Source organism: Motiliproteus sp. SC1-56, from assembly GCF_017309075.1.
Lineage (GTDB): Bacteria > Pseudomonadota > Gammaproteobacteria > Pseudomonadales > Balneatricaceae > Motiliproteus.
Genome location: NZ_JAEMGS010000005.1, coordinates 171,147 through 224,229 on the forward strand (window position 1 = coordinate 171,147; position 53,083 = coordinate 224,229).

The following is a 53,083-nucleotide window of genomic DNA, read 5'->3' on the forward strand; positions in this document are numbered from 1 at the left end:
CCGGCGAGGACCTCCTCCACCTGCTGCTCGATTTCACTGGGCAGTATGTCGGTCAGAAAGCCCAGGTTGCCGCGGTTGATCCCCAGCACCGGCACCTGAAAAGGCGCGAGGGCGCGGGCCGCTCGCAGCATGCTCCCGTCGCCGCCGACAACGACCACCAGATCGCAGCCCTGTCCCATGTCCTCTACCGGACACTCGGGCAGAGCGAGGTCGGGAAGCAGGTCGGCGACCGCGGAATCCAGAACCACATCCAGTCCACGGGCCTGCAGAAACGGGATCAGCGTGCGCAGGGAGGCCACCACGGGCGCACTGCCATGCCGCCCCACAAGCCCTACTCTTTTAAAGTAATCCATTGAATTTCAAGCCCCCGACTCCCAACCAAGCCGGCCTCATTATAGAAAGATAAGGCGCTGGATTAACAGGGGGAACCAGCGCCAGGTGCTCACCGCGTATGACACGCCACAGGAGTAGCGCTTGGTGAAGAGAGCGACAAATGCGACTGCACAGGGCTATGCGGCTCGGTTTGCGCGGCACCGGCTCAATGAAAGTCTCGCCGAGGGCCTCCCCCTTTGCTCCGGTAACGCCTCAGACCGGTTCCTCGCGCTGTGAGAACCACATCCATCCACCCGGCACAATGGCGGCACCGGCAAGGAGCGTCGCAACGCCAAACCACAGCAAGTACCCGGCGTGCCGCTCGAAATCCCCCCTCCGCTGGTTGATAGTCACCACTCGACGCCTCCGGCGTTTTAGCAAATTCAGTGGACATCACCTACACCAAGGAGAAGCAAGGTGCGAACGCCAAGCGAGAAGCGGCTGGTGATAGACAACCGCCCGCTTTCGGCTTTGCACTGCGGATCTTCGACCGAGAGCCCTCAACGAGCAGCCCATCTGCTTTGAGATCGGGTCTTTGCTTCGACGCCGCGCGGCCCCTTATGGCTGCGCCAACACCTTGGGGACAACAATGGCATCAATTAAGCACTCCGCAGGCTTTGACATTCAACAGCCCATTCAAAGGGTGTTTCCTCTATTTAGCGCCGAGGGTGAAACCTTGTGGGTCCCGGGCTGGACCTACGAAAACATAATGGGTTCTAAAGAGCTCCGTGAGGATTATATATTTCTAACCGAAAGCCATGACCATGCATCCACACGCGCTATCTGGCTAGTCAAACGTTTCGAGCCTGAAAATCACTTCGTGCAATTCTATAAAGTAGAACCAGAAGAGAAAGTCGGCATCATCACAATCCAGTGCTCAGCAAAAGAGCAGTCACTCACTCATACCCAGGTCACATACGAATACATTGGCTTAAGCCGGAAAGGGAATGCGTTCATCGCAAGTTTCAGCAAGCAAAAATACAGAGAATTTATAGATGAATGGCATTCGCTGCTCACCAGTCACTTCAAGTCAGCGGACTAACCAAGCCCTACGGAGCCGCGGCACCTTTTACGAAATTCCATAAAGCCTGCCTTACGCCACCGACTGTTGTTTGATTGCGGCACAGGCCACGCCCCCTTAGAGAGCAAGGATCATGGCTATCGATATCAGCGATAAAATTCTAGCCGCACTTATTGCCGCAGCCGTATCTATAATCACGGCCTTGGTTTCTTACTTGTTAACTCTCAGAAAATTAAAGGACGCCCGAGAAAGCTTCGACAAGGAAATTGACCATCGGTATATAGACAAGCTCTATGAAAAGCGTATTGAGCTTTACCCCAAGGCTTTTGAGCTGGCGGGTAAAATACGCCAGAAAAAGGGAGTGGGTGGAATAAACCCAACGCATGAACAAACGAAAATCAAGGAGAGTATCGTAGAGTGGGCAGAGGGCGAGGCCGGGCTGTTTATGTCTACGGATTTGGTCGAAGCTTACTATGAGTTGATCCGCTGCTTGGCCAAGCAGCCCGGCCTGGGTGACGAATATTCACCGCACCAAGTAGACAACCTATGGAAGGCGAGAACCAAATTCAGGTCTTGCCTCAGGCGCGACGTGGGCATTCTGCACTCTTCCCTTTATAAAAATACCCATTGATAAACAAGCCGCTGGACCGATCTTCAAGCGGCCCACCGAGGCTCCCCTGCAGGGTAGAACGTTATCGCTGCACAGCCTCGCTCTCTTCAGCGGTGGTGAAGGTAGTGAACGCTAGACGTCGACCGCACTTATATGAGAAACGCCGCACCAATCCAATAAAATCACCGGGCAGCAAACAAGGCAAAAGCCGCTTCGAGCCCGTAGCAACGCCCGTGCAACCCGCGGAGTCAGCCAAAGCCCAAAAAGGCACAGAGAAAGAAAGAGAAAAAGTGGCGGAACGGACGGGATTCGAACCCGCGACCCCCGGCGTGACAGGCCGGTATTCTAACCAGCTGAACTACCGCTCCGCAGTGTGATCGTGGTGGGCGTGGACAGGCTCGAACTGCCGACATCCACCTTGTAAGGGTGGCGCTCTCCCAACTGAGCTACACGCCCACGATCAGGATCTCCCGGGGCAGGGAGAAGAAGTGGCGGAACGGACGGGATTCGAACCCGCGACCCCCGGCGTGACAGGCCGGTATTCTAACCAGCTGAACTACCGCTCCGCAGTGTCTGGATCTGGTGGGCGTGGACAGGCTCGAACTGCCGACATCCACCTTGTAAGGGTGGCGCTCTCCCAACTGAGCTACACGCCCAAATCCAAGTTTCGATCGCGAAAAGTGGCGGAACGGACGGGATTCGAACCCGCGACCCCCGGCGTGACAGGCCGGTATTCTAACCAGCTGAACTACCGCTCCGCAGTGTCTGGATCTGGTGGGCGTGGACAGGCTCGAACTGCCGACATCCACCTTGTAAGGGTGGCGCTCTCCCAACTGAGCTACACGCCCAGATCCAAACCTTCGTATCGAAATAAGTGGCGGAACGGACGGGATTCGAACCCGCGACCCCCGGCGTGACAGGCCGGTATTCTAACCAGCTGAACTACCGCTCCGCATCTCCTGAAAGCTCGAAAACTCCTAAGAGCCCCCGAATCAGGAGCTGCGAATTTTACGCCTTTTCCGTACCTTGTCAAACCCTGGAAGAAAAATATTCGAACCAAATGCATGTCCGGGTGGGACGGAGGAAAATCAGCCCCTGCTGCTTTAAAACCGTCGTGGAGGAATTCCCGCGCCGATGTCATCATTAGGTCCAGATTAGGCAACGGGAATTGTGATGAGTACCCCCCTGGAACACGCACTGGACAACTTCATCGAACGCTTCATCGAGGCCCAGCAGACGGCCACCGGAGCGCTGCCACAGATCGAATTCGATCCCGAGTGGCCCTCACCCTGTTACCAGGGGACGGCGGGCGCCGGCAACAAAGTGGCCTGGAAACCGGTTCGCCAGCAGACACCCCACCCGCTCTTTGACGGCCTGGCGACGGCCCTGGAAACAGAGATCCACCCGGACCTACGTGCCTATTACCAGCGCTACTGGTCCGACCCGATCCCGGCCCGTTGCGCGGAGGGCGACCTGAGCCTGCTGTTTTTGTGGAACGAGGAGGATTACGAGCGCCTGCGGGGCAACCTGGTCGGCCACGCCCTCGCCAAGAAGAAGCAACGCCAGCCCCTGACCCTCTTCTTCGCCTGCACCGAGCCCGAGGATTACGTACTGAGCCTGGACAACACCAGCGGTGTGGTACTGCTCGAGCAACCCGGGCGCAAACCGCTGCGGGAAGTGGCCGGGAGCCTTACCGACTTTATCCAGCGACTGGAGCCTCGAACCCTGACCGACTAAAGCTTATAGTTTGGGCAGGCCCTTGGACTGTTGGAGCTGGCCCGTGCGGGCGCTAAAGTACGCCCTGTCACCCGCAGTCACTTTTAGCCCGAGTTCACTTTTAGCCCAAAATTCGCTTTTAGCAAAAAATTCACTTCTAGCCCGAATTCACCTTTAGGGAGTACCGATGACAATTCGAACCCTGCCGCTATACGTGCTGATGACCCTTGCCCTGCTACTGTCCGGTTGCGCCAAGAGCCCACAACAGGTGATGCTGGACCCCTCCATAAATGCCAGCGCCCAGCTTAAAAAGCGCCCGGTAGTGCAGCTCAGCATCGTGGACAACCGGCCGAGTCCCATCCTGGGTACCCGCGGCGGAGTTTACGCCACCAACCACATCACCCTGGCTGAACCGCTGGAGCGAAGCCTGCGTCCGGAAATGGAGCGTGCCCTGCAGGCCATCGGCGCCGAACTGAACCAGGTGAGCCCGTTCCCGATACGCCTAACGCTTTATCTCGACCGCCTGAGCTACGAGGTGGAAGATACCGGGACGCTACCACTCATGGTCAATCTGCACAGCACCCTGCGGGCACAGGCAAAAAGCGGGCAACTAAAATACGAAGGACGCTGGGAGTCCAGCCGCCAGCACCAGTTCCTGAGCGTCCCCACGGAAGCTAAAAACCAGGACATCATCAACGACCTGCTCTCCGAAACCCTGAACCGCATGATCAACGACCCCAAGCTGCTGCAGTTTCTGCAGCAGTAACCCCTGCCCGCTACCAGCCGACGGTAAAGGCCAGCACCTGGCTGATATGGCCGAGGGGCCAACCGCTCTCCTCGCGCCACTGGTTGAAGGCCCCCTGCACCCGCACCAGGTCACGCTGGGCAGTGGGGGGCTTGTCGATCACCCCCTGGGCTTTCAGCGCCGCCACCACGTCCGGGGTCAGCCGGAACGTGTCCTTACCGACCATACGCAGAAACGCCGACGCGGACTGCCCGCCAAGCTGCGCGCCCCGCTTTTTCAACAGCAACCAGAGCTGCACGATCTCCTCTTCCGGCCAGTCGGCGATAACGACGCCGAAACCGCCTTTATCCTGTCCCAATTCACGCACCATGATGGCGTTATGACGCACCGCCTTTAGCTTGCCCCAGTGACGGATCAGGTTCTTGTTCTGCATCAACGCCTCGAGCTGCTCGTCGCTCATCAGGCTCACCTTGAGCGGGTCAAAGCCGAAGAAGGCCTGTTCAAAGGCGGGCCACTTGCCGTCCACCAGGGTGTGCTTGAGACCGGCGCGAAACACCCGCCGGCTAAGGGTCGAGAGGTAACGGTCGTCACTAAGCTGGCGCAACGTTTCCGCACGCTCCACTTGCGGCAGGCGCGCCTGAATAATGTCCTTGCCGGCGTGTGCCTCGGCGTGGGAGAGAATCCACTTGAACGACTTCACTGCGCGTCGTCCGCCGGCTCAAAGGCCAGGGCCGCCGAGTTGATGCAGTAGCGAAGGCCCGTCGGCGGTGGCCCGTCCGGAAACACATGGCCGAGGTGGGCGGCGCAGCGGGCGCAACGCACCTCGGTACGGGTCATGCCGTGGGAATGATCCCGACGCTCCTCGATCACATCCTCCCGCGCCGGCTGCCAGTAACTGGGCCAGCCGGAACCGGAGTCATACTTGTGCGCGGAGGCGAACAGCGGTTCCCCGCAGCAGGCACACAAGTAGCGCCCAGGCTCTTTATGTTGATAGTAACGGCCGCTGAAGGCGGGCTCGGTGCCGCCGCAACGGCAGACCTGGTACTGCTCGGCGTCCAGCTCTTCGCGCCACTGTGCATCGCTTTTTTCGATCTTGTCCATGCCTGCCTCCCACGCTTTTAAGGCCTGTGCCGCTTTATCGCCACCCCCGCGACCCATCGGCCGGGTGCGTCGATCACATCACCCGGGAGAATAGCCCAGCTTTTTACTGGGAATAAAGCCCGAAAGCCCGCCGCCCCTGCTTGCATGGCACCGGTAGCGGCGTATGATACGGGGTTTGCCGCGTGCGGCGTCACAAAATATTGAAGCAGGATACAGGGTTATGTCCGTCGTCCGAAAATCCCACAAGCTGATCAACGTCTGCTACGACATTCGCGGACCGGTCCTCGAGGAGGCCAAGCGCCTCGAGGAAGAGGGCCAGCGGATCATCAAGCTGAATATCGGCAACCCCGCCCCCTTCGGCTTTGACGCGCCGGAGGAGATCGTTCAGGACGTCATCCACAACCTGCCCAGCGCCCAGGGTTACTGCGACTCAAAGGGGCTGTTCGCCGCGCGTAAGGCGGTCATGCACGAAACCCAGCGCCGCGGCGTGCCGGGGGTCACCATTGACGATATCTACCTGGGCAACGGGGTCAGCGAGCTGATCATGATGTCCATGCAGGCCCTGATCAACGACCACGACGAGATGCTGATTCCAGCCCCCGACTACCCCCTGTGGACGGCCGCCACCAGCCTGGCCGGCGGCAACCCGGTGCACTACCACTGCGACGAGCAGGCGGACTGGTACCCGGATATCGACGATATTCGCAGCAAGATCACCGAGCGCACCCGGGGCATCGTGGTGATCAACCCCAACAACCCCACCGGCGCCGTCTACCCCCGCGAGCTGCTGGAGCAGATCGTGGAACTGGCCCGCCAGCACAACCTGATCATCTTCGCCGACGAGATCTACGACAAGATTCTCTACGACGAAGCCGAGCATGTCGCCCTCGCCTCCCTGGCCGACGATGTGCTGATGCTCTCCTTCAACGGCCTCTCCAAGACCTACCGCTCGGCGGGGTTCCGTGCCGGCTGGATGGTGGTCAGCGGCCCCAAGCATAGGGCCCGCGACTACATCGAAGGGCTCGACATGCTCTCCAACATGCGCCTGTGCGCCAATGTACCGGCCCAGAACGCCATCCAGACCGCCCTGGGCGGCTACCAGAGCATCAACGAGCTGATTGTTCCGGGCGGTCGCCTGCGGGACCAGCGCGACGCCGCCTACGAGATGATCACCCAGATCCCCGGGGTCAGCTGCGTCAAGCCGAAAGGGGCGATGTACCTGTTCCCGCGCCTGGACCCCAAGGTCTATCCGATCCACAACGACGAGAAGATGGCCCTGGATCTGCTGACCCAGCAAAAGCTGCTGATCGTCCAGGGTTCGGGCTTCAACCTGCCCGACACCCAGCACTTCAGGATCGTGTTCCTGCCCCGGGTGGACGAACTGCGCGATGCCATGGGACGCATCGCCCACTTCCTGGCTGGCTACGAGCAGTAGCCCTGCCCGAGTAAAGGAGTCGACGATGAATTCACGCCCCCTGTTTTCCGCGCTTTGCCTGGGTCTTGCGCTGGCCGCTGCCAGCGTCGCCCAGGCCGCGCCCGATAACCGTATCGCCAACCTCTGCCAGGAGCGCTGGCCGGCCCAGAAAGGGATGCAGTCCTACTGCATCAAGGTCAACCGCGAGTACCACGACTGGCTGCAGTACATCCGCAAGCGGGTCTACCGCGACAGCGGCCTGCTGCGTGCCTTGGAGGAGTGCCAGGCCGAGTACGCCCCCGACTACCGCCAGGTCAGCGACTGCTACTGGGACGAAGCTGAGTAGGTGAAACGCAGTACCTTGAGGCCGCGGGCCGGGTCCTGCTCGGCAAACACGGCGGGCGTCGGCAGACGCTCGGCAAACACCGCCCTCGGGCAAGCCTCGGCCATGGCCTCGATCAAAAACTCCGGGCCGAAGGCCGGATCGTTCAGGCACAGCAGCACCTGCGCCTCGTCGGCCAGCACCTCCGGCAGCCGCCGCAACACCCGCACGTAGTCCTTGCCGGCGACAAAACTGCCCCGCTGAAAAGAGGGCGGGTCGACAATCACCCGCTGGTAAGGCCCCAGCTTTTTAAGCCGCCCCCAGGACCGGAACAGGTCGTGGGGCAGAAAACGCACCCGCCTCAGCTCGTGCTCGTTGAGCCGGTGATTTTCCCGCCCGCGGTTAAGCGCCCCCCGGCTCATGTCCAAATTCACCACCGCTTCGGCTCCCCCGGCCAGGGCAGCCACCGAAAAGCCGCAGGTATAGGCAAAGAGGTTGAGTACGTTGCAGCCCTCGGCATGGGTACGCAGCCAGCGCCTGCCCTCGGCCATATCCAGGAACAGGCCGCTGTTCTGATGGCGGTCCAGACGCACCTCATAGCGCAGCCCCTGCTCGGTCACCACCAGCGTCTCGGGCACCGTCCCGTAACGGCACTCGTTGGGCGCCCCGGCCCGGTAGCGATGCTGGACCAGCAGCCCCTCCACCCGATCGTGGCCCCGCGCCAGCGCCTCGATGGGAGTCAGCAGGTCGCTCTCCGGCTCCCGGAACAGGGTGACCAGCAACACCGGCCCCAGCAGGTCCACGGTCACCTGCTCCAGCCCCGGGTAACAACGCCCGCGCCCGTGAAACAGCCGCCTCGCATCGGTATCCGGGTCGCTCAGCCCCCGCTCCAGGGCCTCGATCAGAGGGTCGATCATCCGCTTCTCCGCTCTCAAAGCGGGGCATTATAACGCAGCCAAACTCTTGAAACTTTGTCCCGCCACCCCCATCAAAGCAGAAAGCCAAACAACCACGAGAAAAACCTCATGCGCATACTGCTCTTTCTAGCCACCAACCTGGCGATTCTGGTGATCGCCAGCATCACCCTCAGCCTGCTGGGCGTCGGCTCCACCCTGCAAGCCAACGGCGTCGACCTGGATCTGGGTAACCTGCTGGTGATCTGTGCCGTGTTCGGCATGGCCGGCTCGCTGATCTCCCTGTTCCTGTCCAAGTGGATGGCCAAAAAAGGCACCGGAACCCAGGTCATCACAACCCCGCGCACCGCCGAAGAGAAGTGGCTGCTGGACACCGTGGCCGAGCTCTCCCGCGAGGCCGGCATCAAGATGCCCGAGGTGGGGATCTTCCCCTCCCCCGTCTCCAACGCTTTCGCCACCGGCTGGAATCGCAACGACGCGCTCGTTGCTGTCAGCCAGGGGCTGCTGAGTCGTTTCCGGCAGGAGGAGATTCGCGCGGTTCTGGCCCACGAGATCGGCCACGTGGCCAACGGCGACATGGTCACCCTGGCGCTCATCCAGGGAGTGGTCAACACCTTCGTCATGTTCTTCGCCCGCATCATCGGCCACACCGTGGACCGGGTCATTCTGAAGAACGAAGAGGGCCACGGCATCGGCTACTTCCTGACCACCATCTTTGCCGAAATCATCCTCGGGGTGCTCGCCTCGATGATCGTCGCCTGGTTCTCCCGTCGACGTGAATTCCGGGCCGACCATGCCGGCGCCACCCTGGCCAGCCCCCAGGCCATGATCGGCGCCCTGCAACGGCTCAAGGCCGAAGCCGGCCAGCCCAACGACATGCCCGACCAGCTGACTGCTTTCGGCATCCGTAGCGGCATTCCCCAGGGACTGATGGCGCTCTTCGCCAGCCACCCGCCCCTTGACGACCGCATCGACGCCCTGCGCCACGGGCACTAACCCCCCCTTCTCAAAACGGCCTCTCCCAAGAGGCCGTTTTTTTATCTCCCCCCTGCTCGGCCACACAGACGCGGGCACCCCGGTGGTGCGCCCCGCGACGGTTATCGCCTCACCGCTCGCCATTGTCCTTCCCAGCCCCCCGCGACTATAACAGTAGCTATCCCGATGCCTCGTCAGGCTTCAACCAGGGAGGGAACCATGCCCGCCAGATACCGAACCGAAAAAGACACCCTGGGTCCCGTCAAGGTCCCTGAAGAGGCCCTGTACGGCGCCCAGACGGCACGCGCGGTAGAGAACTTTCCGATCAGCGGGCGCCCCCTGCCCCCGCTCTTCATCAAGTCGCTGGCCACCCTGAAATACTGCTCCGCCCGGGCCAACATGGAGCTGAAGGTACTCACCCGCACCCAGGGCAAGGCGATCTGCGATGCCTGCCAGCAGGTGATGAACGGCCGCCACCTGGCGCACTTTCCGCTGGACGTATTCCAGACCGGCTCCGGCACCAGCACCAACATGAACATGAACGAAGTCATCGCCCGTCTCGCCTCTAAGGCACTGGGCGAGCCGGTAGACCCGAACGATCATGTCAACGCCAGCCAGAGCAGCAACGACACCATTCCCAGCTGCATCCACCTGAGCGCCACCCTGGCTCTGGAAAGCGAACTGCTGCCGGCTCTCGATCATTTGGCCAGGACCATTCGCAACAAGGGACGGAGCCTGCGCCGGCGCATCAAAACCGGGCGCACCCACCTGATGGACGCCCTGCCGGTGCGACTCGACCAGGAGTTCGGTGCCTGGGCCAGCCAGATCGAAGCGCGCAGCCGGGCCCTCAAGCAGGTCAGCGAGCCGCTGCGACGCCTGGTCCAGGGGGGCTCCGCCATCGGCACCGGTGTCAACGTGCCGCGAGGGTTCATCGACGCCTTTTTCCGCGAACTCAACCAACTCAGCGGACTCAAGTTCAAGCCTGCCCGGGACCGCTTGGCCGGGATGGCAGCCCAAGACACCGCCGTAGCCCTGTCCGGCGAGCTGCGGGGCTGTGCGGTGGCCCTGATGAAGATCAGCAACGACCTGCGCTGGATGAACTCCGGCCCCCTTTGCGGCCTGGCGGAGGTGGAGCTGCCTGCCCTGCAGCCGGGATCCTCCATCATGCCCGCCAAGGTCAACCCGGTGATTCCGGAAGCCGTGTGCCAGGTGGCGGCGGAAGTGATGGGCAACGATGCGACGGTCGCCATCGCCGGGCAATCCGGCAATTTCCAGCTGAACGTGATGCTGCCGCTGATCGCCTACAACCTGCTGGAGAGCATCCACCTGCTGAGCCAGGCGGCCCGCCTCACTGCCGATCGTGCGATCGAGGGGCTTGAGGTCAACGAGACGCGAATCAAGGAGCAGCTGGCGATCAACCCGATGCTGGTAACCGGGCTCAATCCCCTGGTGGGATATAAAAAGAGCGCCGCCATTGCCCAGCGCGCTTACCGGGAGCGACGGCCAGTACTGGAGGTGGCGCTGGAGGAAACCGACCTTGATGAGGCGGTCCTGAGAAAGGCCCTGGACCCGCTGCAGTTCACCTGAGGCGGCTCAGTCGTCGGCCACCCGGTAGAGCACGGCGTCGCGATAGCCGGTGACCACCCGGATCACCCCGGCAAAGGCGCGGTCCAGTTCCGGGTCGCCGGAGTCAACGATCAGCGGCCGCCCCTCCAGGGCGTTGAGCTTGCTCTTGGTGGCAATCAGGATCAGGTTTTCCCGCCCCACCCGCCGCAGCAGTTCGGGGCTGAGCTGCTGGTTGCCGCGGCCGATGATATGCCCCTGGCCGCCGATCACCGTTACCACGATCCGGGCCGGGGCATCGCCGATCAGCTCCAGCAGCTCCCGGGCCCCCAAATCGCTCCCCACCAGCTCACCGTCCTTGACCAGATCGACCCCGAGCAGGGTATTGGGCAGCCCCAGCGCATCCATCACCGCCTGCACGGTGGTGCCCGAGCCCATCACGTAAAAGACACCGTCTTCCAGGGTTTCCACCAGCTCTGCGGCGATATCGTCCAGGACCAGCGCTTCCACCTCGCGTCCGCCGCTCTTGGTGTGCTGCACGTAGCGCCCCGCTTCGGGCACGTAAAGCTCCCCGTAATAACGGGCACGGACCGTCCCCTGGCGGAACGCCTCCTCGTCGATGTCCCGCACCTCCTGGGCGCGCAGGCTGACCAGCTCGCCGCGCACCAGCATCGCGACCACCTCGCCGGCAGCCCGCGGCGTAACGGCATAGACGCCGGAGTGGATTTTGACCCCCGCGGGGATACCCAGCACCGCTACCTGCTCGGGCACCGCCTGCAAAATATCGCGGGCCGTGCCGTCGCCACCGGCGAACAGCAGCAAATCCACCCCTTCTGCAACCAGCTCCCGCGCCGCACGCCGGGTATCTTCAGCCGCGGTGTGGCCGCTGCTGATCGATCCGATCACCCGCGGCTGCAAGCCCGCCTCCCGTGCAGCCGCTTCCCCCATTTCGCCGGGATAACAGATCAGCTCAAGCTCAAGTTCGCGCAGGGGAGCGAGCGCCTGCACCGCACGCTGCTGAGCCTGGGGCTCGGCGCCCAGGGCCAGGGCCTTGCGCGCGGTCTCCTCGCCATCGCTGCCCTTGAGGCCGACGCTGCCGCCAACGCCGGCGAGGGGGTTGATGATCAGACCCAGTTTGAACATGCCCATACGCGCCCCTCGCCCCTAGAGCCCCACCTGCTCACGCAGCATCTGCTGGTAGACGAACCCGGTCAGGATCAGCCGCGTCTCCTCGTCCAGCTCCTCGAACTCGACCCCGTGAATCAGCCGGTAATCACCGCTGAAAGGGTCCTCGACTTCTTCGAGGGTGCGCACCCGACAGTGCAGCAGCAGCACCTGGTCCACGTCACCCACCTGCACCCGGGCGGTGACATAAAGGGGATCGCCGACCTCGCCCAGCAGGTCGCTGGCTTCGAGGCGGGCCCCCTCCAGGCTGATATCGGAACACAGGGCCTGGCGCGGCCAGGTATGGCTGAGATTGACCTCTTCACCGCCATCCACCGACACGATCAGGCGGCTGCGCACCCGCGTAGCGTGGCGAACCAGCACCGCTTCCACTTCGGCGGGATAGTCCAGGAACAGGAGCGGGACGGGCGCCAGCTGCGCCTTCTGCACCCGGGATGAGAACGCGCAGGCCCGGTTCTGGGCCATCAGCCGCAGGGTCACCGGAGTGCCTTCACTGAGCAGCTTGGGCGCCCGCTTGCTCATGGGCAGGGAGACCAGCAGGCCCTTGTCCTGCACGTGGCCGACGTAACGGACCGAGAAGCGCCCCCGGGGTGAGCGGGTTTCCAGCTGGACGCGCTCGCCCACCGGCACTCTGAGCTCGTCGAAACGCAGCTGCTCCTTGCTGCCCTGGGTCAATTGCGCAACGGTCATGGCAGGCGGTACCGGACTCGAATGAACGAAGGGAAGCGGCAAGGATACTGATTTTGAGAACCCGGGCCAAGCGGGGCTCACACGGGGCTACGGTACCACTGAGAAGCCCAGCGCCCTGATCGTCCGGGCGGTATCCCCCGCGGGATCGAGGCCGCCCACCCGCAGCGTGCTGAATTCCCGGCGCTCCGGGTAACTCCGCCGCAGCTGGTCAAAGGCGGCGCCACGCTTGGCGTCGGGGAGCTGGGCGATTCGACGCAGGCGGGCATCGTCATCACGCAGGTCATAACAGAGATTAACCAGGTGACGGGGCAGCGAGTCAGAGTCCCGACCGGCCTCCACCTGCCTCACCGGCGGCGGGCTCAGCAGCCCCTCCAGGGACTGCTCGGCGGGCACCCCCAGGTGGCGACACAAGGCCTGGTAGATCATCTCGGTCCCCCGCGCCTTGCCCTCGACACTGTGGCCGGCGATATGGGGTGTGCCCCAGGTGACCCGCCTTGCCAGCTGCGCATCGAAACCCGGCTCCTGCTCCCAGACGTCCAGCACCACCCGCAGGTCCGCGCGTTCCTCGAGCACCTCGCACAGGGCACGGTTATCGATCACCGCCCCGCGCCCTGCGTTGATCAGCCAGGTCCCGGGCCGCAAGCCTTCAAGACGTTCGCGATCGAGCAGGTGGTGGGTGGCGTGGTGACCGGTGCGGGTCAGCGGAGTGTGCAGGCACAGCACGTCGCAACGTTCCAGCAGCGTCTGTAACGGCCGGTAACCCCCGCCCTCCCGCTCCGCCCGGGGCGGATCGCAGCAGAGCACTTCCAGCCCCAGAGCCTGCAGGCGCGCTCGCAGACGACCGCCCACGTTCCCTAACCCGACGATGCCCAGGGTCCGCGATGCCAGCGCCACCTGCTCCGCCGCGGCGAGATTCAGCAGCGCCGAGATCACGTAATCCACCACCGCCTCGGCGTTACAGCCCGGCGCATTGGCCACCCCGATGCCGGCGTCGGCCAGGTAGTCCAGGTCCAGGTGGTCGGTGCCGATGGTCGCACTGGCGACGAAGCCCACCCGACCGTTTTCAAGCAGCCGTCGATCCACCTGCGTCACCGAGCGCACCAGCAGCACGTCTGCCTGCTGCGCCCGTTCCGGCGCCAAGTGGCGCCCGTCCACCACCTCCACTCGCCCTAACCCTTCAAAAAAGGGACGAACCAAGGGAATGTTCTCGTCAGCAAGGATCAACATGGGGGACTTCCTCGACAGCGGCTAGACTTTACATCACCGGTGAATTCAGGCTCAATTGCGCGCCTCAATCGCTGGGTACGGGACGGTTTCACAGGGCATCCACGTGTTGATTCGATGGCGCAAAGCACAACATTACTTCATCGTGCGGCTTTCTCAAGACCTCTTTGGAGACTGGGTGGTGACCCGCTCCTGGGGAAATCTGGATAATAACCTCGGGGGCTGTCGCCATAACCTAGCGCCGGATCACCAGCAGGCCCTGGAGCTGGTCGAGCAGATCCGCCGCCGCCAGCAGGCCCGGGGCTACCAGCAGGTCGACTGACGCCTCCCCGGCCTCTTCCAACCGCACACTTCCACTTCGCTCCACCCTTCTCTCCCCGGCTTTACCCGCCTTGTTCGTTCAGCCTATTGCCCGGCTTTGGTTGGGGCGCTAAGGTAGCTCAAAAAAATCAATAACCTTGGAGTCAGGACGTACCCAATGAGCAGAGACTTTGCCCCCATGCCCAATGCCGAAGGTTTTTTCGGTGAATACGGTGGCCAGATCATTCCCCCCGAACTCAAGGCAATCATGGACGATATCGCCCGCGCCTATCACGAGATCAAGGACACCGACGCTTACCAGAGCGAACTGCGCGAACTTTACCGCGACTACGTCGGGCGCCCCAGCGCGCTCTATTTCGCCCGCCGCCTGACCGAGCACTGCGGCGGTGCCCGCATCTATCTCAAACGCGAAGACCTGAACCACACCGGCGCCCACAAGATCAACCACTGCCTGGGCGAGGCGCTGCTGGCCAAGCACATGGGCAAGACCAAGGTGCTGGCCGAAACCGGGGCCGGCCAGCACGGGGTGGCGCTGGCCACCGCCTGCTCACTGGTGGGTATCGAATGCGAGATTCACATGGGTCAGGTAGATATCGAAAAAGAGCACCCCAACGTTACCAAAATGAAAATCCTGGGGTGCAAGGTGGTTCCGGTCACCCGGGGTACCGCCACCCTCAAGGACGCCGTGGACAGCGCCTTTGAGGAGTACCTCAAAGACCCGCAGAACTTCTTCTACGCCATCGGCTCAGTTGTCGGCCCCCACCCCTTTCCGATGATGGTGCGCGACTTCCAGCGCATTATCGGCGACGAGGCCCGGGCCCAGTTCCTGGAAAAAACCGGTGCCCTGCCGGACCACATCCTCGCCTGCGTGGGCGGCGGCAGCAACGCCATCGGCCTGTTCAGCGCCTTCCTGGATGACGACTCAGTCAACATCTACGGCGTCGAACCCGCCGGCAAGGGCCTGGATACGCCGGACCACTCCGCCACCCTGACCCGCGGCACTCCCGGGGCCATCCACGGCTTCAAGTGCTACCTGCTGCAGGATGCCGAGGGCGAGCCTCTGCCCGTCCATTCCATTGCCTCCGGCCTGGATTACCCCGGCGTGGGACCGCAGCACTGCTACCTCAAGGATATCGAACGGGTGAACTACGTTTCCGTGACCGATCAGGAGTGTCTGGACGCCTTCATGACCCTTTCCCGCCGTGAGGGAATTATCCCCGCGCTGGAGAGTTCCCACGCCGTTGCCTACGCCATGAAACTGGCGGCTGAACGCTCGCCCGACGAGACCCTGCTGATCAACCTCAGCGGACGCGGCGACAAGGACGCCGACTACGTGGCCGAGAAGCTGGGGCTCTGATTCGTCCCGAGCCTTCTCCATCCCAAAGGGCCCTTGCCGGGCCCTTTTTGGTCATGGGTCGGCATTAAGGAGTTATTGATCCGGCATAAGACTTTGTTAACACAGCTAAAGCTTCGTTGACCCAGGGCAAGGCCATCGCCCCCGGAGCTCCCCTAGAATGCACGCAAGAACAAAACCGAGGTAACCGCATGTCCCACCCGTTTTCGCGCACCATCGCCGCCCCCGCACTGCTCGCACTGCTGCTGAATACACCAACGGCACAGGCCCATTTTTTCGAAGAAAACGCCGACTGCCGCGCGCCCAAGAAACCCCTCGAGTTTGTCACCGAGCTGGACAAGCAAGCGTTCGAAAAGAAGGTGGCCGACTTCCGCGCCTGCCTGGACAGCTTCGTCAACAAACAGAACCAGGCCCTGCAGCGGCACCAGAGCGCCGCCGAGAAAGCGGCGCAACGTTGGCGGACCTACGTCGAGACAGAGCTGGGAGGAACGGTCACCGACGCGCCCCAGGATACCCCTCCCGCGCAATAGCCCGCCGGATCTCCTCGGCGTAGCGCGGTTTCAAGCGGGACCAGAGCCAGGGCTGAATATCCACCCGCGGCAGGGATTTTCCCGCTTCATAGCGGCTGTAGAAGTGAGCGATCGCCTCAGCCATCGCCTCAGCCTCCGCCACCGGATCGTCCCGGTGACTGGGGTAACGGCAGTGCTCGGGAAAAAGCTCGGGGTAACTGAGGCGGTCCGGCACCAGCGGACAGGCACCGAGGGCGGCCCCTTCCAGCATCGCCAGCCCCTGGAACTCATGCAAACTGGTTGAAAGCACCAGGTGGCTACCCGCCAGGCACCGGTAGTAAGCTTCCCGCGACTCCAGGTACCCCCAGCTCAATACACGCCGTCCCAGGCGCTCACGCAACGCCTGCATCACCGGCGGCACCTTACGAAAGCCTTCGCCCAGCAGGTGCAGGTCGAAGTCCACCCCCCGGGCCAACGCCCCCTCCAGCGCCGCCAGCAGCCGCTCCGGCGCCTTGTCGTACTCCCAACGATGGTTCCAGGTCAAAGTAAAACGCTTCGAGGGCCGCCCCTTGACCCCGAGACCGGCCTCGTCCAGCGGTACCGGCAGCACGGCCGTTTTCCCTTCCAGCAGCGGCCCCACGGAGCCGGGGCGGTGATCCGGCAGACGGGACAGCAGCCTGTCGGCGCCCTGCAAAAACGTCCGCCGGTTGAAGTCCGAATTGAACAGTACTCGATCCGCCGCCAGCGCGCTGTAAAGGTTCACCATCTGCGGCTCGACGCTGGCATGCTGCTGCGCGCTCTTGGGGTACTCGAACTGGTTTTCGTGGAAATAACAGAGCGCCGGCACCTGGGCCAGTACCGGACAAAGCCCCTTCAGGGTGGCCAGGTCGACCATGGAGGTGGCGACGAGCAGATCATAGGGTTGCGACAGAACGGATGCCGCCTCACTTAGCCAGGAGAGGGGGTTGCCCCGAATGCGCCAGCTGAAGTGCCGTGCCGGAAGCACCAGCTCCGTCCAGCGATACTCGGCGAACGCGTTGATCAGTCCCCGCCGCCAGTAGCGGTGGCTACCAGCGTCGTAGGCACTCAGTAACAGTATGTTCAAGCCTGTGAGTCTCTTGCGTTATCCGCCACCGGGCGGGTGTCCCCGCCGGGGCCGCATTCCCCGTACCTAGCCCCCCTACTCGAAGCCCGGGCTAAAGGGTCTAAACTGAATGGGAATCCCCTGTTGGGAAGTTCGGCAAAGGGGACAGGGAAGTCAAGCCCGGTCACCGACGACCGCAAGGAGGGCACCATGGGCGAACTGCCAGGGTTCGACGAGCTGAAAGAGCTGGCCAGAACCGATCCTCAAGCTTTCGACCGTCTTCGCCAAACGGTGTGTGAGGAGTTTATCAACAGCATACCGGCTGCGCACCAACGACGCCTGAAAGGGGTCCAGTTTCGGGTCAATCATGAGATTCGTCGGGCAAAAACCCCGCTCGCGGGCCTCATCAAGGTCTCGGGGATGATGCACGACAGCCTGCATGAACTGAGCGACCACCTGCAGGAGCTCAAGCGCTGTACCACCCTGCCTCTTGCCAGACAAGCGCCGCGGCCGGCAACCGTAACCGCTGTGGCGGAGGTGGTGAGTCTTGAGCAGTGGCGGCGCCATGGGGACCGCAAACGTCGCCGCTCCAATTGACCACCCCGCCGGTTCAGGGATGAAAGGCCCATGAAACAACGCCAGCAGCAGTTCGCCAGTTTTGATATTGACGCCCAGAACTGCTTCACACCGCTGTGCCCGGCGGAGCTGCCGGTTCCCCACGGCGATGAGATCGTCGCCCAACTCAACTACCAGGCGCGCTTTGCACGGCTTCGCATCGGCTCCAAGGATGCCCACTCCCCCCAGGCCCACTGGGTCGCGGACAGCCGTCACCCACCTCTGACCGCCATCGAAGGCACCAACATGGACCTGCGCTGGCCCGTTCATGCCGTCCCCGGCACCCCGGGCTTTGAGCTGATCGACGGGCTCCCCCGACCGTCCCAGTACGATTTCTTCGTCTGGAAAGGGGTCGAACCCGACATGCATCCCTACGGGGCCTGTTACCACGACCTGGCAGAAACCCTGAGCACCGGCGTCATAGAATACCTGCGTCAACAACAGGTCCGCTGGATAATCGCCGGCGGACTGGCCACCGATTACTGCGTCAGGACCACCGTCATGCAGCTGCGCAAGGCGGGATTTAACGTGGTGGTGAACCTGGGCGCCTGCCGTGGCCTGGAGCAGGGCTCCACCAACGAGGCTCTCGCCGCCATGCGTGGCGCCGACGTCCTGTTCGTCAACCAAGCCGAGGAGCTGGAACACATCTCCCTCGAGGGCGAGACCTGATGCCTGCCGTTATTCGGTCGCTGCTGGATACCGATCTTTATAAATTCACCATGATGCAAATCGTGCTGCACCGCTTCGCCGCCGCCGAGGTGGAGTACCGTTTTTTCTGCCGGACCCCGGAAGTGGACTTCAGGCCCTGCTTTGAACCTATCAAGCAGGAAGTCCAGGCGCTGGAGGAGTGCCATCTCAGCACCGAGGAGCTGCGCTACCTGGCCGGGTTTGATTACTTCCAGGCCGACTTTCTTGCCTTTCTCAGGCTCTTTCGCTTTGACCCCGATTACGTTCATCTGGATCTAGACGGCAACCAGCTGGAGCTTCGTATCCGGGGCCCCTGGCTGCACTGCATCCTCTTCGAAGTGCCCTTGCTGGCGCTTATCAACGAAACCTACTTTCAACACCGCCACCCCGATCCCGACTGGGAAGAGGGGCGCAAACGGCTGCGGGAAAAAATTCACGCCATCCAGCATCACCCGGCGGCCGCCGACTTCTCCTTCACCGATTTCGGCACCCGTCGCCGCTTCTCCCGGCGCTGGCAGCAGGAACTGCTGGAAACCCTGCAGCAACAGCTGCCCGCCCAGCTCCAGGGCACCAGCAACGTCGACCTGGCCCAGCGCCTGGGTCTTACGCCCGTCGGCACCATGGCCCACGAGTTCCTGCAGGCCTGTCAGGCCCTGGGACCGCGCCTGCAGGACAGTCAACGGTTCGCCCTTGAAAGCTGGGCTCAGGAGTACCGAGGACAGCTGGGCATCGCCCTCACCGACGTGGTGGGCATGGACGCTTTTCTGCGGGACTTCGACCTCTATTTCGCCCGCCTCTACCAGGGTCTGAGACACGACTCCGGCGACCCCGTCCCCTGGGCAGAGAAAGCCATCGCTCATTATCGCCAGCTCGGAATCGACCCCCGCTCCCGTACCCTGGTCTTCAGTGATGGACTTACCGTGGAGCGGGCGCTGACCCTTTGCGAACGTCTTCGGCACGACGCCTACCCCACCTTCGGCATCGGCACCCATCTAACCAACGACCTGGGTTACCCTCGGCTGGATATCGTCATCAAGATGACCCGCTGCAACGGTCAACCGGTGGCCAAGCTGTCGGACAGCCCCGGCAAGCTGGTCTGCGAAGACCCCGTCTACCTGCGCTACCTGGCCCAGGTCTTTCAGCAGGATCTCAGCGCCTTCGGCCCGGCGGACTCCAGCTGATGGCGCCGCGCACCGGCTAGTACTCGCGCCTGCTAGTATTAGTCAGGTCTTACCATCCCGCAGCCACGCGAGCACAGTGTCAGCCGATGAAGGGTTTTTACGCCGCGGTCCTCCGTCACAAATACTGGGTGATCCTGATCGCCCTGGCGGGGATTGTTCTGGGCACCCTCGGGGTCCAGCGGCTGACATTCAAAAGCGACTACCGGGTCTTCTTCGGCCCCGACAACCCGCAGCTGATGGCACTGGAGCGGATGCAACGCACCTTTGCCAAAAGCGACAACGTGCTCTTCGTGCTCGCGCCCGAGGACGGCGAGGTCTTCACTCCCGAGACCCTGGCCGCGCTGGAGACCCTGACCGAGGGGGCCTGGCAGCTCCCCTACTCCACCCGCGTCGACTCCATCACCAACTACCAGTACAGCTACGCCGAAGAAGACGACCTAATCGTCGAAGACCTGGTCAGCGGCGCGGCCGATCTCGGGCCCGAGGAGATTCAGCGGGTCCGGGAGATCACCCTGGGCGAACCGCAACTGGTCAACCGCCTGGTCTCACCCTCGGGACACGTGGCCGGGGTCAACGTCACCCTGACCCTGCCCGAGGATAACCTGGAACAGGCGGTGCCGGAGGTCTCGGCGGCCGCGCGGGCGCTGCGCGACCAAATCCTCGCCGAGCACCCGGGGCAAACCCTCTATCTCAGCGGCATCGTGATGATGAACAGCGCCTTCTCCGAGGCGGTGGTCCGGGACAGCCAGACCCTGGTGCCGCTGATGTTCCTGTTCGTCATGGTGCTGATCGGCGTCACCATCCGCACCCTGGGCGGCGTGTTCGCCACCGTCCTCATCATCGTCGCCAGCATTGGCACCGCCATGGGGCTGGCCGGTTGGGCCGGTCTCTACCTCAGCGGCCCCTCGGCGTCCGCCCCCACCGTGATTCTGACCCTGGCGGTAGCGGACTGCATCCACCTGCTCAGCACCTTCTATCACGAGATGCGCGCCGGCCTTGCCAAGTATCCGGCCCTGATCAAAAGCCTGGAGATCAACACCCAGCCCGTACTGCTGACCAGCGTCACCACCGCCATCGGATTTTTGAGCATGAACTTTAGCGACTCGCCTCCCTTTGCCGACCTAGGCAACATTGTCGCCGTGGGGGTGATGCTGGCCTGCCTGTTTTCCCTCGTCCTCTTCCCCGCCCTCCTGGCGACCCTGCCGGTCAAGGCAAAAGCTCGGCGGCAGCCGCGCCAGGACCCGATGGAGCGCCTGGGAAACTGGGTCATCAGTAAACGTCGTCCCTTGCTGTGGGGGATGAGCGCGCTGGTTTTGGTCATGGTCGCCCTGGTGCCGCGCAACGAACTCGACGATAACTTTGTCGAATATTTCGACCGCTCAATCCCTTTTCGGCTCGCGGCCGACTTCGCCGACCAAAACCTGACCGGCATGGGCAACCTGGAGTTTGAACTCAACGCCGGTTCTCCCGGCGCCATCAACGAGCCCGCGTTCCTGCAGACGGCGGAAGCCTTCGCCACCTGGTTCCGGAGCCAGCCCGAGACCGTCCACGTCGACAGCCTCACCGACACCCTCAAGCGCCTGAACCGCAACATGCACGCCGACGACCCGGACTTCTACCGCCTGCCGGAAAACCGCGAACTGGCAGCCCAGTACCTGCTCCTGTACGAGATGTCCCTGCCCTACGGGCTGGACCTGAACAACCAGCTCAACGTCGACAAGTCAGCGATCCGCGTAGTGGCGAGCTTCCATACCCTGACCAGCAATGAACTGATCGGCCTGGAAGCCCGGGCCAGACAGTGGCTCGAGCAGAATGCCCCCGGCCTGGAAGTCTCTATCTCCAGTCCCCAGCTGATTTTTGCCCATATCGGCAAGCGCAATATCCAGAGCATGCTCTCCGGCACCCTCACCGCGCTGGTCCTTATCTCGGCGTTGTTGGGCATCGCCCTGCGCTCGGTCCGTTTCGGCCTCATCAGTCTGGTGCCCAACCTGGCCCCGGCCGCCATGGCCTTCGGTCTCTGGGGGCTGCTGGTGGGGCAGGTGGGGCTTGCCCTCTCGGTGGTTACCGGCATGACCCTGGGGATCATCGTCGACGACACCGTGCACTTTATGAGCAAGTACCTCTACGCCCGACGCCAACGCCAGACGCCGCCCCGGCAGGCCATCCGCTATGCTTTCAGCAGTGTCGGGCGGGCCCTGGTGATTACCACCTTGGTGCTCGCCACCGGCTTTTTGATCATGGCGCTTTCGAGCTTCAACATGAACTCCGACATGGGCCTCTTGTCTGCCATCACCATTGTCATTGCGTTGGCCGTCGACTTCCTGCTACTGCCGCCGCTGTTGCTCCGCTTGGACAGGAAGCAGGATCGGAATCGCACGCCCGCCGCCGCGGACACTTTGCTTAAGGAGCCCCTTTGATGCCCCAGGTTTTTAAACGTCTTATTCCCCTGTTAGTTGTTTTTATCATCCCTTCGCTCCATGCCCAGGCCCCTTCCCCCGAGGAGCGGGGGCTGGAAATCGTTACCGAGGCGGACCGCCGCGACCAGGGCTGGCAGGACAGCCGGGTGGATCTGCGCATGGTGCTCAAGAACGCTCACGGGGATGTGAGCGAGCGCGAGCTACGCAGCCTCTCCTTGGAAGTGGATGGCGACGGTGATAAGAGCCTGACCATTTTTGACGAACCGCCGGATGTGAAAGGCACCGCCTTTCTCTCCTTCAGCCACCCGGTGGGGGCCGACGACCAGTGGATCTACCTGCCGGCCCTCAAGCGGGTCAAGCGCATCTCCTCGCGCAACAAGTCCGGCCCCTTCATGGGCAGCGAGTTCGCCTACGAGGACATGAGCTCCTTTGAGCTGGAGAAATACACCTATCGCTACCTGGAGGATGAGACCCTGGATGGCACCGAGACTTTCAAAATCGAGAGCACCCCGGTGGATGAGCATTCCGGCTACTCGCGGCTGATCACCTGGTACGATCAGCAGGAGTACCGCCCCCAGCGAATCGACTACTACGACCGCAAGAACAGTCTGCTGAAGACCCTCACCTTCGATGACTACCAACGCTACCTGGAGAAGTACTGGCGGGCGCAGACAATGTCCATGGTCAACCACCAGACCGGCAAGAGCACGGTTCTGCACTGGGGGACTTATCAATTCCAGACCGGTCTTGACGACCAGGACTTCAACCGCAACACCCTGAAACGGATACGCTGATATGCCCTCACTGCCGTTGTCTCTGTCTCTGTCTCTGTCTTTGTCGCTGGTCCTTTGGCTGGGCTTGGTTTCCGGCGCCCAGGCCCGGGAGGTCGAACTCTCCGGTCAAATCGATATTGAGATGCAACATTTTCCGGAGACCCCGGCAGACCCCGAGCAGCACAAGACCTACCTATCCCTGGGCGCCGAGCCCGAGTGGTACAAGCAATGGGACGGTGGCGACAACGCGGTTGTTTTCCGACCCTTCCTGCGCACAGGCAATCATGACAGCCATCGTGATCACGTGGACATCCGGGAGCTAAACTGGCTCCACGTCGGTGACGGCTGGCAGGTGCGCAGCGGCATCTCACGGGTTTTCTGGGGGGTGGCCGAATCACAGCACCTGGTGGATATCATCAACCAGACCGACACCCTCGAAGGCGCGGATGATGAGGACCGGCTGGGGCAGCCCATGGTCAACCTGACCCTGATCCGCGACTGGGGGGACCTCTCGCTGTTCTGGCTGCCCTATTTTCGCGAGCGCACCTTTGCCGGCGACGAGGGGCGGCTGCGGCCGCAACCGGCGATCGAGACCGACCGCGCCCGCTACGAATCGGGCGCGGAGCAAGCCCACCAGGACTTTGCCATCCGCTGGAGCCATGTCATCGGGCCCATGGATCTGGCCCTCTCCCACTTCAGCGGCACCAGCCGTGATCCGATCCTGCTGGCCGAAACCGACCGCAGCGGCAACCTAGTGCTGATTCCCTTCTATGAACAGATCGAGCAGAGCGCCCTGGAACTCACCGCGGTGCAGGGCGACCTGCTATGGAAGCTCGAAGCCCTGTATCGAGACGGCAGGAGCGACGACTACTGGGCGGCAGTGGGGGGCTTTGAATATACGCTGGTCGGGGTGATGGATACCGCGGCGGACCTGGGACTCTTACTGGAATACCATTACGATGAGCGCGGCGAAGAGGCCACCAGCCCCTTCCAGGACGATCTGTTTCTCGGGTTACGCATGGGACTCAACGATATCCAGACAACGGAGATCCTCGCCGGCGTGATCCTGGATAACGAGAGCGACGCCATGCTGGGCTTCGTCGAAGCGAGCAGCCGCCTCGACGAGGATTTCAGGCTCTCCCTGGAGTGGCGCACCTTCAAGGACCTGGAGACCGAAGACCCCTTGTTCAGCGTTCGCCGGGATGATCTCCTGCTGCTGAACCTGGCCTACTTTTTCTAAACCGGAGCGCCATTTGAACGCCCCGGGGGGCTCGTAACGACGCCCGCTTGCCTCAAGACGCGATCATCACTCCAGGCCGCTGATAAATTCGCGAGCCTCGGCGATCGAACGGTCCATCTCCCGCACCAAGGCCTGTACGTCGGTATCGAAGTGGTGAACCTCTCCCTTGAGAGCGCTGATTTTCTCGGCGTTGAGGTTGTGCTTGAGGTACAGAACCTGGTCCTTGAACACCGCCAGCACTGGCCGCATCTTGGCCTCGGAGCGCTCCAAGGAGGCGAGGTAGTCGCGGTAGCGGCGCTGAGTGGTCTTCAGCTTGCGCTCGCTGGAGGCCCGCAGCGAGCGGCTGGAATACTGATCAAGCTCGGCCTGCCACTCTTCGAACAGCGCCTCGGCAACCGACTCGATATCGTCGATCCGACCGCTCAACTCCTCCGCCTTCTCCTCGCTCTCAAGGTAGGCGTCGTTGAGGGTTTCGTAGCGCTCCTGCAGGGTCGTGCTTTCCAACTGCAACAGGGCATCAAAGGCCTGATAGGCGGACTGGAACTGCTCCTTCACCTCGGTCTGGGTCTCGGCGGCCGCCTCCACCCGGTCGACCAGTATATCCCGCTTGGCGTAGCCGAACTTTTCCATGGTGCTGTAGTAGGTACTCTGGCAGGCGCCCAGCAACGCCGGCAACAGCGCAACAAACAATAAACGCAGGGGCAAGCGAAGAGGCTGGGTCATGTAGTTACTCCAAGACTGAATAGGGACACCGGCCCGGGGCCGGTTCAGGTCGGTGACACGATACTGCATAGCCGGCAGCACCGAAAGGGGGAAGCCGCTTCATCGGTAAGGGCGACAAAATTTCACCGAACCGAACATCAGCAGGCGCTAAACTTTTAGTGGGCTCGCTCAACCCTCAAACCGCGGTTATCCGCAAGGAGCCAGCCATGACTACCCAAACCCTCAAACAATACCTGGACGCCCGGGATGTCCCTTACGTGGTATTGACCCACTCCCCGGCCTACACCGCCCAGGAGGTGGCCCAGTCGGCCCACATCCGCGGTCACCTGCTGGCCAAGAGCGTGGTGCTGAGCATCGACAACCAACTCGCCCTGGCGGTGATCCCTGCCTCACAGCACATTGACCTGGTCGACCTGAAGCGCTCCATCCGCGCTTTCAAGCTCGACCTTGCCAGCGAGGATGACTTCAAGGACCTGTTCCCCGGTTGCGAGCTGGGCGCCCTGCCGCCCTTCGGTAACCTTTACGGCATGCAGGTGTATATCGCCGAATGCCTGGCGAAAGAAGCGGAGATCACCTTCTGCGCCGGCTCCCACAGCGAGCTGATCCAGATGGATTACCGTGATTTTGCGCGCCTGGTGGAGCCGGTGGTGATCACCCACGGCGCCGTGCCCAACCGCCCGACGCCGCCGCGCATGAAGGAGCACCTGGGGGTCTACCCCTGATGCCTTATCCGTTCACGGCAGCCCCTTCACAAGGGACCGGGGCTGGGGGACAATAGCGCTTCCATTCGGCAACCCGAACGCAGTGCAATGAAGTCCTACCAGTTCTTTACCGAAGACGGCCGCGGCGGCACCATGCTGTGCGATGATGAAACGCTGGCAGACGCCGTGGCCGAACTGACCCGACGCTTTGAGGGGGTGATCAAAGTCCAGATCGGCAAGGAGGTCTGGGAAGCGCCTCGGGCCGGTTGCGACAACGTAGGGCCGGCGCCCTCTGACGCCCCGCCCGACGGCCCCTAAACCGGCTGGCAGCGGGTCAACACCTGCGACCCGCAAACAAAAAAGGGAGCCTCAGGCTCCCTTTTTTACGACATCCTGGCGTCAGCTGGGCTGCTCGATACCGACGATAAACCAGTCGGCCCCCTCCTTGGAGAGATCCCGCGTCAGGTGCCAGATTTCATTGAATTCGGTGGTCTGGGCGCCGGCGCCCTCGCGCATCCAGCCGTAGAAATTCACACTCAGTTGGGCCGTCTGCTCCACCTCGCTGTAACCAAGGATTTCGGCCATCACGGACACCAGATCGTTATCCAGCACACCGGCACCCAGACGGGCCCGTTCCTGCTCCAGATGGCCGAAGAGTTCTGCCGAGCAATAACCGCGGATCGTCTCCAGATCGTTCTCGCTCCATGCCGTCTGCAGCTCGGCAAAGTGGCTGCGTGCCCCCTCCAGAAACGCCTCTTTCTGGAACCACTCGGGCAGCGCAGGCTCGGCAACGCCAACCCCGGATGACATCAGCGGCGTGGGATCAAAGCCGTGCCCGGTCGCCACCGGCCCGTCGGCGGCGCCGGCATAGGCCGGTGGACGTTGCGCCACCGCGCCTCGGGTAAAAAGCTTGAACAGCACAAACCCCAGTACCCCCAGAATCAGCACGTCCATCAACTGGATACCTTCAAAAGCGCCGCCAAAGAAGAGCGCGCCCAACAGCCCGCCCGCCAGCAGGCCGCCCAACATACCGCCCATACCCGGCTTGCGCGTCGTGGTGGCCGCCTTATCGGTGGAAGAGGACCGGGTCGCCGACGGCTGCGGCGTCGGGCTTACCTTTTTAGGCGTGGAGAACGCTTTGCCGAAGCTTGAGCCGCCCCCGAAGCGCTTGGCCTCTGCGACGTCCGTCGTCAGGCCGGTACCCAACAGCAACGCGCAGCAAAAGGTCAGAAGTATACGAGTCATCAGTGCCCCATCTTATCGTTATTCAGGTGTTTTACCGCGGGCAAAGCGGTTGGCGAGAAACAGTCCGCTGAAGATCAGCGCAATGCCCGCCAAGTGATACGCCTGGACCACTTCGCCCAAAAATATAGCCGAAAGTATTAGACCAGAAACCGGCATCAGATGGAAAAAAATTCCGGCACGGGCCGCCCCCAGCTCCGCCACGCCGCGATTCCAGAAGATGTAGGCGAGGACCGAAGGGAACAGGGCGACGTATCCGATCAGCAGGATGTTATCAACATGCCACTCAGGTACGCGGGATTGCGCCTCCCAGAGGTAGAAGGGAAGCAACAGCAGAGCCCCGACCAATATGGTGGTGCCCAGCAAGGTCAGGGGAGCCAGGGTGCGGGGCCGCCAGTTAAGGCACACCGAGTAGAGCGCCCAGCTGGTGCCGGCGGCCAGGATCCAGAGGTCCCCCGGGTTGGCCTGCAGGCTCAGCAGGCCCGCCAGGCTGCCCCCCGCCACCAGCACCGCCACCCCGGACAGAGAGATGGTCACCCCGAGGAGCTGCAATCCGCCGATTCGTTGTCCAAGCAGAAAACGCGAGAAAACCAGGATCAACACCGGCACCGCCGACTGCAGCAACACGGCGTTGCTGGCCTGGGTTGACTGCAGGCCGATGTAGGCGAAGGTGTTGTAGTTGGCCACCCCCAGCGTCGACAGCACCAGCAAGATACCCCAGTGGCGCTTGATCTCAGCCCACTCCCGAACCATTCGCGGCAGCACCCAGGGTGCGAGTAACAGGAACGCCCCGCTCCAGCGGAAAAACGCGAGAGTGATCGGCGGCATCTCCAGGTGCATGGCGCGGGCGAGCACGAAGTTCCCCGACCAGAACAGGATCGTCAACAGCAGCAACAGGTAGGGAGTGGGGTTGGCAGGCATCGATGAATTGGCCGCTTAAAAGCCCCAACTGCGAAAACGCCGTGCCAGCCAGCCGCCGCGCGCGTCCGGGTCACCCACCACCTGGCTGAACACATTGCTGTTGACCAGGGTCCAGTTCATACGGTCGCGCGCCCTGGCCAGGCCGCAGAACAGAAGCTGATCGCCCAATTGCAGCTCGGTGAGTTCACCGGGCAGCAGTTTCAGCTCGCCATTGCGCTTAAGCATCAGCGGAAAACAGGGCAACTGGTCGCGGCTGCTTCGGGGGTCCTTCATAAACAGGTTGAGCTTCACGCAACGCCCCTGGTTCAGCGCCTCGGCCAGCGCCGGGGTCTCCTCCTCACCGACGCTGAAGGCCCAGCTGTCCAGTTCCCGCTGCCCGGCCACGGCGCTCATGCGGTTAACCAGCGTATGCGCCCAGACTTCGTCTTTGCTTCGCATCGCTTCCAGAAACTCGCTGAGCAGCGGCGACTTGATCAGCGACAGGATGTTGTTGGCGATGATTCGCCCCGGCTCCATGATCAAATCCGGTTTGGCCGCGGCAAACACCGCCGCGTTGGAATCCAGGTTCTGTCGCACCACCGTCAGCAGCTTGGGGTTGAGTTCCAAAGCCGTCATGACGATGGAGAGGTTGTTGGCATCGTTGGCGGTTCCGGCCACCAGCCCCACCGCATCGTGAATCCGGGCTTCTTCCAGGGTGACGGCTTCGGTCCCCAGGCCCTGGACAAACTCCACCTCCAGCCCCTCGGGCTTCGGGTTATCGTCGATAATGGTAAGGTTGACCGCGCTGTGCCGCAGGCTTCGGTGCAACGCACGCCCCAGCCGCCCATAGCCGCAGATAACCCAACGGCCCTGGGTTTTCTGGTAGGCGCTGGCCAGGGTCCGGTGGGTGGGATTGGTCAACCAGTCGTAGACCAAGTGGTGATAGGGCGATGCCAGGGCCAGGGCCAGGTAGTCGGCGTAGGTGACGAAGGGGTCGATAATATGGTCAGTGCCAAACGAGGCCAAGTTGGCAGTGGTCACATCCGATTCGCTTCGGCACACCACCGGCCGCCCCGGTGCCAGCAGTTTGCTGGTGATGGCGATGGCCAGGTTCACCTCGTCACGGTTGGTCAATGCCAACACCCCGATGCAGTTGCTGCGCTGCAGCCCGGCATCGTTCAGCACGTCGGGCTTGGCCGCGTCGGCGCAGAGCCCCTGGGGGCTATATCGCAGGTCATCGGTCTGCAGGGCGTCGATCCGGGTCCGGTCAATATCGACCACCACCGCGCGAATCCCCCGTTTGGCCAGGCGTCCCACCACCAGGCTGCCGGTCATGCCGTAACCGCACACCAGGTAAAACGGCTCTTCGACCCGCTCCACCCCGTTACGAAAGCGCATGCGGTGCATCAGCCGGTTAAACGCCGGCTCCTGGAACAGCGCCAGCATTTTCCCGATACCGTAGAGCCAGGTGATGACCGTGGCGTAGATGGTGACCAGGGTCCACATGCGCTGGCCGTCGGTGAACGGGTAGGGAATCTCCCCGAAGCCAATGGTCGACCCCATAAAACTGACGAAGTAGAAGGCATGGAAAAAATCCATGCGCCAGGGATTGCCCTGGTCATCCACCCCCGGGATCAGCACGAACCCCAGCACCGAGACGGAGTAGACCACGATCAGCGAGATCAGGGGGGCCCTGAGTCGCCGAAAAAGGGTAAAGAGGAAGAAGTAGTTCATGGGCGTCGCCTCAGCGGCGGATCAGCACGGTTTCCACCATCAGCAGAATCACCGAAGTGAGGTTGGCCAGCAGCGCCCCTCCGGAGAGGGAGACGATGCTCGCCATCACCGCCGGCGACATCCCGCCGGCGAAGACGTGTTCGGCCAGCCCCCAGACCACCGCCCCCGCCACCAGCTGCAGGTCGGCTACCAGGCTGGTGGCCAGCAGAACGGCGCCGATATGGGTGCGGTCTCCGAACTTCATCACCGTGGCGATCAGGCTCACCACCAGCGCGGCGAAAAATTCATATTCGTTGTGGTGGTCGGGGTTGTCGATCTGGCCGATAAAAAAGCCGAAGTTGAGGGTCAGCGCCAGTACGATAAAAAACGCGAAGATCACCTTTTCGCGGCTCATGGTCTCTCCTTGGACTGCAGAATAGTGCAGGCGATTCTAGCCAGCAGCGCCGGTAAAAGCCACCGCCACACCCTTGGTGGGCCCCGCCCCCTGCAGTATCATCGCCCCTCCTTTTCCAAACCGGGAGCCAATCATGTCCGAGACCCTCGACCAACGCTACATGCAGGTAGCCCAGGCCTGCCTTAAAGTCCTCAACAACATCAACCCGGCGGCCGACCGCAGCGAGCAGATCAAGGAGGTCTACGCCGCCATCGACCGCGCCGTGGGGGAACTGTACAAGCAACAGGAGACGCAACTGGCCACGGCGCTGGGTGCCCTGCGCCAGATCGCGGAAATGGACCCGGCAAAAGACCACCTGGATCAGGCGGTTACCCTGGCGCGTGCGGTCGTTCCAGTACACCATTAAGGAACCTCGCGCCGCTACCGGGTCTAACCATACCCGGATACCGCTGAACCGCTTCATTGAGGAAGGCTTCTATGACCGTCCACGCGTCACGACTGACCCTGTTGATCCTGGCCCTGCTGCTGAGCGCCCTGTCGACAGCCCAAACCATTGTCCAGAGCCCCAATGACCCCCGGGTTTACGAAGCCTTCGTGCTGGACAACGGTCTCAAGGCGATGGTGATCTCCAACCCCGAGGCGGACAAGGCGGCGGTCAGCCTGGACGTGGGCGTGGGCAGCGGTGACGACCCAGAGACGTATCCCGGGCTGGCCCACTTCCTGGAGCACATGCTGTTTCTGGGCACCGAGAAATACCCGGAAGCCGGTGCCTACCAGGACCACATCAGCCGCCACGGCGGTAACCACAACGCCTTTACCGCCCACGACCGCACCAACTACTTCTTCGATGTTGACCAGGCTTATTTGCAACCGACCCTGGACCGCTTCGCCCAGTTTTTTATCGCCCCGCTGTTTACCCCCGAGTACGTCGACCGGGAGCGTCACGCGGTGCACTCCGAGTACCAGTCCAAGCTAAAGGAAGACAGCCTAAGGGGCTACGCCGCCTTTCGCGCAGCCCTGAACCCCGACCACCCCCTGGCCAAGTTCTCCGTCGGTAACCTCGAGACCCTGACCGATCGCCCCGACCGGCCGCTGCGCCAGGTGCTCATCGACTTTTACCAGCAACACTACTCCGCCGACAACATGGCGGTGGTGGTGCTGGGACGCGAACCGGTGGAGACGCTGCGCGGGCTGGTAGAGAAGACCTTCGCCGCGGTGCCCAGCCGTCCCCTACCCGAGTCCCAAGCGCCGGCACCGCTGTTCACGCCCGGCGCCCTGCCCGCCGAGTTACAGATAGAGAGCCTGCGGGACATTCACCAGCTGAGCCTGAGCTTTCCGGTGCCGCCATCCTGGGATCACTACCGCAGCAAGCCCCTGCATTACCTGGGCTCACTGGTTGGCCACGAGGGCCAGGGGAGCCTGCTTGCCGAACTCAAGAACCGGGGCTGGGCTAACGGTCTGAGCGCCGGACCCGGGCTCAGCTACCCCGACTACGCCACCTTCTCGATCTCCATCGACCTTACCGAAGCCGGCTTTGGGCGCCGTGAGCAGGTGGTTTCACTGGTCTTCGACTACCTGCGCCTGATCAAGAAGGAAGGGATCAAGGCGAGGATCTTCGAGGAGGAGCGGCAGATCAACGAGACCGCCTTTCGCTTTCGGGAGATCAGCCGTGAGCTTTACTACGTGATGCAGCTGTCGGCGAACCTCAAGCGCTACCCCCGGGCGCAGGTGCTGCACGGGGACTACCTGTACGAACACTTTGACCCGGGCCTGTTACACCAGTACCTGGACCTCCTGCGCCCCGATAACCTGCTGCTCACGGTCACGGCCCAGAACCTGGACACGGACCGGCGTGCCCCCTGGTACGACACGCCGTACTCACTCAAGGCCGTTTCCCCGGAACGCCTTGAAGCCTGGGCAGGCGACCAGAGCGAAAGCGACCTGGCACTGCCCGCGCCCAACCCCTTCCTGCCCGAGGACTTCAGTATCAAGACCGGCCAGGCAAGTGCCAAACCGGTGATCCTTCGCGAGCAGCCGGGTTATCGGCTCTGGTTCCAGCAGGACAGCGAGTTTCAAACCCCCCGCGCCGATTTCTACTTTACCCTGCGCTCCCCCGTCGCCAATAACAGTCCGCGCCATCACCTGCTGACCGACCTCTATACTCGGCTGGTAAAAGACCGCCTCAACAGCTTCCTCTACCCTGCTCAGCTGGCGGGATTCAGGGTCCAGGTTTATCCCCATATTCGCGGCTTCAGCGTGCGTATTTCCGGGTTCAGCGACAAGCAGTCACTGCTGCTTGAACGTATCGTCGGCACCCTGCGCGACCTAGCAGTGGACCCGGAGCGCCTGGCCATTCTCAAGGCGGACCTGCAACGAAGCCTCGAAAACAGTCGCAAGGACAAGCCCTATAACCAGGCGATCGAGGAGGTTTACCTGCGGCTGCTCAGCCCCCAGTGGTCCCTTGAGCAGAAGCTGGCGGCGCTGGCTGACATCGACGCCGCGGCCCTCAAGGACCACATCGCGGCCCTGTACAGCAAAGGCGAGGCCGAGGCCCTGGCCCATGGCAACCTGCTGCGCCGCCAGGCCCTGGCCCTCTCCGAGCCGCTGGAGCAAGTGCTCCTGGCCGGGGTTGAGCCTCTGGCGGTGGCCGAAGGTCAGGTACGACAGCTGGCCGCAGGCGAGCAGATTCACAACCTTGAGCTGGAGCACAACGATTCCGCCATCGCCTTCTACCTGCAGGGTCCCAATAAGAACCTGCAGACCCGCGCCCGCTACGGGCTGCTGGCCAAGGTCATCGCCTCTCCCTTCTATACCCAGCTGCGCACCGAGCAACAGCTGGGTTACGTGGTGTTCGCCTCGGCCATGCCGATTCTTGAGCACCCCGGCATCGCGATGGTGATCCAGTCCCCCCGCGCCACCGGCCAGCAGCTGCAGCAGGCGATTGAGACTTTTCTGGATGACCGGGGGCGTGAGCTCATCGCGGCCCTGGATGCGGAGGAAATGGAACAGTTCCGCCAGAGCCTGTTGGTCGAATTACTGCAGAAAGAACAGAAGCTGAGCGAGCGTACCAACCGCTACTGGCAGGAGATCGACCGCGGCTATACCGAATTTGACAGCCGCGAACGGCTGGCCGAGGCCATTAGCAGCACCGACAAGGACGCGCTCCTTGAGACCTACGATAACCTGACTCGGCGCCTCTTGGTGCGCTCCACCGGGCAGAGCCTGGCGGGCGGCCTGAGCGCCCAGCAGGAGCCCACGCCGGGCAGCAGCTGACATGCCAGGCGGTTATTGCCCGGGGCCTTGGGACCGGTAGATCCGCTCCTGCGCCGGGACCTGCGGGGTCATGCCGGGCGGGGGTGGCATCCCGCTGACCTGGCGAAAAATGCGCGATTCGGGGTGGGCGTCAGGCTGGCTGACCCGGTCCACTTCAATCACCACCGGCTCCGGTCCCGAGGCGGCCCCTGCAGGAATCACCGTCGCCGCGTCGACCCCGTACTCGGGACTGAAACCATCGGCCTGTACCTCCACCATATCTTCAGAGTAGAGGTCCTGCGTGGGCTCTCCCGGCGCCGAGGGCATACGGCGAAGTACCCGCCCGTCGGGATCGGTGCCGGGCCTGCCGATCCGGTCCACCTCCACCACCACCGGATCCGGACCGGCTGAAGCCTGAGCCGGGATCACCGTCGCCGGGTCGGTCGCGTACTTCGGGCTGAAGCCATCGGGATAGACTTCCACCATACCCTCGGAGTCCAGCGCCTGACTTCCCCTGCCCCGGTAAAGGGTGCGTCCGTCATTGCCGACGCTGCTGACCCCGTCGGCCGGCACCGCCAAGTAGGAAGGCGCGCGCTCCTGGGCCTGGGCCTGGCCCAGGACGCCGAACGATGCCAGAAGCAACAGGCTAAGGGGCTTGCGAATACGCATATCAAGAATTCATGGCCGGGGTTCAGGCAGGGTAAATCGACTCGGCGTAAGCGGCAAGCTCCTGCAGAATCTCGAGTCGTTGCGGGGTGACGTCATCAGCGCTGCCCAACGCATTGAGGCGCTGGTAAAACTGCTCGAACCCCAGGCCCGCCTCGCCGGACATCAGCCGCTGCCGGCGGAAAGCCTCCCAGCGCTCATGCTCTTCCCCGGCTAGCAGGCTCGGATAGTTACGCGCCCGGTAGCGGAAAAACATCTCTTCGAGACGCCCGTCCTGAAACGCCGGTTCCAGGTGGGCAAGCTGTTCAGGGGGCGCCTGCCTCACCGCGTCCATCGCCGCCCGGTCAGCCGGCCCGAAAAAGCCGCCCCCGTAAAGCATCAGGTCGGGATCACTGGCCGGCTCAAAGCCGCTTTCTGAAAACACCAACCGCAGTTTGTCGGCCAGCCCCTGGGCCTGGCGCAACTGGGCCAGGTGGGCCCGGCACTGGGCCCCGGATATCTTCAGCCGCTCGGCCTCGTCGCCGGACAGCATGGCGGCGGGGGCGACCACCGGGCTGCGGTTGAGGTGGATCACCTTCAAGGGGATCCGCTCCACCCCCGCCGGCAGCTCCTCTCGCCGGGTATACAGGCGAGCCCGTATCTCCTCGGGGGAGAGTTCCAACAACGGGGCAGGGTCGTAGCGCAGGTCGTAGACAATCACCCCGTTGCGATTGACCGGATGGCTGGCCAGGGGGGCGACCACCGCCGTATTCCCGTACTCGGCGGGGTAACGGGAGGAGACATGCAGCACCGGTTTGTAGCTGGACACATCCAGCATTTTGGCCACCTGGCGCTTGTCCCGCAGCCGCAGGCAGTAGTCGTAAAGCTTGGGCTGCCGTTCGCGCAGCAGGCGCGCCAGGGCAATGGTCGCTTTAACGTCGGAGAGTGCGTCGTGAGCGTCACTGTGCTCGATACCGTTGGCGGCGGTCAGGTCCTCCAGGCGCAAACTGGGCGTGCCGTCGGCATGACTGGGCCAGGTGAGACCTTCCGGGCGCAACGCCCGCGCCAAGCGCATCACATCGATCAGGTCCCAGCGGCTGTTGCCGTTCTGCCACTCCCGCCCGTAGGGGTCGATAAAATTGCGGTAGAAACAGTGGCGGGTGACTTCATCGTCGAAACGGATACTGTTGTAACCCACCCCGCAGGTACCCGGCTGCGCCAGCTCAGCGTGAATGCGAGCGGCAAACTCAGCTTCGCAGACACCCTCGCGCAGGGCCTGCTGGGGGGTGATGCCGGTCACCAGGCACGCCTCGGGCTGCGGCAGAAAATCATCGCTGGGTCGGCAGAAGATCACCAGCGGCTCGCCGACCGGGTTCAACGCCATGTCCGTCCGCAGGCCGGCAAACTGGACCGGGCGATCCCGTGCGGGGTCGGCGCCGAACGTTTCGTAATCGTGCCAATAGAAGGTGGGGGTCGCCGCCATTGAACGCACTCCTGAGCGTAAAATCAGCGCCCATGATAAAACAACGCTCGGGCGCATAGAAATCACGCCCCCTGCAAGGACCGGGACTGCGGCTATAATCGGTCGTAAATCGTTGGAGAATCCGTATGTTGCATGACCAACAGACCACTGAGCTACCCTGCCCCTGTGGCAGCGGAAAAGCCTACGCCCAGTGCTGTGAGCCGGCCATCGAAGGGGCGCGCCCCGCCGACACCGCCGAAGCCCTGATGCGATCGCGCTACACCGCCTTCGTCCTGGAGCGCACCGACTACCTAGTGGAGACCACCCATCCGGATACCCGTGGCGATCTGACAGCCGAGGTGCTGCGCGAGCAGACGGCCGCCACCACCTGGCTGGGCCTGCATATTGATCGTCGCCGCGGCGGTAGCGCCACGGACGACGAAGGTGAGGTCCACTTTCAGGCTGATTTTTTTGAAGAAGGACAGCTTGGCGGCTTGCGCGAACGCTCGCGCTTTCGCCGCGAGAATGGCCGCTGGTTCTATCTCGACGGCGACGTGGAGAGCGTCCCCGCCCGCACCCAGCCCGGGCGCAACAGTCCCTGTCCCTGCGGCTCGGGACGCAAATTCAAACAGTGCTGCGCCCCCTGAACCGAAAAACACCCTCGGGAAAAGCCCCGGCCTGACAACAGAAAAAGACAAATTATTCGGGCTTTTGCCGCCGATCTACGCTATACTCCGTCCCCTTTTCTCCCTCCCTCCAGGTTTTCTTACATGTCCGATCCCAGCGCCACCTTTGGCGAGCTGCAGCTGTGCCCGCAACTGCTCCAATCCCTGTCCGAACTTGGCTACGAGACCCCCTCCCCGGTCCAGGCCGCCTGTATTCCCCGCCTCCTCGCCGGCGCCGATGTGCTCGGCATGGCCCAGACGGGCACCGGTAAAACAGCCGCCTTCGCCCTTCCCCTGCTGCAGCGGGTTGACCTGAGCTTGAATCAGCCGCAGGTACTGGTGCTGACACCCACCCGCGAGCTGGCCATCCAGGTTGCCGAGGCGTTTCAGGCCTACGCCCGCCACCTGCCGGGCTTTCACGTCCTGCCAATCTACGGCGGCCAGAGCTACCAGGTGCAGTTGCGCCAGCTGAGCCGCGGCCCGCAGGTGGTGGTCGGCACCCCCGGGCGGGTGATTGATCACCTGGGACGGGACCGCCTCAAGCTCGATCGCTTGCAGGCACTGGTGCTGGATGAAGCCGACGAAATGCTGCGCATGGGCTTTATCGACGACGTCGAATCGATCATGGCGCAGACACCGGAAGGCCGCCAGACCGCCCTCTTTTCCGCCACCATGCCGGAACAGATCCGTCGCATCACCACGCAGTACATGAACAACCCCGAGGAGATCCGCATCGCCGCCAAGACCTCGACGGTGGCGAATATCGAGCAGCTGTGCTGGAAGGTGGAAGGGGTGAACAAACTCGATGCCCTCACCCGCATGCTGGAGACCGAGGACTACGACGGCGTCATCCTCTTCGCCCGTACCAAGACCGCCACCACAGAACTGGCGGAAAAGCTCGAGGCCAGGGGCTATGCCGCCGCCGCCCTCAACGGCGATATGAACCAGGCGCAACGGGAGCGTACCGTGAGCCGCCTCAAGGGGGGGCAGTTGGACATCCTGGTGGCCACCGACGTGGCCGCCCGTGGCCTGGACGTGGACCGGATCAGCCTGGTGATCAATTACGATATTCCCTACGACACCGAAGCCTATGTGCACCGGATCGGTCGTACCGGACGCGCTGGCCGCCAGGGACGGGCAATTCTCTTTTACGCCCACCGGGAACGGCGCCTGCTGAAAGCGATCGAAAAAGCCACTCGGCAGCCGATCAATCCAATGCCGCTACCGAGCCGGGATCAGGTCACCCAGAAGCGTATCGCCAGCTTTCGCGATCGCGTGGTAGAGGTTTTCGGCGGCGAGTCCCTGCAGTTCTACCGGGATCTCAGCCACCAGCTGGCCGAAGAACTGAAACTCGAGCCCCAGGATCTAGCCGCCGCCCTGCTCTACCTAGCCCAGCAGGACAAACCCCTGCAACTGCCGCCGGAAGCGGCAGCGCCAGAGAAACCGAAAAAACCGTCAAAGAAGGAGCGCAAGGACAACGGCAGCGACTCGGATGTGCCTTGGGAATCGTACCGTCTTGAGGTGGGGCGTAGCGACGGGGTCCAGGTCAAGCATATCGTGGGCGCCATCGCCAACGAGGCGGACCTGGACAGCCGCTACATCGGGCGCATCAAGCTGCATCAGAACTTCAGCACCGTGGACCTGCCCGAGGGGATGCCGCCCGAACTGCTGAAGCACCTGCAAGGGGTGCGCATCTGCGGCAAGCCGACAAAGCTGAAGCGGGACAAGGGCGCGGGCGGCGAGTACGACGAAGCCCCGCGGCGCAAACCCAAGAAGCGCGCGCTGAAATCCTGAGGCCCGGGATCCCGGGACGATCAACGACAGAAGTAGTTGGTCACCCGGGGTTCATCGCCTTCAAGGTAACGGAAGGCATCGATGCACTGGGTATGCTGGTCGATCACGCCGTACATCAGCACCGAGGAGCCGAAGGTGCCCGGGATCGACATGGTAACCCGCGGCTCCCCGAGACTCTGCTTGACCTCGCGGACCGGCTTGCCGATCCAGTGCTCCTGCATCGCCTTTTCCCGGGCCTGACGGGCCTGGGTGAGGAAGTTGATTGAGTGGTAGTGATAACCGTGGGGCTTGACCTGTGGGGTCTCACAGGCCGCCAGCGGGATCACGAGCATCAGCAAAACGGCTAAACGCGGCATGGTCATTCCTTGACGTGCGGCGGTTGATAAATTGGGGAGACAACCCAGACACAACGCACCCCTGCCGGCAGATCTCACACGATCTGTAGGTATTTTAGCAGCTCGTCCATAAAGCGCGTCAAGCAGACCCTGATTTTGTCCGCACCGAGTGCGGCGGAGGTTGGCGCGACCCGCTTACGCGGTCACGTTCGCCGGCGTTTAGCGACAGAAATAGTTGGTGACCGTCGGCGATGCACCGTGCGCCACGCGAAAGGCGTCGATGCAGTAAGAACCGGTATCCAGTACGCCGTAGACCATGACTGACGAGGTCCCGGTGCCCGGTATCTGCAGGATCATTTCCGGCTCGCCCAGCGAGGCCTCCACTTCGAAGATACTCTTTCCGATCCACGCTGCCTGCATACTCGCTTCCCGGTCAAGCCGCGCCTTCGCCCGGGGGTCCACCTTGATTGGTACCGGGCCGCGCTCGGAGACGGCACAGCCATGGAGCAGCAAAGTCAGCACGGTGGACAGCAGCAGAAGCGGGTTCATTCATTCGTCCCTGAAAGGTGGAAGGGGAGCGCGGCCGAGAAGAAGCCGTCCTATTCTATTCTCCCCACCCCGGGCTTTGAATATGATCCGCAGGCAGTTTTCTGCTTCAGGTCAATGAAGGGCTAATTCTCAATCAGGATATACCCTTCCATGCCCTCATCCCGGTGACCGGGTACGCTGCAGTAGATCTCGTACTCCGCTGACTTTATCGGCACCAGGTAAAGGCTGGCGCTGCTGTTGGGCTTGAGTTCAAGGGAGTGAACATGGGGGGTGTTCACCACCACGCCGCCGATGGTGATCTGCTTGAATACCACGGAATGAAAAAACTCGAGGTCCACCAGGTCGTGGGTGGCCCGGTCGCTGACATTGGTCAGCACCAGCTTGTAAGGCCGGTTGACCTTCAGGACCACCTCTTCCGGAGTGAAAACGTGGTCTTCAAGCAACATGGAGACGGTTTCGGCCTTCTCCCAGTCGATCCCCTCGGGCATCCAGTCCAGGGTCGGGGTTTCATGCCCCGCCTCTCCCCGGGCCAAGCCGCTGATGATCAACAGCAGCGCGGCCAGCCTGCCCGCAGAAAAAAGCCTTGGTCGGTTCATACTCGAGTCCTTAAAAACCCATGAAAACAGTTAATCACCCATCGTAACAGGGCGCTTGAAGCAGCGCCTCGGCGCCCGCCCTTCCCTGACCGACTGGTGCCATTGCGCCGGCGCGACCAGCTGGCCAGTCTCATCCATAGGGGGGTAATCCAGGTGGTGGCGGTGGCAATAATCCGCCAGCCCCGGGTGACACCAGCGAAAGAGCGTATCTTGATAACGCGACGCCTCCAGCCGACAGTGCTCATAAAGCCCCGCCTGCTGGCGCTGACGCTGCACCTCGGCAAGAATGATACCCGCCGCCACCGACACATTGAGGGAGCCGACCATGCCCACCATCGGCACCAGGATATGGGCATCGGCCATTGCCGCACCTTCATCGCTCACCCCCCGCATTTCGGCACCCATTAGAATGGCGGTGGGGCCGGTATAGTCCAGCTCGCGAAAATCCCGCGCCCGGCCGGAGAAGTGGGCCGCGTAGATGCGCATCCCCTGCGCCCGCACCCGCGCCGCTGCACTGACAAAGTCCGGGTGCGAATTAACGTCCACCCAGCTGCCGCTGCCGCGGGCGGTCCCCCGGTAGTCCCGGTAGCCCTCCGCCGGCACGACGGCGTGGACCTCGGGCATGCCAACAGCGTCCGCGGTACGGATCAGCGCGGAAAGGTTCTGCGGCTTGTTGACCTGGTCGGCGATCAGGGTCAGGTCGGGCTGGCGGCGCGCCAACACCTGATGAAACTTGGCGATGCGTTGCGGCGTCATGGAAAAGTACAGTTACGAAGCGGGCGCTTACGTTAAAGCAAGCTCCAGGCTGCTGCAAGCCGCGGGCGGACGGGGTAAGATTGGCCCTTTTCCAGCTACAGGAGTCAGCAGGGCTGTCATGTACGAAAATATCATCGCCTACCAGGGCCACGAAGGCGCCTACTCCCACCTGGCGTGCCGCCATGTCTACCCCGATATGGAAGCCCAGGCCTGTGGCTCATTCGTCGAAGCCATGCTCAAGGTGGAGCAGGGCCAGGCGCGGCTGGCGATGATTCCGCTGGAAAACTCCACCGCCGGACGGGTGGAGGAGATCTACCGGCAGATGCCCAAGACCCGGCTGCACATCATCGGCGAGCACTTCGAACCGGTGAATCACTGCCTGCTCGGCGTCGCGGGGACGCGCACCGAGCAACTCCAGACCGTGGGCTCCCACCCCCAGGCGCTGGCCCAGTGCGATGAACACATCAAGACCCTGGGGCTGCGCTCGGTGGCCAAACTGGATACCGCCGGGGCAGCGCTTGAGGTCTCGCAACTGGGCGACCCCAGCCACGGCGCGATCGCCTCGCGCCTGGCCGCCGAACTCTACGGGCTCGACATTCTTGAGGAGCAGTTCCAGGACGTGGATGGCAACACCACCCGCTTTTTGATCCTCTCACGCACCAGCTCCATGCCGGCCTTTGACCCCTCGCAGCGGTTTATCAGCTCCATGATGTTCCAGGTGCGCAATATTCCCGCGGGGCTCTACAAAGCCCTGGGCGGTTTTGCCACCAACGGGGTCAACCTGGTAAAGCTGGAGAGCTACATGGCCGGCGGCACCCTCAAGGAGAGCACCTTCCACCTGGATGTGGAAGCGCACCCGGAGCAACGCTCCATGCAACTGGCGCTGCAGGAACTGGAATTTTTCGCCCGGGATATTCGCCTGCTCGGCACCTACCCCGCCCACCCGTTCCGCACCGACCACGCACTGATCGACTGAGATGGCGCCTTTTCTACCACCCAAAGCGCTGCTGGTTGGCGGCCTAGCCCTTGCCTTGCTAGTCCTTGGCGCACTGGGCCGAAGCTGGCTCAACGCAGGCCAGGGCGAGCCCTCGCTGTTTCCAGCGCCCCCCTGCGACCTGCAGCAGGGCCCCTGCGAAGCCCGGCAGGGCGACCTCTGGATTCGCCTCAGCATCGTTGCATCGCCGATCAGCGCCCAGGCCCCGCTGCCGCTAAAGATCGAAACCCGTGGCCTGGAAGCGGATCAGGTCGCGGTGGATTTTCAGGGGGTTGAGATGTTCATGGGACTCAACCGCTATACTCTTCAACGCCACGCTGACGGCAGTTACCGGGGTGAAGGGCGCTTGCCGGCCTGCACCAGCGGCAGCATGCGCTGGCGCGCCCGAGTGCTGCTGACCCGTGGTGAGCAGACCACCGGCACCTGGTTTGAATTCGAGGCAGCTGAGGACACTTGACGAAGATGAAGCGGCTTTCGATCGCTGTTCTGGTCCTCGCCGGCGCCCTCGTTTTAATCGCAGCGGGCTATTCTGCGCAGCGCCTGCTATTTTCCGGCCCGCCGTCCGATGCCCCGCTGCAAGAAGCGTCCCTGGGCGGTGACTTTACCCTCACCTCCGCCAACGGGCCGGTTTCGCTTTCAGACTTCAGAGACCTGGCGGTGATAATCAGCTTCGGTTACACCAGTTGCCCGGACGTCTGTCCGACAGGCCTGGCCAACCTGGCGGCCGGGCTTGACCAGCTCAGCAGCAACGAGCAGGCTCACATCCAGCCCCTGTTCGTCAGCGTGGACCCCCAGCGGGACACTCCCGAACGACTGGCCGAGTACGCCGCCTACTTTCACCCCCGCCTGCTCGGCGTGACCGGCACCCCGGCCCAGCTGGATGCTATGGTGAAGGCCTACGGCGCCTTCTATCGCCAGGTTCCCCTGCCGGATTCGGCGCTGGAGTACGCGGTGGATCACAGCACCCGCCTCTACCTGCTGGACGGCACAGGCAAGGTGCGCGCTTTGCTGCACCACGATACCCCTCCGGCAGAGCTGGCCGCCGCCCTGCGCGCCCTTCTCTGACGACCGACGTCATTGACGAAAACCACCACTAACGAGCTTCGCCATGTCCAAACGCCTTCTGTCCTGTTCTCTTGCCCTCCTCTGCCTGCTGCCGTTCACCGCCCCGGCCGGCGCGGAGTTCAGCATCGAGCGGGCCTACGCCCGGGAAACACCGCCCGGAAGTTCCGCCGGGGCGGCCTTCATGGTGCTGAACAACAGGGCGCAAGAATCCGTCACCCTGCTTGAAATTCGCTCACCGGTGGCACACCGGGCTGAAATTCACCAACACACGGAAGCCGGGGGCGTAATGCAGATGCGGCGCATGAGCGGGGGGCTGGAGATCCCTGCCGGCGGTCAGGTGGTGCTTCAGCCCGGGGGCTACCATGTCATGCTGATGGGGCTGAAACGGCGCCTTCAGGCTGGCGAAACCCTGCAGATGAAGCTGAGCTTTTCCGACGGCAGCCATCAGCGCCTGACCGTGCCGGTACTGGCGATGGAAGAAACGTTGAAAGGGGCTTTACACCCTGGACAACACGCTGATCACTCCAAGCGATCTAAGGCGCACGATGACCACGGCGACCATCGCGGCCACGAGAAACACTGAAGTTGCAGCGGATCAAAGGTCCAGCTGATCGCGACGAAAATCCTTGGCCCGGGGGAAAGGCTGGCCGTAGAAATCGGCCAGAGCGACTGTCAGACACTGGGCGCGGGGCGCCAGCCCCGCTTCCAGCAGGCGGCGGGCCTCGGCCAGCACCCGTTCCTTAAAAGGGCCACTGTCACCGGCTGAGCCGTTCAGGTTATCGACGCTGACCCGAAAGGGAAAGCCGCAGGCCCGGGCGAAGATCCACTCCAAGCCCTGGGGGCGCGCCTCTACCTGCTCAAACTGGGTTTGCTCCTGCGGGCTGCGGCCATCCGGCCGGTACCAGTAGCCATAGTCCTCGCACTTACGCCGCTGCGGTCCTGCGATACACCAATGACTGATTTCATGCAGGGCACTGGCGAAGTAGCCACGGGCAAAAATAACCCGATGGTGGGCACATTCGGCGTCCGCCGGCAGGTAGACCGGCTCCTCGCTGCCACAGACCAGGCGGGTGTTGTGGCTTGAATAAAAGAGCCGATCGAAAATGTCGCGCAGATCCTGCCAGTGATGACTCTCCTCCCGTTCTTCCAACGAGGGAGCGGCGGCGTAATCAATCAAGGAAAGGGTTCCCAACGGTTATTTTTCAGCCACCAGGTCTGACCTGTCTTGCGGTCCAAGCGCGCCGCCACGTAGTGCTTCACATCGGTTCGCGAAGGGCGCAGCAGCACCTGGTAGCGGGAGTTTTCCAGGGGCTCGGGTTCTCCCACCTCCACCCAGCCGCCGTCCAGCGCGTTCCAGGTGAGCCCGGTGATCTCGTCGTACTTGAGAATCACCCACTGGCCCTGATGGGTCACGGCGGAAACGATCTCAAAGCCCAGCGCGTCGCCGAGAGGGAGCTGAGCGGCCTGCCCTCCGTCTTCGTTCGCTGATAACTGCTCGAGGCGAAATACCAGTTCCGTCAGCTGGTCCAGGGCGCTGGAGTCCCCTGATGCCGCGTTCTCCGCCTCGGCCTTGGCGGCTGAGGCCTGCAGCATCTGCACCCGCTGCAAGGCGACCAGCTGCTGCTGGCTGCGCTGGGCAAGGGTGTCCAGCTGCCGGTTAGCCTGCAGCAGCTGCTCCTGCAGCAGCACGAAGCGCTCATCGAGGGCATCGAGGCGGGCCTGGCTCTCTTCGAGGGCGGATTCAATCCCGGGCAGGGCCGGGTCCGGCGCCGGCGGCGCCACGGGGGCCTCCCGTGTCGCCTGGGTCTGGCACCCGAATAAAATCCCTGCCAGCAAACCGAGGCTGATAAGTCGCACCATCACACCGCTCCTGGAAAATTCGACTGCGGCCATTCTAGCCTCTCGACCGGGTCAGAGCGACAGGATATCGAGCCGCTCCGGGGACGACGCTTCCGCCCCGCCCTGCTGCAAGCGTTTGAAATCGAACAGCTCACCGTCCACCAGGTGGGAGGGCACAACGTGCCGCAGGCTACGGAACATCACCTCGATGCGGCCCGGGAACTGCTTGTCCCAGCTCTGCAGCATCTCCTTGATCACCTGCCGCTGCAGGTTCTCCTGGGAGCCACAGAGGTTACAGGGAATAATCGGAAATTCACGCAGTTCGGCATAGCGGGCGATATCCTTCTCCCGGCAGTAGGCCAGGGGGCGGATCACCACATTCTGGCCGTCGTCACTCCTGAGCTTGGGCGGCATCGCCTTGAGCTTGCCGCCGTAGAACATGTTGAGAAAGAAGGTCTCCAGGATGTCATCCCGGTGGTGCCCCAGGGCGATCTTGGTGGCACCGATCTCCTGAGCGAACCGGTAGAGAGTGCCGCGACGCATGCGCGAACAGAGCCCGCAGGTGGTCTTGCCCTCGGGGATCACCTCCTTGACCACCGAGTAGGTGTCCCGCTCGACGATATGGAAAGGCACCCCCACCTTGGACAGGTACTCGGGCAGCACGTGCTCAGGAAAACCGGGCTGCTTCTGGTCCAGGTTCACCGCCACCAGTTCAAAGGGCACCGGGGCGCTGGCCTGCAGGTTCATCAGGATATCCAGCATGGCGTAGGAGTCCTTGCCCCCGGAGAGGCAGACCATCACCTTGTCCCCGGGTTCAATCAGGCTGAAATCCTCGATGGCCCGTCCCACCTCCCGCCGCAGCCGTTTCTGCAGCTTGTTGAGGTTGGTCTTCTGTTGCTTGGAAAGGTCTTGGGCAAAAAGATCCAGGGTGGAGTGGTCCTGGGGGGAGCGTTCCATAGATGGCACCGGAGGTTGGAGTCAGGAAATTTTCGAGGCGCGAATTTTACCGGGAAATGGCTTTCGTCGCCACGGCCGGAAACGGTGCAATCCCGTCTCAGACGACTTACAGATCCGCCGCATCACCCCGGTGCGCCTGCAACACCTCGAGGAAGGCATCGCCATAGCGCTCGAGCTTGCTCTTGCCCACCCCGCTCACCTGGGCCAGCTGCCCAAGACTGCCCGGCTGGCGCTGAACCATCTCCAGCAGGGTGGCATCGTGGAAGATGACATAAGGCGGCACGTCCTGCTGCTCGGCCAACTCCCGGCGCAGCCCCCGCAAGGCCTCCCACAGCTCCCGTTGAGGCAGGGTCAGACGCTGATCCGTGCTCACCTGGCGGCGACGTCCGCCGCTCTGTCGTTTGTCCTGGCGCAGCTCCAGGCAGACCTCGCCCTTGAGCAGCGGCCGGCAGGCGGCGCTGAGGCGCAGGGCGCCATAGCCTTCGGTATCCACCTCCAGCAGCCCCCGGGCCACCAGCTGGCGGAACAGCGAGCGCCAGGCCTTGAGGTCCAGGTCGGTGCCGATGCCAAAGGTGGAGAGCCGGTCGTGGCCGTTGGCCGTCACCTTCTCCGTGGTTTTACCGAGCAGGACGTCAATTACATAACTGACCCCGAAGCGCTGCCCGGTACGGTAGACCGCGGAGAGGGCCTTGCGCGCCGCCTCGGTGCCATCCCAGGTCTCCACCGGATCAAGGCACGTATCGCAGTTACCGCAGGGCGGGTGCTCGGATTCGCCGAAGTACGCCAACAGCGACTGGCGCCGGCAGGTCGTGATCTCGCACAACCCCAGCATCGCCTCCAGGCGCTGGCGCTCAATCCGCTTCTGCTCGGGGCCGGCATCAGAGCCCTCCAGCATCTGGCGCAAGAAGATCACGTCCTGCAGGCCGTACACCATCCAGGCATCGGCCGGTTCGCCATCACGCCCGGCCCGACCGGTCTCCTGGTAATAGGCCTCAACGCTCTTGGGCAGATCCAGGTGGGCAACGAAGCGCACGTTGGGCTTGTCGATGCCCATGCCAAAGGCAATGGTCGCCACCACCACGACCCCTTCCTCGGTCAGAAAACGGTGCTGGTGCGCCTGGCGCACCTCGGCGGACAGCCCCGCGTGATAGGGCAGCGCCGTCCAGCCCTGGTCCGAAAGCCATTGGGCCGTCTCCTCCACCTTACGCCGGGAAAGACAATAGACGATGCCGGCATCGTTGGGGTGCTCGGTCTCAAGAAACCGCTTGAGCTGGCTGCGGGCGTTCTGCTTCTGGGTGATGCGGTAGCGGATGTTGGGGCGGTCGAACCCGCGCACGAACACCTCCGCCTGCTCCAGCCCCAGGCGGTGAATGATCTCCTGCCGGGTGCGGGCGTCGGCGGTGGCGGTGAGGGCGATCCTCGGCACCGCCGGAAACTGCTCGTGCAGGGCCGAAAGCTTCAGGTATTCGGGACGAAAATCGTGGCCCCACTGGGAGACACAGTGGGCCTCGTCGATGGCGAACAGGGCGATGCGGCAGTGGTGCAGCAGTTCCAGGGTTCGGGGCTGCAGCAACCGCTCGGGGGCGATGTAGAGCAGATCCAGCTCGCCCTTGCGCAGCGCCCCCTCCACCTGCCAGGCACTCTCGGTATCCAGGGTCGAGTTGAGAAAAGCGGCGCGAATGCCGAGCAGCGAAAGGGCCCGCACCTGGTCTTCCATCAAGGCGATCAGGGGCGAAACCACCACCCCAACGCCGTCGCGCACCAGCGCCGGCAGCTGGTAGCAGAGGGACTTGCCGCCCCCGGTGGGCATCAGCACCAGGGCGTCACGCCCGGCCAACAGGGCCTCGATAACCTGATCCTGGGGGGGGCGGAAGCTGTCGTAACCGAAGGTGTTCTGCAGGCGCTGCAGGGCGAGGGTCATCATGGCGCGCCATTATCCGCGATTTAACCCGGGCTGTCAGGCGTTACGGCTGCTTTTCTCGCCCCACCCGTTTTCCGCGGCCTTGGCGGCGAAAGCTAGCGGCTAGCTAACCCCTATCGACCGCGGTTCTCCCACCTAGGCACCGCGTTCGGTAAGCGCGCAACAAACCTGCCGGGAGGCGCCGCAAGCGCAGACCCGCCCCTCCCAACGCCACTTAATTCGAGCGGTGGCGCTGTTGCCAGATCCGGTACCCCTGCTCCGGCCAGAGGCTCTGGAACCAGGCAATTACCGACGCCACCTGCGGCTTGTCCAGGGTGCCCTTCCAGGCCGGCATACGTCCGCGAGAGCCATTGAGAATGATCTCCTCCAACACCGGGTATGGGTGGTGCCAGGCGTGGGCGGTGCCGTTCAGGGGCGGCGGCGGATAAAGCCCTTCTGCGTCGGGCTGGGTCCAGCCAGGCGTTGCCTGGGCCCGGTCGCCGTGACACTGCGCGCAATAGCGGGCAAAAAGCGCCTCGCCTTCGGCCACCTGGGCCGGGCTGAACCAACGACCGGTGTCCGGGTTTTCATGGTAAGGGTCAAACCGGTCGCTGCAACCGCCGAGCAGTATGCCCAGGGCCACGATCCCTGTGAGTCGCTTCATGCTCTCTCCTATTCGATCCCCACCTGGCGCTGGCGATTGCGCACATAGGCGATGATATGAGCCGCGTGCTTTGGAGAAACCTGGGGCTGGGGGGGCATATCGCCAAAACCCCAGTGGTGACTGACAACGCCGTCCTTAACCGCACGATAAAAGGCCAGATCAGCATGATGCCCCGGTTCGTAGACCTTGTGCAGCAGTGGCGGCCCCTGGCGGGAGCCCTTCATCATGCGTCCGTGACAGGCGGCGCAGTGGGCCGCGTAAAGTTCACGTCCAGCCTCCACCTGCCCCTCGAAACCGGCCGGAGGCAATCCCTGCTTGGCCAGCCGCTCTTCATCATCAGGCAGGCTGCAGGCGCCGAGTAGAAGCACCCAACCGATTCCCAAGAACAAGTTTAGTCGCCGCATCCTATTGCCCTGCCACGCCGAAGCGATGCCAGGCCGCGCCCCCGTCCAGCGAGCGCCACAGGTGTCCGCCGTTATCCAGGACATAGAGCCGCTGCGGCGCCTGGGCACTGACAGCCATCTGCACCGGAACTGCGCCATCGAAAGGATCCCCCAGGGGCTTCCAGGCCAGCCCCGGCTCCTTCACCTTGAACAGGCCCCGCCCGACCAGAAAGGTATAGGCATACCCATCGGATGCCACCAGGACCTGCGAGGCCGGCAGCTGCATCATCATCGCCGGACGCCAGCTTTGTCCCCCGTCCTTGCTCATCTGCAAGCCGTTGCGCGTAGCGGCGTAGAGGTAATCAACATCAGCGTATGAGGCTGCCAGCGAGAGGCTCCCCTCGGGCAGCCACCCCTGGGTCCAACGATTACCGCCATCACGGCTGATCTGCAGACCGCGGTACATGCCATAAATACGGTTAGGGTCCACCGGACTGACGGCGAGGGCGTGAAAATCGACCGGACCATTCAACCCCGGGGAGACTTGTCGCCACGTGCGCCCCCCGTCCTCGCTGTGCAGCAATCCCAGGTTACCCCCTCCCCGGGGGTGACCACTGGCGAAAAAGCCGTTCGGATCGGCCGGGTCGCTGACCAGAGACATAAAGTCGTCGGTGATGACTGATACCTGCGCCACCTGCCCGTCAGCTTGGGCCCGGTAAAAGCCATTATGGGTCGCTAGATACAAGGCATCAGGATTGCCCGGCACCTCGGCGATGCCGTAAATATGACTCAGGTCATTCAGGTTCTGTGCCCAAAGCGGATTGCTCAGACCCAGTGTAAAGAGAGCGGTAAACAGCGCCGCCCAAGGAGAGTTGGTTATCCACATAAAAAATCCTTATGTAAAAACAGATGTTTCCCGGTCAGTGGCCGGAACCCGGGTGGGTCTTTTTGTGGCCCGACATCTCCTGATGCCCCAGGAAGCCGTAGTGGAAAGCCTGGTGGATGTAGGTCAGCACATCCCAGCGCTGGCGCTCGCTGAGCACCTGCTCAAAAGCCGGCATGGCTGAATTTCGGGACTTGAAGGGTTCGACCCCACCGCCCTCACTTACTCGCCAGAACAGGTAGGCGCTACCGCGACCATCGGCATGGTGAAAGTGATGGGTGAGGTCGGCGGGAGGATGGCTCAGCGCCTTGGCGATGGGCCCCTTACCTTTGCCCTGAGGCCCGTGACAAGTGGCGCAGTGCTCGATGTAAATCTTTTCGCCCCGGGCCGCGGCATCCGCATCCTGCCATGCATCGTAGCTAACCTGCCGGTAGGATGCCGGAGGCTCGACCCAGACTTTATGGGCGTGACTGCCTCCCGGGGAGGCGGCGTGCATGGGCTTAGCCTTGTCGTGCATCGTCTTGGTCTGATGAATGCCGGCTGCGTGCTCCCCGGAACCCAGGATCAGGGGGCTGAAACCCGCACTCAGGGCAACCCCGAGGGCCACCGCGACGGAATTGACTGCTTTCATTGTCTGCACTCCACATCAAAATGAAACTTTCGATTGTTCGAGGGCCGGGCAGCGTCAAAGCAACGCTGTGGTAACCGGCTTCAGGCGGGCAGACGGCGGATGGGGGGACGCAGTAGGAATTGGGGGGGAGGCGCCTGGGGACGGTAGTCCCCGAGGTGGGTTTGCAACGTGACGGCGTCGATCGTGACCGGTAACCGGGGAAAAAGACCGGCAGAACAGAGCTCGCTACAACAGTGCTCATCACCACAGTGAAGATCTTGCTCAGCATCCTGGTGATCGCCCGGTGCTTCCGGTTGCGCGTGGTCGTGAGCAAGATCGGCCGCTCCGTGCCAATCGGCCATCGCGACCACCGGTGACGAGCCCAGCACAACGATGCTAAGCAGCACGAGCAGTAAACGGCGGGAGAGGCTCAACAACATGACAGGCGCGAATCCATTCCTTGATCTGGTTAGCATACTAAACAGCACAGCGCGCGCAGTCCAGCCAGTCCCACAAGGCTGCACCCGTGCGTTGAAGGGAGTACAATGGCCGCCACTCGAACAGCAGGATACCCACCGACCATGCACAGCCCAGACAGCCGCCCCTTGGACGAAGCCGAAATCGACCTATTGGAGGCGTTCCTCTTCTCCCCCGCCGTCTCCGGCGATGCCTTGGACTACCCCGGCCTGCACGGACTGCTCACGGCGCTCGCTGTAAGCCCGGTCCCCGTTCCCGAGACCGAATGGCTGGAGGTGCTGTTCGACGGCCAGCCCGGTTATGCCGATGAGCAGGAGAAAGCGCGTATCGAGGGGCTGTTGCGACGCGAACTGGCGGCCATCGCCCATGAGCTGGACCAGGAAGAAGCGCCAGAGCTGCCCTGCGACCTCACCCTGGACGAAGAGGAGCCGCTGCTGACCAACTGGGCCCAGGGGTTTATGGAAGGCGTCTTTTTGCGTGAAGAGGCCTGGTTCAGCCAAGACGAGGAACGGGTCGCCGAATTGCTGCTACCGATCATGGTGGCCTCCGAGCTCTTCGACGAGCCCGAACTCACCCAGATCCGTAACGACGCCCGTTTATGCGAAAGTCTCTGCGAGGAAATTCCCGAACTGTTGACCGACCTATACCTGCACTTTCGTGTCCCCGAGGAGCCCAAGGCCCCCAAAGGCCGAAACGGTGCGAGGCGCCGCTAGGGCGTTCGCACCCTCGCTACCATCGGTGAGGTGTCAACCGCCGGTGTCATAGGGCCAGTAGGTAACCCGGTAAAACTCACCGATATGCAGCACCCTCACCCGGTCGCCGACGTTAAAGCGACCGGCTTGAGATACGGCCTGCACCACCTCAATCTCCTCTCCGCTGTCCATACGGATACTGAGTTTCATCGCCTCTTCCGGGGTTCCCTCCGCCGTTTTGGCCTGGGCCGCGCTGATCCACTCGACGATGCCGAACTGCACCCACTGGGGCTCGGGTGGGGTCGGTCGTGGCTGATCGTTCACCGGCTCGACGCCTTGCTGCGCCCGGCTGTCCTGCACTGGCGATTCGGCGCAACCGACCAGGAAGGTGAAGGTCAATAACAACACCGCGGCCTGTTTCATCCAGCCACTCCTCGGGTCCTCTGGAACTTTTTAGAGTGTAGACCAGGGCTCAAAACAGACGCAGCACCAAGCCGTGAGCCAACCCACGGCAGAACCCCCAAACCCGTTGATACCAGGGACGGGCCATCCAGTATTGATAGGTAACCTCTTCGCTCTGGGCAAAATCGGCACGAAAGGTGGCGTAAACGTCTTCAGCGAGGCGCGCATCCTGCACCTCCTGGTTGGCCTCCAGGTTCCAGCGCAGGTTCCAGTGATCCAGGTTACACGAGCCAAGGGAAAGCCAGTGGTCGCAGACCCCGACCTTGGCATGAATGAACCGCGGCTGATACTCGTAAATCCGCGCGCCGGCGGCCAGCAGCGGCCTGTAATAACGGCGCGCGGCGTAGTACAGGCCGGGGTGGTCGGTTTTCGGCCCCGGCACCAGCAGGCGCACATCGACCCCCCGCAGGGCGGCGTTGCGCAGCGCGCGGCGGATGGACCAGGAAGGCAGAAAGTAGGCGGTCGCCAACCAGATCCGGTGCTCGGCACCGTTAATATGGCGGCGGAAGTTCACCTTGATCTCCTGGCTGCGCAGGCCCCGGGTGGTGGCGATTTTCATCTGCATATCGCCGACCGCAACCGCCTCTTCGTTCAGCGCCAGGGGCGCACCGCCGCTTTCGTTCCAGAGGCGCGCGAAAAGCCGCTGCCAGTCGTTCACCACCGGCCCTTCCACCCGCAGCATCAACTCATGCCAGCCCGGTGTCCCGTCGGGCGCGCTGAGAAACTGGTCACACAGACCGGTACCGCCGGTAAAGGCGATGCGACCGTCCGCCACCAGCAGCTTGCGATGATCCCGAGAAAAGTTGGCCAGTCCCTTGCCAAGACCGAGGGGGTTGAACACCCTTAGTTCGACACCGGCCCGCTCCAACCGGCGCCGATCATGTTGACTCAGCGCCTGAGCACCGAACCCGTCCACCAACAGACAGACTCTGACGCCCCGCCGGCAGGCCGCGGTCAGGGCCTGGCAGAAGCGATCCATCACGGTGCCGGACTCCACCAGGTAGAACTCCAACAGCAAACTGTGCCGCGCACCCTCTATGGCCTGCAGCATGGCGGGAAAGTACTGTGCCGAGTCCACCAGCAAGGTGGCCCGGTTACCCGGGCGCCAGGGCCAGCGCTCGCGGCGACGCCTGACAGCCTTACGCTCCTTCAGCCCTCGCTCTCCTGTCGCTTATTGGCGTTCTCCGTACAGCTTGGCATAGAGCCCCTTTTCCGCCAATAACTGCTCATGACGTCCCTGCTCACAGATACGCCCGTCCTCGAACACGTAGACCCGGTCCGCTTCGCGCACCGCGCTCAAACGGTGGGCGATAATCAGGGTGGTGCGCCCGGCCAGAAAGCGTCCCAACGCCCGGTGCAGCGCGTATTCGGTCTCGGCATCCAGGGCCGATGTGGCCTCATCCAGAATCACCACGCTGGGATCGGACAGCACCATGCGGGCGATGGCGAGTCGCTGGCGCTGCCCCCCGGAAAGGCGCACGCCCTGGCGGCCGACGCGGGTCTCCAGGCCCTCCTCCAGACGCTCGGCAAAGCCCTTGAGCTGGGCCACTTCCAGGGCGTGCCAGAGGCGAGCATCCGCCATGGGCCGCCCCAGGGTCAGGTTGGAGCGCAACGAACCGTTGAAGATAGCCGGCTGCTGTAACACAGTCGCCACGCACTCACGGACCCGCTCAAAACCGATCCGCTCGGCCGGCACGCCGCCGAACAGCACCCGCCCCGCCCGCGGCGGGTAAAGCCCCAGGATCACCTGAATCAGGGTGGACTTACCGCCCCCACTGGCCCCCACCAGGGCCACTTTTTCCCCGGGTTCGATGGCAAGGCTAACCCCCCGCAACACCTCCTCGTCGTCCCGGTAGCCGAAATGGATGTTCTCTACGGCCAACCCCAGGGTGCGCTGCCCCTGGAAGGGGTCCTCCAGCGCCGGGTAACGGGGCTCCTCACCCAGCGCCATCAGGCGATTGATCCGCTTAAGCGCCGCGTTGGCCGCATAGAGGGCATACTGCATCCGCAACACGTCCTGCACCGGCGTCATCATGAACCAGAGGTAGCCGAAGACCGCGATCATCTGCCCGACACTGAGCCCGGAAAAGACCACCATCAACATCGACAGGGCGCGGAACAGGTCGAACCCCACCATGAAGGTCACAAAGCTCAGGCGATTGGCGGCGTCGGAGCGCCATTCAAAAGCGGCAGCGTGTTCACGCACCTCGGCGGCACGCCCGGTGAGCTGGTTCAGGTAATGCCGTTCCCGGTTGCTGGCCCGTATTTGCTGAATCGCGTCGAGGGTTTCGGTCAGGGCCGACTGGAAGCGCTCAAAGGCACTGTTCTCGCGTAGCTTAAGCGTTTTGACCTGTTTGCCGATAAGCATCGTCAACC

59 protein-coding genes and 7 tRNA genes (2 of these 66 only partly in view) are annotated in these 53,083 nt (G+C 62.9%); 28 read left to right on the forward strand and 38 right to left on the reverse strand.

The annotated features are described in order from the left end of the window. Positions 1-353 carry the 5' end (the start) of an NAD(+) kinase gene (locus JGZ97_RS07310; protein ID WP_207061965.1) on the reverse strand. 529 nt of this gene lie to the left of the window's left edge, so only the first 353 of its 882 coding nucleotides appear in the window; it begins with the start codon at positions 351-353; its stop codon lies beyond the left edge, outside the window. Between the two features lie 554 nt (positions 354-907). On the opposite strand from JGZ97_RS07310, the gene JGZ97_RS07315 reads away from it, so the two are divergent. Together JGZ97_RS07315 and JGZ97_RS07320 are read left to right on the forward strand one after the other, a co-directional pair. Then, positions 908-1,414, forward strand: a complete 507-nt coding sequence (locus tag JGZ97_RS07315) for a hypothetical protein (protein WP_207061966.1) — start codon at positions 908-910, stop codon at positions 1,412-1,414. A gap of 112 nt (positions 1,415-1,526) precedes the next feature. Then, complete coding sequence (locus JGZ97_RS07320) at positions 1,527-2,024, forward strand: hypothetical protein (RefSeq protein WP_207061967.1); 498 nt, start codon at positions 1,527-1,529, stop codon at positions 2,022-2,024. A gap of 270 nt (positions 2,025-2,294) precedes the next feature. Here the strand turns inward: JGZ97_RS07320 and JGZ97_RS07325 are convergent. From JGZ97_RS07325 to JGZ97_RS07355, 7 genes are all read right to left on the reverse strand, one after another. Then, positions 2,295-2,371 (reverse strand) — tRNA-Asp (locus JGZ97_RS07325). A 12-nt stretch (positions 2,372-2,383) separates the two neighbouring features. Further along, positions 2,384-2,459, reverse strand: a tRNA-Val gene (locus JGZ97_RS07330). A gap of 33 nt (positions 2,460-2,492) precedes the next feature. Beyond that, positions 2,493-2,569 (reverse strand) — tRNA-Asp (locus tag JGZ97_RS07335). Between the two features lie 14 nt (positions 2,570-2,583). Further along, positions 2,584-2,659 (reverse strand) — tRNA-Val (locus JGZ97_RS07340). Between the two features lie 25 nt (positions 2,660-2,684). Further along, positions 2,685-2,761: transfer RNA gene (locus tag JGZ97_RS07345), tRNA-Asp, on the reverse strand. Between the two features lie 14 nt (positions 2,762-2,775). Continuing rightward, positions 2,776-2,851 (reverse strand) — tRNA-Val (locus JGZ97_RS07350). 27 nt (positions 2,852-2,878) lie between these two features. Then, a tRNA-Asp gene (locus tag JGZ97_RS07355) sits at positions 2,879-2,955 on the reverse strand. 221 nt (positions 2,956-3,176) lie between these two features. Here JGZ97_RS07355 and syd point away from each other — a divergent pair. Both syd and JGZ97_RS07365 read left to right on the forward strand, forming a co-directional pair. Beyond that, complete coding sequence (syd, locus tag JGZ97_RS07360; RefSeq protein ID WP_207061968.1) at positions 3,177-3,740, forward strand: SecY-interacting protein; 564 nt, start codon at positions 3,177-3,179, stop codon at positions 3,738-3,740. A gap of 166 nt (positions 3,741-3,906) precedes the next feature. Beyond that, positions 3,907-4,485: a YajG family lipoprotein gene (locus JGZ97_RS07365; protein WP_207061969.1), complete on the forward strand. Its 579-nt coding sequence runs from the start codon at positions 3,907-3,909 to the stop codon at positions 4,483-4,485. Between the two features lie 10 nt (positions 4,486-4,495). On the opposite strand, the gene JGZ97_RS07370 is transcribed toward JGZ97_RS07365, so the two are convergent. Further along, complete coding sequence (locus JGZ97_RS07370) at positions 4,496-5,164, reverse strand: DNA-3-methyladenine glycosylase I (protein WP_207061970.1); 669 nt, start codon at positions 5,162-5,164, stop codon at positions 4,496-4,498. After that, complete coding sequence (gene msrB, locus JGZ97_RS07375; protein WP_207061971.1) at positions 5,161-5,565, reverse strand: peptide-methionine (R)-S-oxide reductase MsrB; 405 nt, start codon at positions 5,563-5,565, stop codon at positions 5,161-5,163. Before msrB ends, JGZ97_RS07370 begins: the two co-directional genes overlap by 4 nt. Before the next feature lie 220 nt (positions 5,566-5,785). Between msrB and JGZ97_RS07380 the strand changes: the two genes are divergently transcribed. Next, positions 5,786-7,000, forward strand: coding sequence for a pyridoxal phosphate-dependent aminotransferase (locus tag JGZ97_RS07380; RefSeq protein ID WP_207061972.1), 1,215 nt, complete (start codon positions 5,786-5,788; stop codon positions 6,998-7,000). Positions 7,001-7,025: 25 nt separating this feature from the next. Further along, positions 7,026-7,325 (forward strand): hypothetical protein, encoded by a 300-nt coding sequence (locus JGZ97_RS07385; protein ID WP_207061973.1) that lies wholly within the window; start codon positions 7,026-7,028, stop codon positions 7,323-7,325. On the opposite strand, the gene JGZ97_RS07390 is transcribed toward JGZ97_RS07385, so the two are convergent. Further along, entirely contained in the window at positions 7,304-8,218 is a 915-nt protein-coding gene (locus JGZ97_RS07390; RefSeq protein WP_207061974.1) for a class I SAM-dependent methyltransferase, read from the reverse strand. The two genes, JGZ97_RS07385 and JGZ97_RS07390, sit on opposite strands and share 22 nt — an antisense overlap. A gap of 108 nt (positions 8,219-8,326) precedes the next feature. Here JGZ97_RS07390 and htpX point away from each other — a divergent pair, with 108 nt between their 5' ends. Continuing rightward, on the forward strand, positions 8,327-9,211 hold the full coding sequence (gene htpX / locus JGZ97_RS07395; protein ID WP_207061975.1) for a protease HtpX: 885 nt from the start codon (positions 8,327-8,329) through the stop codon (positions 9,209-9,211). Positions 9,212-9,409: 198 nt separating this feature from the next. Next, a complete protein-coding gene (locus JGZ97_RS07400; RefSeq protein ID WP_207061976.1) occupies positions 9,410-10,777 on the forward strand; it encodes a lyase family protein in 1,368 nt (455 codons plus the stop codon). Between the two features lie 6 nt (positions 10,778-10,783). On the opposite strand, the gene JGZ97_RS07405 is transcribed toward JGZ97_RS07400, so the two are convergent. The 3 genes from JGZ97_RS07405 to pdxB all read right to left on the reverse strand — a co-directional run bounded on the left by JGZ97_RS07405 (position 10,784) and on the right by pdxB (position 13,855). Further along, positions 10,784-11,896: an ATP-NAD kinase family protein gene (locus JGZ97_RS07405; RefSeq protein WP_207062052.1), complete on the reverse strand. Its 1,113-nt coding sequence runs from the start codon at positions 11,894-11,896 to the stop codon at positions 10,784-10,786. Positions 11,897-11,917: 21 nt separating this feature from the next. Then, the gene (locus JGZ97_RS07410; RefSeq protein WP_207061977.1) at positions 11,918-12,628 is read right to left on the reverse strand and encodes a flagellar brake protein; all 711 of its coding nucleotides are present in this window, start codon (positions 12,626-12,628) and stop codon (positions 11,918-11,920) included. 87 nt (positions 12,629-12,715) lie between these two features. Continuing rightward, the gene (gene pdxB, locus JGZ97_RS07415; protein WP_207061978.1) at positions 12,716-13,855 is read right to left on the reverse strand and encodes a 4-phosphoerythronate dehydrogenase PdxB; all 1,140 of its coding nucleotides are present in this window, start codon (positions 13,853-13,855) and stop codon (positions 12,716-12,718) included. A gap of 103 nt (positions 13,856-13,958) precedes the next feature. On the opposite strand from pdxB, the gene JGZ97_RS07420 reads away from it, so the two are divergent. From JGZ97_RS07420 to JGZ97_RS07430, 3 genes are all read left to right on the forward strand, one after another. After that, on the forward strand, positions 13,959-14,174 hold the full coding sequence (locus tag JGZ97_RS07420) for a WGR domain-containing protein (RefSeq protein ID WP_207061979.1): 216 nt from the start codon (positions 13,959-13,961) through the stop codon (positions 14,172-14,174). Positions 14,175-14,330: 156 nt separating this feature from the next. Next, the gene (trpB, locus tag JGZ97_RS07425) at positions 14,331-15,530 is read left to right on the forward strand and encodes a tryptophan synthase subunit beta (RefSeq protein ID WP_207061980.1); all 1,200 of its coding nucleotides are present in this window, start codon (positions 14,331-14,333) and stop codon (positions 15,528-15,530) included. Positions 15,531-15,718: 188 nt separating this feature from the next. Beyond that, positions 15,719-16,057: a hypothetical protein gene (locus tag JGZ97_RS07430; RefSeq protein WP_207061981.1), complete on the forward strand. Its 339-nt coding sequence runs from the start codon at positions 15,719-15,721 to the stop codon at positions 16,055-16,057. On the opposite strand, the gene JGZ97_RS07435 is transcribed toward JGZ97_RS07430, so the two are convergent. Beyond that, on the reverse strand, positions 16,020-17,141 hold the full coding sequence (locus JGZ97_RS07435; protein WP_207061982.1) for a DUF3524 domain-containing protein: 1,122 nt from the start codon (positions 17,139-17,141) through the stop codon (positions 16,020-16,022). The two genes, JGZ97_RS07430 and JGZ97_RS07435, sit on opposite strands and share 38 nt — an antisense overlap. Positions 17,142-17,330: 189 nt before the next feature. Here JGZ97_RS07435 and JGZ97_RS07440 point away from each other — a divergent pair, with 189 nt between their 5' ends. From JGZ97_RS07440 to JGZ97_RS07465, 6 genes are all read left to right on the forward strand, one after another. Continuing rightward, positions 17,331-17,717, forward strand: a complete 387-nt coding sequence (locus tag JGZ97_RS07440) for a DUF3135 domain-containing protein (protein WP_207061983.1) — start codon at positions 17,331-17,333, stop codon at positions 17,715-17,717. A 30-nt stretch (positions 17,718-17,747) separates the two neighbouring features. Further along, entirely contained in the window at positions 17,748-18,404 is a 657-nt protein-coding gene (locus tag JGZ97_RS07445; RefSeq protein WP_207061984.1) for an isochorismatase family protein, read from the forward strand. Beyond that, on the forward strand, positions 18,404-19,603 hold the full coding sequence (pncB, locus tag JGZ97_RS07450; RefSeq protein WP_207061985.1) for a nicotinate phosphoribosyltransferase: 1,200 nt from the start codon (positions 18,404-18,406) through the stop codon (positions 19,601-19,603). Before JGZ97_RS07445 ends, pncB begins: the two co-directional genes overlap by 1 nt. Positions 19,604-19,689: 86 nt before the next feature. Next, positions 19,690-22,020, forward strand: a complete 2,331-nt coding sequence (locus tag JGZ97_RS07455) for an RND family transporter (protein ID WP_207061986.1) — start codon at positions 19,690-19,692, stop codon at positions 22,018-22,020. After that, positions 22,020-22,814 (forward strand): outer membrane lipoprotein-sorting protein, encoded by a 795-nt coding sequence (locus JGZ97_RS07460; protein WP_207061987.1) that lies wholly within the window; start codon positions 22,020-22,022, stop codon positions 22,812-22,814. The genes JGZ97_RS07455 and JGZ97_RS07460 overlap by 1 nt, the downstream gene beginning before the upstream one ends. A 1-nt stretch (position 22,815) precedes the next feature. Further along, positions 22,816-24,033: a hypothetical protein gene (locus JGZ97_RS07465; protein ID WP_207061988.1), complete on the forward strand. Its 1,218-nt coding sequence runs from the start codon at positions 22,816-22,818 to the stop codon at positions 24,031-24,033. 66 nt (positions 24,034-24,099) lie between these two features. On the opposite strand, the gene JGZ97_RS07470 is transcribed toward JGZ97_RS07465, so the two are convergent. After that, positions 24,100-24,756, reverse strand: a complete 657-nt coding sequence (locus JGZ97_RS07470; RefSeq protein ID WP_207061989.1) for a DUF2959 domain-containing protein — start codon at positions 24,754-24,756, stop codon at positions 24,100-24,102. A 206-nt stretch (positions 24,757-24,962) separates the two neighbouring features. On the opposite strand from JGZ97_RS07470, the gene JGZ97_RS07475 reads away from it, so the two are divergent. Both JGZ97_RS07475 and JGZ97_RS07480 read left to right on the forward strand, forming a co-directional pair. Next, on the forward strand, positions 24,963-25,478 hold the full coding sequence (locus tag JGZ97_RS07475) for an aminoacyl-tRNA deacylase (protein WP_207061990.1): 516 nt from the start codon (positions 24,963-24,965) through the stop codon (positions 25,476-25,478). 87 nt (positions 25,479-25,565) lie between these two features. Beyond that, complete coding sequence (locus JGZ97_RS07480; protein WP_207061991.1) at positions 25,566-25,775, forward strand: hypothetical protein; 210 nt, start codon at positions 25,566-25,568, stop codon at positions 25,773-25,775. A gap of 81 nt (positions 25,776-25,856) precedes the next feature. On the opposite strand, the gene JGZ97_RS07485 is transcribed toward JGZ97_RS07480, so the two are convergent. Genes JGZ97_RS07485 through JGZ97_RS07500 form a run of 4 tightly spaced genes read right to left on the reverse strand, consistent with a single transcriptional unit; the run spans position 25,857 to position 29,727 of the window. Further along, positions 25,857-26,702: a Tim44 domain-containing protein gene (locus tag JGZ97_RS07485; protein ID WP_207061992.1), complete on the reverse strand. Its 846-nt coding sequence runs from the start codon at positions 26,700-26,702 to the stop codon at positions 25,857-25,859. An 18-nt stretch (positions 26,703-26,720) separates the two neighbouring features. After that, positions 26,721-27,620, reverse strand: a complete 900-nt coding sequence (locus tag JGZ97_RS07490) for a DMT family transporter (RefSeq protein WP_242521591.1) — start codon at positions 27,618-27,620, stop codon at positions 26,721-26,723. 15 nt (positions 27,621-27,635) lie between these two features. Beyond that, positions 27,636-29,333 (reverse strand): TrkA family potassium uptake protein, encoded by a 1,698-nt coding sequence (locus tag JGZ97_RS07495; RefSeq protein ID WP_207061993.1) that lies wholly within the window; start codon positions 29,331-29,333, stop codon positions 27,636-27,638. 10 nt (positions 29,334-29,343) lie between these two features. After that, positions 29,344-29,727, reverse strand: coding sequence for a DUF6394 family protein (locus JGZ97_RS07500; protein ID WP_207061994.1), 384 nt, complete (start codon positions 29,725-29,727; stop codon positions 29,344-29,346). 133 nt (positions 29,728-29,860) lie between these two features. Between JGZ97_RS07500 and JGZ97_RS07505 the strand changes: the two genes are divergently transcribed. Together JGZ97_RS07505 and JGZ97_RS07510 are read left to right on the forward strand one after the other, a co-directional pair. Beyond that, complete coding sequence (locus JGZ97_RS07505) at positions 29,861-30,133, forward strand: hypothetical protein (protein ID WP_207061995.1); 273 nt, start codon at positions 29,861-29,863, stop codon at positions 30,131-30,133. Between the two features lie 71 nt (positions 30,134-30,204). Beyond that, the gene (locus JGZ97_RS07510; RefSeq protein WP_207061996.1) at positions 30,205-33,000 is read left to right on the forward strand and encodes an insulinase family protein; all 2,796 of its coding nucleotides are present in this window, start codon (positions 30,205-30,207) and stop codon (positions 32,998-33,000) included. A 12-nt stretch (positions 33,001-33,012) separates the two neighbouring features. On the opposite strand, the gene JGZ97_RS07515 is transcribed toward JGZ97_RS07510, so the two are convergent. Both JGZ97_RS07515 and sbcB read right to left on the reverse strand, forming a co-directional pair. Beyond that, the gene (locus JGZ97_RS07515; RefSeq protein WP_207061997.1) at positions 33,013-33,648 is read right to left on the reverse strand and encodes a hypothetical protein; all 636 of its coding nucleotides are present in this window, start codon (positions 33,646-33,648) and stop codon (positions 33,013-33,015) included. A gap of 22 nt (positions 33,649-33,670) precedes the next feature. Further along, entirely contained in the window at positions 33,671-35,107 is a 1,437-nt protein-coding gene (gene sbcB, locus JGZ97_RS07520) for an exodeoxyribonuclease I (protein ID WP_207061998.1), read from the reverse strand. 125 nt (positions 35,108-35,232) lie between these two features. Here sbcB and JGZ97_RS07525 point away from each other — a divergent pair, with 125 nt between their 5' ends. Both JGZ97_RS07525 and JGZ97_RS07530 read left to right on the forward strand, forming a co-directional pair. Beyond that, positions 35,233-35,733: a YchJ family protein gene (locus JGZ97_RS07525; protein WP_207061999.1), complete on the forward strand. Its 501-nt coding sequence runs from the start codon at positions 35,233-35,235 to the stop codon at positions 35,731-35,733. Positions 35,734-35,856: 123 nt separating this feature from the next. Further along, positions 35,857-37,545 (forward strand): DEAD/DEAH box helicase, encoded by a 1,689-nt coding sequence (locus JGZ97_RS07530; protein WP_207062000.1) that lies wholly within the window; start codon positions 35,857-35,859, stop codon positions 37,543-37,545. A 20-nt stretch (positions 37,546-37,565) separates the two neighbouring features. Here the strand turns inward: JGZ97_RS07530 and JGZ97_RS07535 are convergent, their stop codons facing one another. The 4 genes from JGZ97_RS07535 to trmH all read right to left on the reverse strand — a co-directional run bounded on the left by JGZ97_RS07535 (position 37,566) and on the right by trmH (position 39,781). Next, positions 37,566-37,901 carry a hypothetical protein gene (locus tag JGZ97_RS07535; protein ID WP_207062001.1) on the reverse strand — a complete coding sequence of 112 codons (336 nt, stop codon included), beginning with the start codon at positions 37,899-37,901 and terminating at the stop codon, positions 37,566-37,568. Positions 37,902-38,099: 198 nt separating this feature from the next. Beyond that, positions 38,100-38,429 carry a hypothetical protein gene (locus JGZ97_RS07540; RefSeq protein ID WP_207062002.1) on the reverse strand — a complete coding sequence of 110 codons (330 nt, stop codon included), beginning with the start codon at positions 38,427-38,429 and terminating at the stop codon, positions 38,100-38,102. Positions 38,430-38,551: 122 nt separating this feature from the next. Beyond that, the gene (locus JGZ97_RS07545) at positions 38,552-39,025 is read right to left on the reverse strand and encodes a hypothetical protein (protein WP_207062003.1); all 474 of its coding nucleotides are present in this window, start codon (positions 39,023-39,025) and stop codon (positions 38,552-38,554) included. A 30-nt stretch (positions 39,026-39,055) separates the two neighbouring features. After that, positions 39,056-39,781 (reverse strand): tRNA (guanosine(18)-2'-O)-methyltransferase TrmH, encoded by a 726-nt coding sequence (trmH, locus tag JGZ97_RS07550; protein WP_207062004.1) that lies wholly within the window; start codon positions 39,779-39,781, stop codon positions 39,056-39,058. 118 nt (positions 39,782-39,899) lie between these two features. Here trmH and JGZ97_RS07555 point away from each other — a divergent pair, with 118 nt between their 5' ends. From JGZ97_RS07555 to JGZ97_RS07570, 4 genes are read left to right on the forward strand one after another with little or no spacing between them, the layout of a single operon-like run. Then, positions 39,900-40,757: a prephenate dehydratase gene (locus JGZ97_RS07555; RefSeq protein WP_207062005.1), complete on the forward strand. Its 858-nt coding sequence runs from the start codon at positions 39,900-39,902 to the stop codon at positions 40,755-40,757. Position 40,758: 1 nt separating this feature from the next. Then, positions 40,759-41,232 (forward strand): hypothetical protein, encoded by a 474-nt coding sequence (locus JGZ97_RS07560; RefSeq protein WP_207062006.1) that lies wholly within the window; start codon positions 40,759-40,761, stop codon positions 41,230-41,232. Positions 41,233-41,237: 5 nt separating this feature from the next. Beyond that, positions 41,238-41,840, forward strand: a complete 603-nt coding sequence (locus tag JGZ97_RS07565; protein ID WP_207062007.1) for an SCO family protein — start codon at positions 41,238-41,240, stop codon at positions 41,838-41,840. A gap of 43 nt (positions 41,841-41,883) precedes the next feature. After that, positions 41,884-42,423 (forward strand): copper chaperone PCu(A)C, encoded by a 540-nt coding sequence (locus tag JGZ97_RS07570; RefSeq protein ID WP_207062008.1) that lies wholly within the window; start codon positions 41,884-41,886, stop codon positions 42,421-42,423. 12 nt (positions 42,424-42,435) lie between these two features. Here JGZ97_RS07570 and JGZ97_RS07575 read toward each other — a convergent pair whose 3' ends face one another. The 9 genes from JGZ97_RS07575 to JGZ97_RS07615 form a co-directional block, all read right to left on the reverse strand. Continuing rightward, positions 42,436-43,017: an elongation factor P hydroxylase gene (locus tag JGZ97_RS07575; protein ID WP_242521592.1), complete on the reverse strand. Its 582-nt coding sequence runs from the start codon at positions 43,015-43,017 to the stop codon at positions 42,436-42,438. Beyond that, positions 43,014-43,700, reverse strand: a complete 687-nt coding sequence (locus JGZ97_RS07580) for a hypothetical protein (protein ID WP_207062009.1) — start codon at positions 43,698-43,700, stop codon at positions 43,014-43,016. Before JGZ97_RS07580 ends, JGZ97_RS07575 begins: the two co-directional genes overlap by 4 nt. A gap of 51 nt (positions 43,701-43,751) precedes the next feature. After that, positions 43,752-44,636, reverse strand: coding sequence for a tRNA 2-thiocytidine(32) synthetase TtcA (ttcA, locus tag JGZ97_RS07585; protein ID WP_207062010.1), 885 nt, complete (start codon positions 44,634-44,636; stop codon positions 43,752-43,754). Positions 44,637-44,742: 106 nt separating this feature from the next. After that, positions 44,743-46,560 carry a DNA helicase RecQ gene (recQ, locus tag JGZ97_RS07590; protein ID WP_207062011.1) on the reverse strand — a complete coding sequence of 606 codons (1,818 nt, stop codon included), beginning with the start codon at positions 46,558-46,560 and terminating at the stop codon, positions 44,743-44,745. Between the two features lie 211 nt (positions 46,561-46,771). Beyond that, entirely contained in the window at positions 46,772-47,200 is a 429-nt protein-coding gene (locus tag JGZ97_RS07595) for a cytochrome c (RefSeq protein ID WP_207062012.1), read from the reverse strand. Positions 47,201-47,208: 8 nt separating this feature from the next. Continuing rightward, positions 47,209-47,568, reverse strand: coding sequence for a cytochrome c (locus JGZ97_RS18325; RefSeq protein WP_207062013.1), 360 nt, complete (start codon positions 47,566-47,568; stop codon positions 47,209-47,211). Between the two features lie 37 nt (positions 47,569-47,605). Next, positions 47,606-48,469, reverse strand: a complete 864-nt coding sequence (locus JGZ97_RS07605) for a hypothetical protein (RefSeq protein ID WP_207062014.1) — start codon at positions 48,467-48,469, stop codon at positions 47,606-47,608. Positions 48,470-48,503: 34 nt separating this feature from the next. Next, positions 48,504-49,097, reverse strand: a complete 594-nt coding sequence (locus tag JGZ97_RS07610; protein ID WP_207062015.1) for a cytochrome c — start codon at positions 49,095-49,097, stop codon at positions 48,504-48,506. A gap of 80 nt (positions 49,098-49,177) precedes the next feature. Beyond that, positions 49,178-49,516 (reverse strand): hypothetical protein, encoded by a 339-nt coding sequence (locus JGZ97_RS07615; protein ID WP_207062016.1) that lies wholly within the window; start codon positions 49,514-49,516, stop codon positions 49,178-49,180. Between the two features lie 141 nt (positions 49,517-49,657). Here JGZ97_RS07615 and JGZ97_RS07620 point away from each other — a divergent pair, with 141 nt between their 5' ends. Continuing rightward, complete coding sequence (locus tag JGZ97_RS07620; RefSeq protein WP_207062017.1) at positions 49,658-50,266, forward strand: YecA family protein; 609 nt, start codon at positions 49,658-49,660, stop codon at positions 50,264-50,266. A 33-nt stretch (positions 50,267-50,299) separates the two neighbouring features. Here the strand turns inward: JGZ97_RS07620 and JGZ97_RS07625 are convergent, their stop codons facing one another. From JGZ97_RS07625 to JGZ97_RS07635, 3 genes are all read right to left on the reverse strand, one after another. Next, entirely contained in the window at positions 50,300-50,668 is a 369-nt protein-coding gene (locus JGZ97_RS07625) for a hypothetical protein (protein ID WP_207062018.1), read from the reverse strand. Positions 50,669-50,717: 49 nt separating this feature from the next. Further along, positions 50,718-51,785, reverse strand: coding sequence for a phosphatidylserine/phosphatidylglycerophosphate/cardiolipin synthase family protein (locus tag JGZ97_RS07630; RefSeq protein ID WP_370584026.1), 1,068 nt, complete (start codon positions 51,783-51,785; stop codon positions 50,718-50,720). 93 nt (positions 51,786-51,878) lie between these two features. Continuing rightward, positions 51,879-53,083, reverse strand: the 3' portion of a protein-coding gene (locus JGZ97_RS07635; protein WP_370584027.1) for an ABC transporter ATP-binding protein. 589 nt of this gene lie beyond the right edge of the window; only the last 1,205 of its 1,794 coding nucleotides appear in the window; its start codon lies beyond the right edge, outside the window — the gene reads right to left on this strand; the stop codon is at positions 51,879-51,881.

Excerpts from the sequence above, each read along its gene's own strand:
- JGZ97_RS07505 (WP_207061995.1), top strand. The coding sequence starts at position 29,861 with ATGTCCGAGACCCTCGACCAACGCTACATGCAGGTAGCCCAGGCCTGC.
- sbcB (WP_207061998.1), bottom strand. The coding sequence starts at position 35,107 with ATGGCGGCGACCCCCACCTTCTATTGGCACGATTACGAAACGTTCGGC.
- pdxB (WP_207061978.1), bottom strand. The coding sequence starts at position 13,855 with ATGTTGATCCTTGCTGACGAGAACATTCCCTTGGTTCGTCCCTTTTTT.
- JGZ97_RS07480 (WP_207061991.1), top strand. The coding sequence starts at position 25,566 with ATGAAGTCCTACCAGTTCTTTACCGAAGACGGCCGCGGCGGCACCATG.
- JGZ97_RS07485 (WP_207061992.1), bottom strand. The coding sequence starts at position 26,702 with ATGACTCGTATACTTCTGACCTTTTGCTGCGCGTTGCTGTTGGGTACC.
- JGZ97_RS07380 (WP_207061972.1), top strand. The coding sequence starts at position 5,786 with ATGTCCGTCGTCCGAAAATCCCACAAGCTGATCAACGTCTGCTACGAC.
- JGZ97_RS07510 (WP_207061996.1), top strand. The coding sequence starts at position 30,205 with ATGACCGTCCACGCGTCACGACTGACCCTGTTGATCCTGGCCCTGCTG.
- JGZ97_RS07430 (WP_207061981.1), top strand. The coding sequence starts at position 15,719 with ATGTCCCACCCGTTTTCGCGCACCATCGCCGCCCCCGCACTGCTCGCA.
- JGZ97_RS07555 (WP_207062005.1), top strand. The coding sequence starts at position 39,900 with ATGTACGAAAATATCATCGCCTACCAGGGCCACGAAGGCGCCTACTCC.
- ttcA (WP_207062010.1), bottom strand. The coding sequence starts at position 44,636 with ATGGAACGCTCCCCCCAGGACCACTCCACCCTGGATCTTTTTGCCCAA.
- recQ (WP_207062011.1), bottom strand. The coding sequence starts at position 46,560 with ATGATGACCCTCGCCCTGCAGCGCCTGCAGAACACCTTCGGTTACGAC.
- JGZ97_RS07620 (WP_207062017.1), top strand. The coding sequence starts at position 49,658 with ATGCACAGCCCAGACAGCCGCCCCTTGGACGAAGCCGAAATCGACCTA.
- JGZ97_RS07385 (WP_207061973.1), top strand. The coding sequence starts at position 7,026 with ATGAATTCACGCCCCCTGTTTTCCGCGCTTTGCCTGGGTCTTGCGCTG.
- trpB (WP_207061980.1), top strand. The coding sequence starts at position 14,331 with ATGAGCAGAGACTTTGCCCCCATGCCCAATGCCGAAGGTTTTTTCGGT.
- msrB (WP_207061971.1), bottom strand. The coding sequence starts at position 5,565 with ATGGACAAGATCGAAAAAAGCGATGCACAGTGGCGCGAAGAGCTGGAC.
- JGZ97_RS07440 (WP_207061983.1), top strand. The coding sequence starts at position 17,331 with ATGGGCGAACTGCCAGGGTTCGACGAGCTGAAAGAGCTGGCCAGAACC.
- JGZ97_RS07445 (WP_207061984.1), top strand. The coding sequence starts at position 17,748 with ATGAAACAACGCCAGCAGCAGTTCGCCAGTTTTGATATTGACGCCCAG.
- pncB (WP_207061985.1), top strand. The coding sequence starts at position 18,404 with ATGCCTGCCGTTATTCGGTCGCTGCTGGATACCGATCTTTATAAATTC.
- htpX (WP_207061975.1), top strand. The coding sequence starts at position 8,327 with ATGCGCATACTGCTCTTTCTAGCCACCAACCTGGCGATTCTGGTGATC.
- JGZ97_RS07475 (WP_207061990.1), top strand. The coding sequence starts at position 24,963 with ATGACTACCCAAACCCTCAAACAATACCTGGACGCCCGGGATGTCCCT.
- JGZ97_RS07580 (WP_207062009.1), bottom strand. The coding sequence starts at position 43,700 with ATGGTGCGACTTATCAGCCTCGGTTTGCTGGCAGGGATTTTATTCGGG.
- JGZ97_RS07530 (WP_207062000.1), top strand. The coding sequence starts at position 35,857 with ATGTCCGATCCCAGCGCCACCTTTGGCGAGCTGCAGCTGTGCCCGCAA.
- JGZ97_RS07465 (WP_207061988.1), top strand. The coding sequence starts at position 22,816 with ATGCCCTCACTGCCGTTGTCTCTGTCTCTGTCTCTGTCTTTGTCGCTG.
- JGZ97_RS07545 (WP_207062003.1), bottom strand. The coding sequence starts at position 39,025 with ATGAACCGACCAAGGCTTTTTTCTGCGGGCAGGCTGGCCGCGCTGCTG.
- JGZ97_RS07625 (WP_207062018.1), bottom strand. The coding sequence starts at position 50,668 with ATGAAACAGGCCGCGGTGTTGTTATTGACCTTCACCTTCCTGGTCGGT.
- JGZ97_RS07410 (WP_207061977.1), bottom strand. The coding sequence starts at position 12,628 with ATGACCGTTGCGCAATTGACCCAGGGCAGCAAGGAGCAGCTGCGTTTC.
- syd (WP_207061968.1), top strand. The coding sequence starts at position 3,177 with ATGAGTACCCCCCTGGAACACGCACTGGACAACTTCATCGAACGCTTC.
- JGZ97_RS07570 (WP_207062008.1), top strand. The coding sequence starts at position 41,884 with ATGTCCAAACGCCTTCTGTCCTGTTCTCTTGCCCTCCTCTGCCTGCTG.
- JGZ97_RS07515 (WP_207061997.1), bottom strand. The coding sequence starts at position 33,648 with ATGCGTATTCGCAAGCCCCTTAGCCTGTTGCTTCTGGCATCGTTCGGC.
- JGZ97_RS07525 (WP_207061999.1), top strand. The coding sequence starts at position 35,233 with ATGTTGCATGACCAACAGACCACTGAGCTACCCTGCCCCTGTGGCAGC.
- JGZ97_RS07460 (WP_207061987.1), top strand. The coding sequence starts at position 22,020 with ATGCCCCAGGTTTTTAAACGTCTTATTCCCCTGTTAGTTGTTTTTATC.
- JGZ97_RS07365 (WP_207061969.1), top strand. The coding sequence starts at position 3,907 with ATGACAATTCGAACCCTGCCGCTATACGTGCTGATGACCCTTGCCCTG.
- JGZ97_RS07400 (WP_207061976.1), top strand. The coding sequence starts at position 9,410 with ATGCCCGCCAGATACCGAACCGAAAAAGACACCCTGGGTCCCGTCAAG.
- JGZ97_RS07560 (WP_207062006.1), top strand. The coding sequence starts at position 40,759 with ATGGCGCCTTTTCTACCACCCAAAGCGCTGCTGGTTGGCGGCCTAGCC.
- JGZ97_RS07500 (WP_207061994.1), bottom strand. The coding sequence starts at position 29,727 with ATGAGCCGCGAAAAGGTGATCTTCGCGTTTTTTATCGTACTGGCGCTG.
- JGZ97_RS07605 (WP_207062014.1), bottom strand. The coding sequence starts at position 48,469 with ATGTGGATAACCAACTCTCCTTGGGCGGCGCTGTTTACCGCTCTCTTT.
- JGZ97_RS07490 (WP_242521591.1), bottom strand. The coding sequence starts at position 27,620 with ATGCCTGCCAACCCCACTCCCTACCTGTTGCTGCTGTTGACGATCCTG.
- JGZ97_RS07405 (WP_207062052.1), bottom strand. The coding sequence starts at position 11,896 with ATGTTCAAACTGGGTCTGATCATCAACCCCCTCGCCGGCGTTGGCGGC.
- JGZ97_RS07390 (WP_207061974.1), bottom strand. The coding sequence starts at position 8,218 with ATGATCGACCCTCTGATCGAGGCCCTGGAGCGGGGGCTGAGCGACCCG.
- JGZ97_RS07495 (WP_207061993.1), bottom strand. The coding sequence starts at position 29,333 with ATGAACTACTTCTTCCTCTTTACCCTTTTTCGGCGACTCAGGGCCCCC.
- trmH (WP_207062004.1), bottom strand. The coding sequence starts at position 39,781 with ATGACGCCGCAACGCATCGCCAAGTTTCATCAGGTGTTGGCGCGCCGC.
- JGZ97_RS07595 (WP_207062012.1), bottom strand. The coding sequence starts at position 47,200 with ATGAAGCGACTCACAGGGATCGTGGCCCTGGGCATACTGCTCGGCGGT.
- JGZ97_RS07615 (WP_207062016.1), bottom strand. The coding sequence starts at position 49,516 with ATGTTGTTGAGCCTCTCCCGCCGTTTACTGCTCGTGCTGCTTAGCATC.
- JGZ97_RS07610 (WP_207062015.1), bottom strand. The coding sequence starts at position 49,097 with ATGAAAGCAGTCAATTCCGTCGCGGTGGCCCTCGGGGTTGCCCTGAGT.
- JGZ97_RS07535 (WP_207062001.1), bottom strand. The coding sequence starts at position 37,901 with ATGCCGCGTTTAGCCGTTTTGCTGATGCTCGTGATCCCGCTGGCGGCC.
- JGZ97_RS07565 (WP_207062007.1), top strand. The coding sequence starts at position 41,238 with ATGAAGCGGCTTTCGATCGCTGTTCTGGTCCTCGCCGGCGCCCTCGTT.
- JGZ97_RS07320 (WP_207061967.1), top strand. The coding sequence starts at position 1,527 with ATGGCTATCGATATCAGCGATAAAATTCTAGCCGCACTTATTGCCGCA.
- JGZ97_RS07470 (WP_207061989.1), bottom strand. The coding sequence starts at position 24,756 with ATGACCCAGCCTCTTCGCTTGCCCCTGCGTTTATTGTTTGTTGCGCTG.
- JGZ97_RS07540 (WP_207062002.1), bottom strand. The coding sequence starts at position 38,429 with ATGAACCCGCTTCTGCTGCTGTCCACCGTGCTGACTTTGCTGCTCCAT.
- JGZ97_RS07455 (WP_207061986.1), top strand. The coding sequence starts at position 19,690 with ATGAAGGGTTTTTACGCCGCGGTCCTCCGTCACAAATACTGGGTGATC.